The following is a 57,671-nucleotide window of genomic DNA, read 5'->3' as shown; positions in this document are numbered from 1 at the left end:
ATACCGGGTAGACATGGGGCGGCAGTTTGAGCAGCTCGCTGACGGCCTCGGGGTTGTTGCGAATCCCGCCGATGTAGCAGATGCCCAGCCCTTCCGACTCGGCCGCCACGGCCACGTTTTGGGCCATCAGCGCCGTGTCCACGGTGGCCACCAGCAGTTGCTCGGTCATGCCGCGCTCTACGTTGGCGCCAGTACGCGCCGAGGCTTCTGTAGGACGCTTCATGTCGGCGCAGAACACCAGAAATACCGCACTGCTGGCCACATAGCCCTGGCCACCGGACAGTTCGGCCAGTTGCTCTCGGTTGGCTGCATCTTTCACGTGAATCACGCTGTACGCCTGCACATGGCTGGAGGTCGCCGCCGCCTGCCCGGCCTTGATCAGCTCCAGGAGCAGCCCACGGGGAATCTCCTGGTCGGTGAATTTACGAATGGAACGGTGGGACTGCAAGAGCTTGATAACGTCGTTCATGGTGCCTCACTGATCACGAAATGGTAGGGGGCGTGCTTTGTCGGAATACTTGAATCGTAACGCATTCTTGCCTGCTTGCGGCAACCCGCGAGGCTCGCTTGCAGGCAAATGCAGCTTCACGAGGCCACATGGGTTAAACAACCCTCCTCTACTCGCCAAGCCCTGCCTGCTCTTCTAAGGTTAATTCAGCATTGTTGCCACGCAGGCAACACCCGCCCCATAACCAAAGGAAAAGACATGGACGCTACCTATCGCAAAGGACCGGCCGTCTGGGCCATGCTCGCCCTGGCAGGCGTACTCCTGCTACTGAGCCTGCCCATGATCGTAGGTGGGGGATACCTGGTCCTGCTCGGGGGCTCGTGGTATTTCCTGCTGGCGGGCCTTGCGATCCTGAGCGCCGCCGTGCTGATGTGGCGCCGTTCCCCATCGGGCGTTTGGCTCTACGCCGCGACGGTGCTGGCTACCCTGGCCTGGTCGTTATGGGAAATCGACCAGAAAGGCTGGCTGCCGATTTGGCAGGTGGACTTACTGGCGCGCATGGGGGTGCTGTGGGGCTTGCTGGCGGTGGCGCTGCTGCTGTTACCCGCGCTGTACCGACACCGCGGCCACCGGCCTGGCTGGGGGGCACGCCTGCCGGGCCTGATCGCCCTGGCGCTGCCGGGCCTGGCACTTCTGTGGCTGTTGCAGGATCGTCATGTGGATATCGACTCCCCGGCACAGGCACGCTTGGCGGAAGGCGCTTCCTCGCCTGACATGAACGACCAGACCTCCATGGACTGGCCGGCCTACGGTGGCGATGCGTCGGCTCGGCGGTTTTCCGAGGCCAGTCAGATCACGCCAGACAACGCGGCTCGGCTCAGCGAGGCCTGGACTTTCAATACCGGCGATACTCCCCATAGCGACGCGACACCTTATGCCTTTCAGAATACGCCACTGAAAGTGGGCAACAGCGTCTATGTATGCACCCAAAGCAACCAGGTATTTGCACTGGACCCCGGCAACGGCGAGCAGCAGTGGCATTTCGACCCACAGGTCGACCGCGATGCGCTGGAGCATGTGTTTTCTGCCGCCTGCCGCTCGCTGGCATACCATGAAACCGACGACCCCACGACCCAGTGCCCGCGCCGCCTGCTGATGGGCACCATGGATGGACGCCTGATGGCCCTGAATGCCGATGATGGCTCTCAGTGCACCGATTTCGGCCAACAGGGAACCGTGGACCTGTATGAGTTCATGGACCCGCAGGCACCGGGCTATCTCTCCAATACATCGGGCCCTACCGTGGTCAACGACAGTGTGATCGTAGGGCATCAGGTGACCGACAATCAGCGCCGGGACGGCCCTTCCGGCGCCGTGAGGTCCTACCATGCCCTCACGGGCGAGTGGCAGTGGACCTGGGACGCGGTCTGGACGACCCCCGACCAACAGCCCGAACCCGGTGAAGTGTACCCGCGAGGCACCCCCAACGTGTGGGCAGCCATCACGGCCGATGAAGCCCTGGGGCTGGTCTACCTGCCCACCGGCAACCCTACCAATGACCAATATGGCGGCGACCGCTCGCCGGAGGAGGATGCCTTCACTGCATCACTGGTCGCCGTGGAAGCCGACTCCGGCGACGTCGCCTGGAAATTCACCACCGTGATACATGATTTATGGGATTACGATCTGGGGGCGCAGCCAGCGCTGATCGACTTCCCCACCGAGGAAGGCCCCAGAGCGGCCGTGGTGCAAGCCACCAAATATGGGCAGGTGTTCGTCTTCGACCGTGAAACCGGTGAACCCCTGCGCAGCATCGAGGAGCGCGCCGTGCCTCAGGGTGCCATCGAAGGAGATTGGACCTCGCCGGTACAGCCTTTTTCACCAGACATGCCCAACTTTGGCTCACTGCCAGGGCAGGAAGTCGAACGCTTGACCGGGGCGCATACCTGGGGCACGACGCCACTGGACCACCTCTACTGCCGCATCGAGTTCCAGCGCATGCGCTACGAGGGCATGTTTACTCCTCCCACCCTGGAGGAAGGCGGCATGCTGCAGTTTCCTGGCATCCTGGGCGGCATCAACTGGGGCAGCGCCTCGTTCGATCCCACGCGCCAACTGATGATCGTGAACAACAACCGCATGCCCTCGCAGGTGGTGCTCTACCCCCGAGAAGAAGCCGACGACATGGATGACATTGCCCCCATTGGCGCTCAGGATGCCAGCTACATCGACCAGCAGGCCCAGCCCATGCTGGGCGCACCCGTGGCAGCGGAGCGCGGAGCCTGGCTCTCTCCGCTGGACATGCCGTGTACGGCGCCACCCTGGGGCTTTCTGAGCGCCACCGACCTGAACAGTGGCGAGATCGTCTGGTCACGCCCGCTGGGCACCAGCATGGACCAGGGGCCGCTGGGCATTCCCTCGCGCCTCAAGATGACGGTGGGTGCCCCCACCAGCGGTGGCCCGTTGGCCACCCAAGGGGGCATGACCTTCATTGGGGCTGCCATGGACGATTACCTGCGCGGCTTCGACAGCGCGACCGGCGAACTGATATGGGAACAGCGCCTGCCAGCAGGCGGGCAGGCCAACCCCATGACCTACGTGCACCAGGGCCGCCAGTATGTCGTCATCGCCGCAGGCGGCTCTTTCCAATCGGAAACCACGCTGGGCGATAGCGTCATTGCCTACGCCCTGCCCGAATGATGGGCAGGGTAAACGTGAAAAATGTACGTGCTGACTGGGGCTTATCCAGCGGATGGCTATACTGTAAAAAGCGTTATTCTAATACAGTGTTTCACTCTGAATAATCGCACCACTGAATAACGATGCCAGGATGCCGCCATGACAAACGCCTCACATACCCCGCCTGGGCAAGCATGGAATGCTAGCCAGTACGCGGAAAACGCATCTTTCGTGCCCAAGCTGGGCCACGAGGTGCTGAAGCTGCTCTCCCCTCAGCCGGGTGAGCGCATTCTGGATCTGGGCTGCGGTGATGGCGTATTGAGCGAGCGCATCATGCAGCTGGGCGCTGACGTGCTGGGCGTCGATGCGTCGGCGGAAATGGTCGCGGCGGCGCAGCAGCGCGGCGTGACGGCCAGGGTCGTCGATGGCCACCAACTGCCCTTCGACCACGAGTTCGATGCGGTTTTCAGCAATGCCGCCCTGCACTGGATGCTCGACCCTCAGGCCGTGCTGGCCGGCGTCAAGCGGGCCCTCAAGCCCGGGGGGCGCTTCGTGGCCGAGTTTGGTGGGCACGGCAACGTGGCGGCCATCTGCACCGCGCTGATTGCCTCGCTACAGTTCCGTGGTATCAGCTCCAAAGGGCGTCACCCGTGGTATTTCCCGACGGCAGAGGATTACGCCAACCTGCTGCAAACGGTGGGCTTTCGTATCGACAGCATCGAGCTCATCCCGCGCCCTACGCCGCTGCCCAAGGGCATGGCCAACTGGCTGGACACCTTTGCCAGCCCGTTCTTCCACGGCCTGGATGACGACCTGAAAGATGCCGTGTTTGACCATACCGTCAACCTGCTGTCGCACAGCCTGAGCGATGGGCACGGCAACTGGACTGCCGACTACGTGCGCCTGCGCGTGGTGGCCCACGCCTGAAAGAAAAACGCCCCCTGAGCAAATCGTGCGCTCAGGGGGCGTTCTATGGTCTTCCTCTTAGAATTCGTCCCACTCGTCCTGCTTTTGAATCGACTTGGCAGGCGTCTGCCCTGGCGTTTGTCGACCCAGGGCTGGTGCTGCCTCCTGCGGCGCAGGCGACAATTGCTCGCCAGCGGCCAGCCGGAAGGTGGAGATCAGTTCTGCCAGGCCACTGGCTTGGCCCTCCAGGGCAGTGGCCGCCGCACTGGTTTCCTGCACGAGCGCCGCGTTCTGCTGGGTCACCGAATCCATTTCGGTCAGCGCCGCATTGATCTGCTCGATCCCTCCGCTCTGTTCACGGGTTGCCGTGGAAATTTCACCCACCAGCGTGGTGACCTGACGAATGGCGTCCACCGTCTGATGGATGGTTTGCCCGCTGCGCTCGGCCTGGCTGGCACCGCTGGTGATCTGTGCCGTGGTTTGCTCGATGAGACCGCGAATCTCCTTGGCCGACTCGGCACTGCGGGTAGCGAGAGAACGCACCTCACTGGCCACCACGGCAAAGCCGCGCCCCTGCTCACCGGCTCGGGCCGCTTCCACGGAGGCATTGAGCGCCAGGATATTGGTCTGGAAGGCAATCGAGTCGATCACGCCAATGATGTCGTTCACCTTGTCGGCGCTGGCCGCAATATCCCGCATCAGTTGCACGGTTCGCTCGACCTCGTCGCCACTCAGCTCTGCCGACTGCGATGCCGCCACGGAGAGCTGGTCGGCCTGCTGGGCGATATCCGCATTGGTGCCCACCGTGGTCGCCATCTGCTCCATGCTGGAAGCCGTTTGCTGAAGCGCGGCGGCCTGCTGCTCGGTACGCGAGGAGAGGTCCTGGCTGCCGGAGGAAATCTCGCTGGCCCCGCTATAGACGTGTTCACTGCTGCTGCGCAACGAGAGGACCAGCGTTCTGAGCTTTTCCTGCATGGCGGCCAGTCCAATGAACAGCTGGCCAATCTCGTTACGGCCGCGGTCTTCGATACGCCCGGTCAGGTCGCCGTCGGCAATGCGCGCAAAGTGGTCCAGTGCCTGGCGCAGCGGCGTGACCACCCCTCGCACCATGGCAATACGAATGACCAGCGCCGCCAACAGTGAAAACAGCAGTAGTCCAATGGCGATGGCACCTACCCAGGTCGCGACTCGCTCAACCTGTTGCATCACCTGCTGACCACGGGATTCGGTATAGGCCACAAAATCGCTCATCGCCGTATCCAGACGCGCGCTATGCTCGCCCAGCTCCGCCTGGCGACGCTGGATCTGGAAAGGCGGCGCATTCAACAAGGGCTCCAAGCCTTCCACCACAAAGGCCTGATAAGCCTCGGCCACCGCATTTCGGTAGCGGGAAAGCTCACTTTCCGGGGCCACCACCACAGAGGAGAACTCCTCGAAGTACTGTTGCGCGATCTGCGTGGCCTCCACTGCCTGCCCCTGGCTTTCCTGACCTCTTTCAGGATTGCCCATGGTACTGAAGCTGGCAGCGCGGTCGAGAAAGGTCTGCGCCCGTAACGCATTGACCTGCATTCGGTTGGCCAGATTGACCAGCCTCACATTGGTATTGTTGATTTCGGCAAGTGCCTGACCGCTGTTGGTATTGGCATAAAAGCCCAGCCCGCTAATCAGGCCAATCATCACCACCAGCACCGCGAGGGCAGCCGTCAGGCTCCATTTGATTGAGAGATGCTTCATGGGTGAGTTCCCTTGTGCTTATTCGTTATGGCACTGCTCAAGCGAAGGGTAAAACAATCCACGCCAAAAAACGGCCTCTCTACGACTTATGTATATCAACAAATTTTCATTGATGGGCCCACAAAAAAGCCCACTCCCCGAGAAACCCTCGGAGAGTGGGCATCGCTACCCGTGAAATGCCTCAGGCAGGCGTGTTTTTCAGCGTGGCCATGTCGATCACGAAGCGGTAACGCACGTCACCTTTTTCCATGCGCTCGAAACCTTCGTTGATGTCGTTGATATCCAGCATTTCGATATCGCAGGTGATGTTCTGTTCGGCGCACAGCTTCAAGAGCTCTTCCGTTTCGGCAATCCCGCCGATCAGTGAACCAGCCACCACGCGGCGCTTGAAGACCAGATTGAACGCTTCGATGGTCGGCTCGATGGGCTCCAGCAGACCGACGATGATATGCGTACCGTTGTACTTGAGCGCGGCCAGGTAGGGGTTGAGGTCATGCTGCACCGGCACGGTGTCCAGCATGAAGTCGTAGGTCTCTGCCACGGCCTCCATTTGCGCCGGGTCGCTGGACACCACCACGTGGTCAGCGCCGTTTCGCTTGGCTTCCTCTACCTTGGCGTCGGAACGGGTAAATACCGTGACTTCTGCGCCCAGCGCCTTGGCCAGCTTCACGCCCATATGGCCCAGGCCACCCATGCCAATCACACCGATCTTGTGCCCTTTACCTACCCCGAAATGCTTCAGCGGTGAGTAGGTAGTGATACCTGCGCACAGGATAGGCGCTGCCGAGGCCAGATCGATACCATCGGGCATCTTGAGCACGAAATGCTCGCTCACCACGATGGCATCGGAATAGCCGCCCTGGGTCAGGGTGCCGTCCTGACGGTCGGGGCTACCGTAGGTCATGGTGAAGCCTTCCAGGCAGTATTGCTCTACGCCCTCCTGGCAGGCCGAACAGGTGCGGCAGGAATCGACCATACAGCCCACCCCTACCAGATCGCCTACCTGGAAGCGGCTGACGTCGCTGCCCACGGCGGTCACGCGGCCGACGATCTCGTGGCCGGGCACGACGGGGTATTGGCTCATGCCCCAGTCGTTACGCGCAAAGTGCAGGTCGCTGTGGCATACGCCACAGTAGAGAATTTCGATGGCAACGTCGTCGGCACGCGGCGTACGACGCTCAAAGGTAAACGGCGCGAGGGGTTTGTCGGCAGAAAACGCGGCGTAAGATTTTGCTTGGCTCATGGAAACTCCTGTTCAAGGCATCCCGCCCATGCGAGAGAAGTCACCATTATTGGCCGTACCGCCGCGGTTAGCGATGAACGAAGCTCCGTTTTTTTTGCCTATTTCTCTACTCAAGCGTAATAAAATAACAAAAATTCGCTCAAAAAAGGCACAATCGTCGCAGCTGCCCCAAGACTGCCTACCTTTCGGAGCTACCATGGCCACTACCACCGCTGCCGGTAATGCACTCGCTCAGTGCCTTTCTCCCTTGATTCGACGGGAAGGAATGAACGCCTCGACACTGCCACGCGTCAGCCTGCTGTGTCTGAAACGGCATCAGCCGCGCACCCCGCTCATGTACGAACCGGGGCTGACGGTGATTGCCCAAGGGCGAAAGATCGGTTACCTGGGTGACCGAGAGATTCATTACAATCCTGGCCACTATCTCGTTCAGACCCTGCCGCTGCCTTTCGAGTGCGAAACACACGGCTCCGAAGAGGCGCCGCTGTTGGGTATTTCGGTCTCTCTGGACCCCGCACTGCTCAACGAGCTGGTCACGGCCATGGGCGATCAGGGGCCGCTTGTGCAAACCGTGAAAACCCCCAGGCCCATGGCCTCGGTGGCCATGAACGAGGGCATGCAGGCCGCCGTACTGCGGCTCGCCCACACCCTGCACGACGAGATGGAGTGCCGCACCATGGGGGCAGCGCGCATACGCGATGTGGTATTCGAAGCGCTCAAGGGGGAACAGGGGCAAGCGCTGCGTGCGCTGGTCAGCGGCCATGGCCACTATGCGAGAATCGTGCAGGTGCTTTCCCACCTGCACGCTCATTTTGCCGATCCGTTCTCGGTGGAACAGCTGGCTCGTCAAGCCAACATGAGCGTCTCGACCTTTCATCAGCACTTCAAGCAGATCACTCGGGCTTCCCCAGCGCAATACTTGAAACGGTTGCGGCTGCTGAAGGCTCAGCAGCTATTGCTGCAGGACCGCCATAACGTCAACCAGACCGCCTTGGCCGTCGGCTACCGCAGCGTGCCTCAGTTCAGCCGCGACTATAAGCGTTACTTTGGCGAGCCACCGCTACAGCATCGCCGTCAGGAGCAGGCCATGCGCGCCTGACACGCGCCCTGTCGGCGACACAAGCGCACTTACTTGGCAAAAATTTGGCTCTTGTCCTTGAACGCCTTGAACTCCAGCGCATTGCCGCAGGGGTCGAGCAGGAACATGGTGGCCTGTTCGCCCACTTCTCCCTTGAAGCGAATATAGGGTTCGATCACGAAATCGGTATCGCGGGCTTTCAGGCGCTCGGCCAGCGTTTCCCACTCATCCCACTCCAGGATGACACCAAAATGCGGTACCGGCACATTGTGGCCATCCACCGGGTTGGTATGGGCGCTTTCCTGCCCAGGCGTCTTGGGATGCCCGTGAATCACCAGCTGGTGGCCAAAGAAGTTGAAATCCACCCAATGGTCACTGGAACGCCCCTCTTCCAGACCAAAAACATCATTGTAGAAAGCGCGTGCCAGCGGCACATCGTAAACGGGGATTGCCAGGTGGAAAGGGGAAAGGCTCATGAGAAGCTCCTGTTATCGGGTATGCCGCGATGTGCTGCGTTTATGGTTGGTTCAGCCATCCTAAAAGCCGCCATGCAAAAATAAAATCAATTGTTTTTTGATAAACTCACAAAAAATATTGATGAGTTACCGATCATGATTCGTGAGCTTAAAACGCTTGTCGCCGTGGCCCAGCACGGCACTTTTGCGGCTGCCGGGCAGCAGACCGGACTGACCCAGGCGGCCGTCAGCGCCCAGATGAAGCGCCTGGAAGCGGAGCTGGGGGTCACACTGTTCGAGCGCAGCGGTCGCAATGCCGTCCTCACCTCGCAAGGCCAGGCCACCCTGCAGCAAGCCCGCGCCCTGCTGGCGCTGTACCGAACGCTGGGGGCAGCAGGCACCGATAAGGCCCCCGGCACGCTCATCACGCTAGGCGCCATTGCCTCGTATCAACGTACGCTGCTGCCGGACGTGCTGGCACATTTTCACCGCGACTTTCCCCACTGCCGCAGCCGGGTGGTCCCTGGGCTGTCACTGGGGCTGATGAGCCAGGTGGATGCAGGAGAGCTCGATATGGCCGTGATCATTCGGCCGCCCTTCTCGCTGCACAGCGACCTGCGCTGGCAGCCACTGGCCCATGAACCCTTTCGCCTGTTGGTACCGCAGGACTGGTCAGGGAGCGATTGGCGAGCATTGCTGGAGCGTCATCCGTTCGTGCGTTACGACCGGACGTCCTTTGGGGGGCGGCAGGTCGAGCGCTTCTTGCGCGATCAGCACTGCCAGGTGCGCGATGTGTGTGAAGTCGATGAACTGGATGCCATCGTTCGGCTGGTGGCCAACGGCGTGGGCGTCGCGCTGGTACCAGAGCCTCGTGCCCTTGACCATTGGCCCAGCGGCATCAGGGCAGTCAGCCTCGGTGAGCACACCTTTCACCGGGATATCGGGGTGGTATATCGAGGCGATCAACCTGGCCATGAGGCATCCCGTGCCCTGATCGCCCTGCTGGTGGAATACGCCGCCTAGCAATGAACGAAACGCACAACGCCAGCCCGAAGGCTGGCGTTGTATAGGCCGAACTTCAGGCGTCGTGCTTACGCCTGTGTCACCTCTTCTTCCTGCTCGCTGTCCTGAGCTTCCGCTTCGTCAGCGGGTTCGGCGTCCTGCTCCGCCTCGTCAGCGGCGTCTTCGACGTCACTTGCCTCGACGGCATCGCCCGCCTGCAGGTTCATGGGCTCGTCAAGCTGCAGGGTTTGTGCCGTATAGGCGCGCACGTCACGCAGCAGCTCCGGGTTTTCCGCCAGTTTCTGGCCGTAGGACGGCACGATGGCGGTCAGGGTAGACTGCCACTCTTCGGTGGCCACCTGTTCGGGGAACACACGCCCCAGCAGGTTCAGCATGATTGACGGAGCAGTGGAAGCGCCCGGCGAAGCGCCCAGCAGCGCAGCCATGCTGCCATCGGCAGAGCTGATGATTTCGGTACCAAACTGCAGCACGCCGCCCTGCTCTTCATCGTTGCGGATGATCTGCACACGCTGGCCCGCTGTCCACAGCGACCAGTCTTCGGGGTTGGCTTCCGGGTAGAAGTCCTGCAGCGCTTCGAAGCGGTCTTCTTCCGACATCATCACCTGGCTGACCAGATAGCGCACGAGGTCAAAGTTATCGACTCCGACCTGCATCATCGGCCAGGTATTGTTCAGCGTCATGGAGCCGAACAGGTCGGTCCAGGAGCCTTCTTTCAGGAACTTGCTGGAGAAGGTGGCAAACGGGCCGAAGAACAGCGCGGGTTCACCGTCCAGATAGCGGATATCCAGGTGGGGTACCGACATCGGCGGTGAGCCTTCACCGGCCTTGCCATACACTTTCACCAGGTGCTGAGACACGACGTCCGGGTTGGTGGTGTAGAGGAACTGGCCACCCACCGGGAAGCCGCCGTAGCCCTCTACTTCAGGAATACCGGTTTCCTGCAGCAGCGGCAGCGCAGCACCGCCCGCACCGATGAAGACGAAGCGTGCATCGATGGTGAATTCATCACCGCTGGTCAAGTCGGCGATACGAACCTGCCAGGTATCGTCGTCATTGCGCTCGAAACCACGCACTTCGCTGTTCAGACCCAGCGTGAAGTTGTCGCCCTGGGCCAGAGATTCGATCATCTGGCGCGTTTGCGCACCGTAGTTCACCTCGGTGCCCATCTGCATGCGCGTTGCTGCCACCGGGGTGCCGTCGTTCTCACGACCGGCCATGACCAGCGGCATCCACTCGGCCAGCTCCTGCCAATCCTCGGAGTACTCCATTCCGGCGTAGAGCGGGTTCTGTACCATGGTAGCGTGACGCTCGCGCAGGAACGCCACGTCGTCTTCGCCCCATACCAGGCTCAAATGCGGAGAGGTGCTGATGAACGAGCCGGGCTCGCCGAGCATGCCACGGTCCACCTGGTGCGCCCAGAACTGGCGAGACACCTCGAACTGCTCGGTCACGTTGACCGCACGGTCGATGGCCACACTGCCGTCCGACTGCTCAGGGGTGTAGTTCATTTCGCAGAAAGCCGAGTGTCCGGTACCTGCGTTGTTCCAGCCGTTGGAGCTTTCAGCGGCGACTTCATCCAATCGCTCGTAGAGGTGTATGCTCCACTCCGGCTCCAGCTCCTGGAGATAGGTGCCCAGCGTAGCGCTCATGATGCCGCCACCAATCAGCAGGACATCGACCGGTTCATCGGCCGAAACGGGCATTGCTGCTAGCGCCAGCAGCGGCGAGCAGAGTAAAAGACTTAAACGTTTTTGCATGTCATGTCCCTGACGATACAGAAATGACGTGCCGGAGCAGTGAGCGCCCAGCGTCGAGGGGGGTGTGATTGTCGACGAAAGTCTAACAAAAAACCGTGGGCGCGGAAACATAAAAGAACGCTTAAATGAGAATGAAAGGAATTACCGAATGAAACCCGAAGACCTCGAAAAGCTGGTCTCACGCAAAATGCTCTTTGGCAAATACGAAGGATGGATCATCGCCGACCTGCCTGGGCCCTATCTCAACTGGTTTGCGCGAGAAGGCTTCCCTTCCGGGGAGATTGGCCAGCTGCTGCACTTGATGCACGAAATCGACCATAACGGCCTGAGTGGCCTGCTCGACCCGCTGCGCAAGGCGTGAGTCAACGGAGATTCATGGCCCCCTCGCGCTCGGCCAGGTAGTGCTCCGCGTGGGTCGCGGGGTCCTGCGGAAAGCGCCCCAGCGCCACGGCCTTTTCGAAAAACCCGCTGGCCGGACGATCTTCGCCACGCCGACTGATGACCAGCGCCGCGACCAGGGGCCGCCCTGCCGCCACGTCCTCTTCCATGAGCCATTCAAGCGCATTGGCCACTTGCGCAATGGTGCCCGGCGGGGTGAGCCCCAGGGCAGCCGCCACTTGCTGGTAGGTCATGGGCAGGGCCTGCCGAGGCGCTTGCTCGATCAGCGCGCGCACTCGGCCGGCGAGCAAAGCCGTTGCCTGCGTGGCGGTCACATCCGATGAAGAGTGTCTGGGTGAGTGCATGGAGCGTCCCTCATGGCGGCATCTTGGGTCAGGCGGGAAAAGTGGCCACGCTACCACATCGCTGGCTATGCTGGGCAGACACGTCATGTTTCCAAGGGGAAAGGGATGGCCAGAGCATTCACAAGAACATTCAGCCGTACACGCAACAAAAGCCGCTGGCCCAGCGCGCTGGTCTGGCTGAGCCTGGTGGCGCTGTTGGCGGCCGTGACCATGATGGCCATCGCTGGCCCGGCGTATCGCTGGCAATGGGTAGGGCTGGGTGAGGCATTTACGTTGCTGCGCAATGGTGTGTTCACGGCCATGGCCGCGCTGGCCTTGAGCGTGCTGGCGCTGCTCATCAGTGCGTTCACTCGACGGGCAGGCACCGCGGGTGCGGCACTGCTCGTCCTGCTGGCCACGGCGGCGCTGCTGTACTTGCCTTGGCAGCAGTGGCAACGTGCCCAGCAGGCGCCTGTCATTCATGACATCACCACCGATACGCAAAATCCGCCGGCTTTCGTGGCCCTTCGTGAAGCCCGCGAGGCCGCCCCCAATGCCGTCGACTACCCCGGTGATGCCACGGCAAGGCAGCAGCAAGCCGCCTACCCTCGAATTCAGCCGCTGCAGGTAGCGGCCGATGCCGTCACTGTACTGGCGGCGGTGCAGGCGGAAGTCGAGGCAGCAGGCTGGCAGATTGCCGACATCGCTCCAGACCGCCTGGAAGCCACGGCCACTACCCGCTGGTTTGGCTTCGAGGACGATGTGGTGATTCGCTTGACCGAGCAGCCAGCGGGTACCCGAGTGGACATGCGTTCAGCCTCTCGCCTGGGTGCCAGCGACGTGGGCACCAACGCACTGCGCATCGAGACCTTCATGGCTGCCCTGAATGAGCGCCTGAGTGACGCGTTATAACAACGCATCGATGGGGCGTTTGCCATCCAGCAGGGTAATGTCGCGGTCGATGATCGAAGGCGTCTGCACCACCCTCAGCAGCGCATGGGCCACGTTGGCACGCGAAATGCGATTGTCGCCCGCTTCTTCCACGCTGCTGGCAAACTTGTGGCTGGGGGGATCATCGGTGAGCCGCCCCGGCTTGAGAATCACGTAGGAGATATCGCTATGGCGCAGGTGGGCGTCGGCAGCGAACTTGGCCGCCATGTACGGTCGCATGTTCTGCGGGGCTTCCAGAGGTTTTTCAGCGCGCAGCGCACTGACCATGATATAGCGTGACAAGCCGCGCTGGCTGGCGATATCCGCTGCGCGGATGGCACCGAACAGGTCGATCAACAGGGTTTTGTCAGGCCCGGTGTGCGGCCCCGACCCTGCCGTGAACACCACCTGATCACACCCTTCGAAGGCATGCTCCAGCTCACCCTCCAGGTCGGCGATCACGGTAGGAATGCCGCGTTCTTCGAACCATGCCGCCTGCTCTCGGTGACGAATCATCGCCTTGACGGGCGTGCCCGCCTGTTTGGCCAAGGCACAAAACTGCTGGCCAATCTGTCCATTGGCCCCTATCACTAGCGTCGTCATCTTGCCTCCTTGTCTTGATTCACTCTTTATCAGTGTAGGCAAGTGCAGCAAAGTTCAACCGATTGAGAGGCAAACAGCGAACGCCGGGGCGTTCGCTGTCGGGGAAAGGGGGATGGAGAAGCGCTTATTTCAAGCGAGCGGGCTGTGATTGAGCATGTCCTCGAGACTGGGACGGTGATTGAGACAATGACTGAGACAATGACTGAGACAATGACTGAGACAATGACTGAGAGGGCAGCGCCGCAGGCTGACGCCCGGCATCGTGGCTCACCTGAAAGCGGCTGACCAGGGAGTGCATGTCCCCCGCGCGCTCATCCAGCGTGTGGCTTGCCGTGGTGGCTTCCTGTACCAGCCGTGCGTTCTGATGGGTCACCTGATCCAGTTGCGAAATCGCCTGATTGATCTGATCGATGCCGGCCGACTGCTCTTTGGTGGCATCGGCGATCTCGGTCACATAACGGGTGACCTCGGTGAGGCTGTCGATGATCTCTTGCAGGTGCTGGCTGGAGGCCGTCACCAACTGCTCACCTTCACTGACTTTTTGGACGCTGTCATCGACCAGATGGCGAATCTGGGCAGCCTCTTCGGCACTACGCCCCGCCAGCTTGCGCACTTCCTGGGCGACCACCGCAAACCCACGCCCTTGTTCTCCCGCGCGGGCTGCCTCGACCGACGCATTCAGTGCCAGCAGGTTGGTCTGGAAGGCGATATCGTCGATGGCCTTGATGATCGAGGTGATTTTCTCGCTGGCCTGGCGAATGTCGCTCATGGCAGCAGTGGTACGCTGGGCAACATCCCCCGCCGAGCGGGCACGCCCATCGACGTTGGTGCTGGCATCTTTGGCCTGGTCGGCGTAGTCCGCCGTCTGTTTGACCGTGGCGGTAATCTGTTCGAGGCTGGACGCGGTTTCTGCCAACGAAGCCGCCTGCTGGTCGGTACGCTGTGACAGGTTCTCGTTGCCTGCGGCGATCTGGCGGCTGCTGGAAGCAATGGCTTCGGCGCTTTCGCGGATCTGTGCCACCATGGCTTCGAAGGTGTCCATCATCTCATTGAAGGCCTGGGCGGTTTGCCCTGCTTCATCATTGTGGGCCAGGGCCAGACGCATGGAGAGGTCGGCATTTTCACCCGCAGCACCGCTGATGCTTTCCATTTGACGGCGCATGGCGACCAGCGGACCCAGTACCCGCACCATCGTGCGCCAACCAAAAATGGCCAGCACGCCGATGACGCCCAGCGTGACCAGTACCAGCAGCGTGCGCCCGGCGTTGGCCAGCGTTTCCGCTTCACTGCTGGCACTGGCGGCGCGCTCGACCGTGTAGGCTTCGATATCGCTCAGTACGCCCTGCATCTCATCGGACGCCTGTGCCACGCTGGCCAGCGCCACCTGTACCTGCTCGCCTTGGGCCAGCTGCTGCTGGCGCAGGTCATAAACGGAGCCGGTATCTTCCACCATCAGGGCATGCAGGTCGGCAATCACCGAGTCCAGTTCGGCGATCAGCGCGCGCTGTTCGACGGTCGTGCTGGGTGCTTCTCCCATGGCAGCCAGCGACTGGCGTGCCAGGGTTACCTGTTGGGCAATCTCATTGGTACGCAGGTTGACCAGCGCATCCACGCTCTCCACCTGCATCATCTGGCGCCCAAGGTCGGATAGCGTCGCCACGGCCATGCGGGCATTGCCGCTCAGCCGTCCAATGTCCACCCGAGGAGCGAACATGGTGTCCAGCAGTTGGGTCGGTAGCGAGGTCGTGCCCTCCTCACGCCAGGCTTCCATCAGCTCACGCTGACGGCGCTCTTCACGCACCTGCGCCAGCGCCGTGCGACCGGCGATGTCTTCGGCACTGTGCATGACCGTGGTGATGGCAGCCTGCATCTGTTGCAGCTGGGAGACCATTTGTGCCGAGAGATTCAAGGCTTCACGGCGTACTTCTTCCAGTGTTTCATCACCCGCCAGCAAGCTCTGGTAGTGAGTGTCCAGTGCACTGAGCTGGTTCGATAGCGCCGATTGGCTGCTGCGCTCCAACCCGTCTCGCGCACGTGCAAAGCGTTCGTTCAACGCGCTGCGCGAGGTCACGCCGTCAAGGGCCGCCTCGCTGTCGGCCGCCAGCAGGTCGGCATGACGCTGACCAAACGCGCCCATGGTCAGTACCATGCTGCGGCTGGCATCCTGCAAAGGAAGTACATCGCTGGTGATGAGGTGCTGAACGTTGATCAGCCGCTGATTCGTCATCCAGCCGGTGCCCGCCAGTACCATCGCGCCCAGAACGGCGGCAGCGAATAGGCTAATGAGCATGGCTCGTATGCTTATCGTCTTTTTCATCAGGGGTATTCGCTGTGTCAGTGGTTATGCTATTTGAATTATGGTGCAACGCTTGCCCAATCGACCGGCTCGAACTGTCCGTTGCGAATGATCGTGGCCCACACGGCATCGCTGGCCTGATGGTCTCCTTCCCCCAGGGTCAGCGGCTCACCTACGCCAATATCGATGGTGCCCAATCCCAGCAAGCCTTCCACGATGGCTTGCCGATTCGGATTTTCTCCGGCGGCTTTCACCCCTTCCACGAACAGCTTGGCAGCCAGATACCCCTCCAGGGAGATGAAATCCGGCTCGCTGCCGGGCACATGCGCCGCCAACGCCTGGCGGTACTCTTCTACCGCTGGCAGGTCAGCATCCAGTGGCGGCACGACCTGAGTCACGATCACCCCTTCGGCCAGTGGCCCCAGCGCCTCCAGCAGGGCTTGGCTACCCACGAAAGAGACGTTCAGAAACACGGTCTCCGGCAGGTCCTGACGCGCTTCGCGGATAAAATCGGCAGCGGGGCCAAAGGTGCCGACAATGATCACCGCACGAGGCACGACAGGTGCCTGAAGAATGGTTGCCAGCCCTTGGTGAACATTGCGGGTACCGCGTGTAAAACGGCCGTGGGCCAGCTGTGAGGTGTCGGTAAAGCCCTCTTCGTGCAAGGCGCGCAGCGCGCCATTGTAACCTGCATCACCAAAGCTGTCGTTCTGCGTGAAAAAGGCAATCTCTTCGGGCTGGATTCCTGCTTCCAATAGCCCCGCCACCATGGCGGCGGTTTCCTGCACATAGCTTGCCCGGTAGTTGATCACATAGCGGTCGGGGGGTGAACGACGCAAAATGCCAGCGCCAGTAAAGGCGCCGTACAGTAGCGTGTTGTGCTGGTTATGAATGGGAATGGTCACGGCGGCAGTGGGCGTGCCGACGTTACCGATAGCCGCCAGCAAAGCGCTGTCACTGACCAGCTGCCGCGTATGCGCGGCGGCGGGCAGCGGCGAGTATTGATCGTCGAAGGCTTGCAGTACCAGCGACTGCCCGTTGACGCCACCTTCGGCATTTACTTTGGCAAAATAAGCCTCGATACCCTGCTGCATACCCGTGCCCAAGGGAGCCGCTGCACCGCTCAACGGTGCCACGATACCCACCTTGAGCTCCGCCAGAGAAAGCGGGGAAGTGAGTAAGCCCGCTACCAGAAGCCACGTTCTCATTTTGTGCATTGCTTTATCCTCAGGGTGCTTTGGACAAATATCGGCACAAACCGCTACGACTTTAGTCGCCCAAGAGGGCGTTTTTCGGCCTCTAGCCAGGTCGGTCCAGGGCAAAGCGGTCGCTGACTCTGACATAGTCGCTACCTGCCAGGCGCCCCACCGGCTTGAGCGTGTCCAGATGCACGTGGCGGCCATCCCAGACGGTCTCATCGGCGTGGATCGACACCACTTTGACCAGAATCAGGCTGCCTGCCAGCGGCTGATCTCCGAAGCGGATCACCTGTACTCGCTGGCAGCCAAAGGCGATGGGCGCCGCCGCAATACGCGGCACGCTCACACCAGGCATGACAGCCTTTTCCAGCCCTGCCAGGGCAAACTCGTCTTCCTGGGGCGGCAGGCTGGCACTGGTGGCATTGAGCGCCTCGATCAAGCCTTCGGTGCCCACATGCACCACGCACTCGCCGACGTCTTCCAGATTGCGCAGCGTATCCTTGGGCTGGGCGCTGCCATCCAGCAGCGGTGCAAAAGCCAGAATGGGAGGGTCGATACTGGCCACGTTGAAAAACGAAAACGGCGCCAGATTGGCATTGCCCTGGCCATCCTGGGTGGCCACCCAGGCAATGGGTCTGGGGCAAATACTGCCCGACAGCAGGCGATAGAGCGTTCCGGCGCTTAGCGGCGAAGTTTCCAGCAGGGTATCCATGAAGACTCCTTATCAGGCCATAGGAACCAGGTAATCATTGTTGTAGAGACCGAGTGTTACTAGGCCGTCGAGCCGTCCTGCTGTCAAGTGTGCTAGCCTTGTCAACTCATGGGTTACCAGAGAATTGAATGCTCACTATTTCCAATAGCGTCACGCTGGCCGATTGGGAAATCGATATCAGCCAGATTCGTGCCCAGGGGGCGGGCGGCCAGAACGTCAATAAAGTCGCCTCTGCCGTGCATCTGCGCTTCGACATTGCGCGCTCGACGCTGCCCCCTACCTACAAGGAGCGGCTGATGGCGCTGTCCGACCAGCGGATCAGCAAAGAGGGCGTGGTCATCATCAAGGCGCAGAGCTTTCGCACGCTGGAGCTGAACAAGGAAGACGCCTTGAACCGCTTGCAGGCGTTGATTCAAAGCGTGGCCCGTACGCCGAAGACACGCCGCCCTACCAAGCCCACCAAAGGCTCCCAGCGGCGGCGGGTGGATCACAAGACCCGCAAAGGCAAGATCAAGTCACTGCGTGGTAAAGTGCCGCTGGGTTGACGCCCTCCGTGAACCCTTCCCCCACTTCGAACCGGATACCACGCCCCCCATGCTCAACCAGCCTCGCCCTGTGTCACCCTGCCGCCATATTTGCCAGATCAACCCCGAGACGGCGCTGTGCAGCGGCTGCGGGCGCACTCTGGATGAGATTGCCTGCTGGGGCAGCATGACCGATGCAGAGAAAGCGCCCGTCTGGACGCGTATCGAACAGGCCGGTTACCTGGACATCGGCGATGACGCTACTCCTTGACCGGCGCAGGCTGGGCGTGCCGATCACTCAAGATATGGTGCAGCTCGCCACAGGCGACCATCGGGTCGTCGCAGTTGATCACGATGGTGTAATCGGCCAGCACATAGCTGCGCCCGGTAATGGTATTTTCCACCACCTGATAGGCACCTTCCTGGTGGGTGCCTGTAAAGGTGCCGATAAACCCGGTTTCTCTCAACGAGACGGTTTCCAGCTTGTCGCCCGGCGCCAGCCGCCCTTCATGATGCATCAGCGCCAACCGCGCCGAGGTGCCGGTGCCGGTGGTGCTGCGGCAAATCACTCCGGGGTGTACGTAGGTGGCAGAGCGCGAACGCACATAGCCCTGCGCCACCTGCTCCTCAGGACCCATGAAGTGTAGAAAGGGCAGCGGCCCCACATCGCCCAGAGTGTAGTGGGAAAACCCTCGGTGGGCCTGGATGGCCTCGATGATCTTGTGGGCACAGGCCGCCAACGCGGCCTCTTCGTCCCGTACCAGCTTGAAGCCCAGCGCCTCGGCATCGACCAGCGCGTAGAAGCCACCGCTGTAGGCAACCGAGTAGGTGACGTCGCCAATGCCCGGTACCAGAATCGTATCGCGATAGCTGTCGATATAGCTGGGCAAGCCTTCACAGGTCACCGACTCGACGACGCCGTTGCGCACCCGCGCTTCGATCTGCACCAGGCCTGCCGGGGCTTCCAGCTTGAAGCGCTGAATCCCCTCCTGTTTGGGCACGATACCCATTTCCAGAACGGCCGTGGCCGTGCACAAGGTGTTGGAGCCTGAGTAGATCGGGTAGCCCATCACCTCCATGATGATGTACCCCGCCACCGCTTCAGGGTGAGTAGCAGGCACCAGCAGGTCGACCGACATTTCCGGAATGCCATAGGGCTCGCCCAGCAGTAGCTGCCGGAGGCCATCGGCGTCGTCACGCAGATACTCCATTTGCTGGCGCACCGTGCTGCCCGGAAGCGTATCGATCCCGGCGGTGACGATACGGCTCACGTCGCCCCCCGCGTGGGTGTCCAGCAGCTTGATGGTATGCACGGTATTCACTGGCGAGGCTCCCGTTCCGATTGAAGAGCGGCAGATTGGAGAGCAGCCGACTGAAGCGCGAACGGCGCCCCATGGGCCTCCCACTGGGCATCGGGCACGATCACGATCTTGCCCAGATAGTCGCTGCCGCGATTGACGAAGTAGCGCTCCGCCGCGTGCAGCTGCGACAGCTTTAAGGTCCCGTGCAGCACCGGCTTCAGCTCGCCGCTGCGAATCCAGGCGATCAGCTGTTCGGCCTCTTCACGGGTGCCATGGGAGACCCCGACGATTTGCACCTGATACAGGTAGATGCGCGTCCACATGATTTCGCTGAGATTGCCACCGCTGGCACCGGCGATGGCCAGCCGCGGATACGTGGCGCGCTGCGACATATCACTGATCATGGTGTCGATGAACAGGTCGGTCATGTCGCCCCCCACCAGGTCCATGACCGCATCGATGGGCCGCCCTTCGGTGGCGTGCAGCACGCGCTCGACGAAGGTGGGCAAATCGCCTCGGTCGATCACCGCCTGCGCGCCCAGCCCGCGCAGGGCATCGGCCTTGCTGGGCTGGCTGACGGCATAAGGGATGGCGCCGATGATGCGGCACAGCTGAATCAGCGCCGTCCCTACACCTCCGCTGGCCCCACTGACCAGCACCCGCTCGCCAGCCCGCACGTTGGCCGCCGTCATCATGTGGTAGGCGGTCTGATAGGAGCACATTCCCATGGCCGCCAGAGGGGCATCTGGTAACTCAGGGTTGGCGATGTGATGAAACTGGTCGGCAGGCACCACGATATATTCCGCGAAGCCCCCATCGGCACCATGTCCGTAGTAATCCGGCATCAGATTGATGTCGCGACGGTCATCGGGGTAGAGATTGAAATCCAATAGCCCACGTTCACCCACTCGCTGCGCATCGACGCCCTCGCCCACCGCCACGATGTGCCCCACCACATCGGCCCCCTGGATACGCGGAAAGCTCAAGGTGGGGGCACCGCCCATGGCGAACGAGGTGACCTCCTCCTTGCCCTTGGTGGGATAGAGCCCTTCGCGTGCCTTGCGGTCGGTGTTGTTCTTCGCTGTCGCCGTGACGCGCACCAGCACCTGACCGGCCCCAGGCTGAGGCGTGGGTACGTCCTGCCGGTAGTGCAACATGTCCACATCGCCATGACCGGTCAGCAGCATGGCCGACATGCTGGAGGGGATAGCAGTGGCGGCACTGGAAGTGGTGGAAATGGAAGTGGTGGAAATGGAAGTCTCGGAATCATTGGCAGCGTTGGTGACAGGTGAGGTTCTGCGGTCCGTATTGGCCATGGGCTGGCTCCTGATCGGTGCATATACCACGACAATAACAAACGCCCGGTCAGGTTCAAGACATCCAGCCGCAACAGCGGCCAACGATACCGGGATCGCTTCCCTACCGCTTGCGCCGTTTTCTCCCTGGGGCGTCAACTTTTCGCCAATGGTGGCCAGCCTCGAAAAGGGTCAAGCTCATCGTTCATGGGCGCCTCCCAGACTCTGCCAAGGAACGGTATGCTTCACTTCAGCTCTGCCTATCACCGCCGCCTGACCTGGACCTATTTTGGTCTATTCATCTCCATTGGCATGACCGGCGGGCTGCTGGGGCCTGCCCTGCCCCATCTGGCAAGTGCCAGCGGCTCTTCCATGAGTCAGATTGCCGTACTGTTCACGGCTCGGGCCATGGGCAACATGAGCGGTGCCCTGGTCACCGGACTGCTGATGGACCGCTTCAATGGGCATCGTGTGCTGCTGATCATGGGCATACTCACCGTGGCCGGATTGGCGCTGGCGCCCTTGAGCCCGCTTCTCGTGTTGCTGGCACTGCTGTTCATGCTGCTGGGGTTTTCTGAAGTGTCGCTGAACGCCGGGGGCAATACGCTGCTGCTGTGGCTGCACCGAGACGCCGCAGGCCCCAATGTGAGCGCACTGCACTTCTGCTTCAGCGTTGGCAATATGCTGACCCCGCTGGTGATGGTGGCAGCGCTGTCGCTGACTGGCCAGTTTCACTGGACCTTCTGGGTAGTGGGACTTTGCGTCGCGGGCATGCTGTGGCCACTATCACGCTTTGCCAGCCCCACCATGCCTAGGGCGACCTGCGGGGTGAGCGAAACGCCCGCCCCACGCAAGCATCGCGACCCTCTTCTGCTGGGGATTTTTCTGCTGCTGTTTGCACTCTACGTGGGCATCGAGGTGACGTTTGCCGGCTGGGTGACGGCGTATGGCGCGCTATCGGGGCTGCCCGACGAGCAGGCCACCCTGCTGGCAACGCTGTTCTGGCTGGCCCTCTCGGCAGGACGCTTGCTGGCCATTCCTCTGCTGCGCTGGTGTGCGCCTTGGCAAATACTGGGGGCGTGCCTGACGATGGGGCTCGCCGCGGCCAGCGGCTGGCATGCAGGTATGCTTTCGCTTGCCGCAGGGGCGCTGCTGTTTGGCCTCTCTGCCTCGGCTTTTTTCCCCACGCTGTTTGCGCTATGCAACCACACCATGGTGATGCGGGGCCGCACCACCGGGGCCATCTTTACGGCAGCGGGCTGCGGAGCGCTGATCATTCCCTCGCTGACGGGCCCACTGCTGGACACCGCCGGACCCGGCGCTTTCCCCGTGCTGCTGGCCTCGCTATGGCTGTCGATCGGTCTTGCGCTGTGCCTGCTGACGCTGCGACTGCGGACTCTTGCTCGCTCTGCTGCCGACTTTTGACACCGTATGGCCGAGCGCAGCTCGTTTTCGGACAGTGCCTAGAACCAGGCTTTACGTTTGAACAACCAGATCAGCAGTACGCCAATGGTCACCATGACGCCCCAAACGAAGAAGTAGCCATACTGGTAGCCAAGTTCGGGCATGTATTCGAAGTTCATGCCGTAAATACCGGCAATAAAGGTCAGCGGCACGAAAATGGCGGTAATGACGGTCAATACCCGCATGGTGATGTTCAACTGATGCGACGAAATCGAGATGTAGCCATCCACCAGATCACCACAGATGTCGTAATACATCTGGGTCAAGGAGTGCAGGCGCTCGAAGCGCTCCTCCACATCGGTGATGGCATGCAGCGTCTCGCTCTCACCCCGGGGGAGGTGCGCGTAGTCGTAAGCCGTCAGCTCCTGAGTGATGCCCTTGTGGTAACTGAACACTCGCCGCATCTTGACCAGCCGAGAGCGGTACGCGGTAATCCGACGCATCAGCACGTCATTGCCGTTTTCCAGCAGCTCGTCTTCCAGGTCACTCAGTTCGGTCTCGAACTCCAGCAGGCTGTCGATATAAAAGCCCGCCGAGGTATACATGACGCGCAAGGCAACCTGCTCGGGAGAACGCGACAGCAGCCGCGCGCCCTGGTCGTTGAGTAACCGTTCGATACTCAGCGCCAAGCCAGGATGCAGCGTGACCAGAAAGCGCTCGCCAACGAAAAAGCACAGCTGCTGAGGCACGAAGTTGAGCTGAGCATCGAAGGAGGAAATGCCTCGATAGATGATCAGCGTATGATTCTCGAACTCTTCGATCTTGGGTGGATGACGCACCTTGTGGGCATCCTGAATCGCCATGGGATGGCAGGAAAATCCCTCGAGCACCTCGCGCTCGCTGGCTTCACTTTCGCCCTGCATATCGACCCAGATATGCGCGCCCTCCTGGCGTTTCCAGACATCGATCAGCGAGAGATCGCCTTCGCGCACTTCTCCCTCTGGTGTGGTCATCAGACATCGAATCATGTGCTTTCCTTGAATTGGCTGGCGTCGGGTGAAGGCAGTGCAGGGCTTGCCAAGCGCGTTTGCGCCTTGCCGGCTCGCTTGGCTTCGTACATCGCCACATCGGCTCGCTTCAACAACTCTTGCGGGGTTTCTTCTGCCCCGGGGACATACTCTGCAATACCGATACTGGTGCTGACCTTGAGCACGGTATCACCTATGGATAGGGGGACTTCAATGAGCTGGATCAACTTCTGCGCCAGCGGCGCGATGGCATCGTTCTCTATATTCTCCAGCACCAGAACGAACTCGTCCCCTGCCCAACGGGCCACGAAGTCCGTTTCACGCACGGCGGTTTTGAGGCGATTGGCGATGTCTCGCAATAGCTCATCGCCCATGGCATGGCCGTACAGGTCATTGATTCGCTTGAACCCATCCAGGTCGAGAAACAGCACCGCCAGCGGTACGAGACTGCGTCGAGCCCGCGCCATGGCCTCAGGCAAGCGTTCGTCGAGGGCTCGGCGGTTGGGCAACTCGGTCAAGGCATCCTGCCTGGCCTCCTGGTCACGCAGGCGAGCCAGCTGCTGCCGCTCGGTGATGTCGTGTATGAACAGGCTGCGCCGCCAACGCCCATTGAGCTCGTAGCGCTTGTGGCGTATTTCTACTGGCAAACGTCCTCCGTCTCGACGCCGTGCTTCCCACTCGATGGGTGAAGCATCGTCTTCCCGAGGCACGCCAGCAGGAAACATCAGGTCGGTAATGGAACGAGTCAACGCCTCCTTGCGCGACCAGCCGAACATGGTATGCGCTGCGTGGTTCCAGTCCAGAATACGGCCACGGTCGTCGATGCTCAGGTAGGCGTCGTAGGCCGACTCGATGACCAGATTGAGCTCGCGGGTACGCCGCTCTATCTGCTGTTCCAGGCTGTTGTGCAGCGCGGTGAGGTCACGTTTGAAACTGGCATTACGCTTCTCTTCCTGTATCAAGCGCTCGCGCAAATGAATTTCACCGGACACCACATCGGCCAGGTCTTGCAACGCAGTGAACTCCTGGGGGCTCAGTTCGCGAGGGCGCGAATCCATGGCACACAGGGAGCCCAATACCAGACCTTGGGTGGTTTTCAGAGGGATTCCGGCATAAAAGCGTATGCCGTCGGGTTTGATGACATAAGGGTTGCTGGCGAAGCGCGGATCCTGAAGCGCATCGTTGACGACCAGCGGCGCTTCCGCCAGCACGGTATAGGCACAGAACGCCACGTCGCGCGGCGTTTCCGAAAGCTCCAGCCCAACCTGGGACTTGAACCACTGGCGGTCGCTATCCACCAGCGTGACGGTAGATTGAGGGACCCCCAGCAGGACCGTCACCAACCGAGTGACTCGGTCGAATACAGGTTCATTGGGGGTGTCCAGCAACGCCAGCTCTTGCAAGGCGGCAATACGCAGCGCTTCATTCGATGGCAACAGGTGGCTCATGGTCGTTACACCTAATGTCGTTAACACCCCCTGAACATCATAACGTGAAACTTGTGAGCCTGCCTAACGCCTTGATTTTTTTGTCACCGCTTACCCACAGGGGTACTCCAGGCCACGATGACGCTGACCAGACTAGAGAGCAGCAGCGCTCCCAGGAAGGGCCCGAGGGTGGGAATACTGCCAGGAAACGTGGCAGCCATGATGCCCGCCATCAAGGAGCCTTGACCCAGCCAGCCCGGCAATACCGCCCCCACCAGGCCCGCTACGCCACCGCTGATGGCCGCCAGTGGCGTCATGCGCTGCCACAGGCCCAGCAGCACTGGCACCACGATGGCCGCACACAGCAAATCGGCAATCAGGAACAGTCTCAGCACCGACAGCCCCTGCAAGGCGATGAGAATCACCGGTACCATCAGCAGTACCGTGATCCAGCGTGCCTTGTTCAAGGCATGTGGCTGCTCTCCCGTTGCCCACAGCGACGCAATGCCGTTTTGCAGCGTATCCACGCTGGAGGTCACCAGCGTCACGGCCAGCACCAGTGCCGGTAGCGTGATCCAGACAGGAGCCTCTGCCAACAGGGCAAAAAAGGGCATCGGCGGCTCGCCGAGGTTCACACCGCTCAGCGCTGCCATCATGCCGACTCCACCGATGACCATGACCACGGCCACCGTCATGCCGCCTCCCAGCCATGCCCCACGGCCAAGACTGGCGCTATCCTGAGCCGCCCACAGCCGCTGCCAATAGCCCTGATGGAACAGGTTGGCTGCGGTCACGGCAATGACCAGTGTCAATGCCACGCTCAGCGAAGTTCCCATGGGCAAGGCCGGCAACGCCGCGTCACTGGGCATGGCAGGCAAGCGCCATAACGTTACGCCCGCCACGGCACATAGCAGGATCAACAGTAGCCAAGCCTGCCAGCGGTCGGTGGCCAAACTGGCTCGCAGGCCACCCAGAACAGTATAGACGAGGGTCGTCAGCGCTACGCCAATGATGACCCAGGCAGGTGGAACATCTGACAGTAGCGCGGTAATGGCACCGATGGCCGTCAGTTCAGCCGCCAGGAAACACCCCATGTACGCCACGGAGGCCAGCGTGACACAGTGGCGAACCCCTTTCCCGTAACACACCTCGGCGAACTCGGCGATACTGCGCCCGCCTGGCAGCGCCCGACGTATTCTGGGCCCGTAGAGCCCCAGCACCAGAAAGGGCAGCGCCGACCCCAAGGCATAGCCCAACAGAGCCACCGGCCCCACGAACGCGCCGATTTCAGGAGGCGCGAAGAGAATCCAGGCCCCCATCCCCGACGCCAGAAAAGAGAGCCCCAGGGTGGTTGCCGTCTGCGAGTTGCGCGCCGTGACATAGTCATCCAGCGAGCCTCCCCCAAAACGTGCCCGAAGGCCTAAAAAAGCAAAGCAGCACAGCGCTGCGCCCAGCACAGCAGACGTCAGGTACGGCATGTCGCGCTTCCTCCGCCGGTATTAACCGGATCAGGTTCCAGGGTCTGCGTGACGCGCATTCTCAGCCCGTAGTGGGCTCCCCTGGCGACAGTGAATGAATGAAGGCGGTATCTTCACTGAAAGGGGAGCCCTGGTAAAGCGTTACGCTGCATCCTGAACCATGGCCTAGGCTGGTTTCGGCACGCGCCCCATGAGATAGAACTCTGGATTAGGAGGAGTTCCCGCCAGGGTGACCAAACGATTCGACATGCCAAAAAAGGCGGCGATGGCACCGATGTCCCAGCAGTCTTCCAGGGTAAAGTCCACTTCCGCCAACCGGGTTTGCCACTGCGGCGTCAACTCACCCAGCTCGATGGCGCTGTGCAGCGCAAAATCGAGCATGCGCAGGTGCCGCTCGCTCAGCCCCGCTGTGCGGTGGTTGATGGCCACGTTGTCGGCCAGCAGAGGGTCCTTGCTGTAGATGCGTACCAGCGCGCCATGTGCCACGACGCAGTATAGGCAGCGATTGCGAGCGCTGGTGGCGACCACGATCATTTCCTTTTCTGCCTTGGTCAAGGTGTCGGATTCCCGCTCCATCAATGCATCGTGGTAGGCAAAGAAAGCGCGAAATTCCGCTGGGCGATGCGCCAGCATGAGAAACACATTGGGCACGAACCCGGCTTTTTCCTGCACCGCCAACATGGCCTTGCGAATGTCGTCAGGCAGGTCGTCCAGGCTCTCGGGGATATTAAATCGGCTTAATGACGCAGACATGTTTACCTCTTTCTTGTTATGTTGATGACCGTCATCTTCAATACGTCTTTATGGTTAACAAAATGCTAACTCTTTAGGCTTTCATTACACCTTGAGGCTCGCCATACTCTTGCTGAGCATATTTCACAAGAGCCGTCAGCGTTGAGCCAAGCGGCGTCTGGAACAGGGAAACCACCATGTCTTATTCTGAAGCAAGAGAGCACACGCCAGGGCGTTTGCATGCATTGTTCGCGGACCCCTACCGTGCGTTCGAAAACGATACGGATGAGCGTCAGTTGCATATCCGCATCATGCTTCATACTTTGCTGGCTCGCCCTATCGCTCATGGTCAAATCACGTTACGGGTGATTCACGGTTGGGAGAACGGCGGCTTCGAGCCAGAAGACCTGCAACATGCTGATTTCCACCTGAACAGTTTGGCAGATTTCCATGCCGCTGCTGCGCGTTTTGCGGCGGCCAATCGACAGAATGCACCGCTACCTGCCGATGGCAGCGCCATCCTGGCAGCGCCGCTGGCCGACGCCATTGCAGGTGCCGAAGTCGAAGGCCTGACCCTGAACGAAGACATCCGCGAAACGCCTGCTCGCTGGCCAGCGTTCGAAGGGGGGCTGGCGCTTTACACGCTGTTCAAGATGTATCATCGCCTGGTCTATGGCGAAGACGATACTTACCGCTGCTCTCAGTGCGAGACGCCCCACGGCCTGCGCGAAATCCATGAGTTCCATCTCGAAGAGGGCGAATTTGCCCTGCTGGCCCCGCTGAACGATGAGCCAGATGCCCCTTACCTTCTGGTGCTGCATGAAAGCCAACTTGAGCCTATCGAGCAGCTCCTGCGCGACAGCCTGCCGCTGTTCGAGCCCGTTTGAATAACAGAAGTCTTCTTCCATCGGGAAGAAGACTTCTGACGTGTCACCCACTCTTCAAGCGGATTTCTACAGAGCGATCGTGCTATTGATCCCGCTGGAGACGTTCTCGGGCTCGAACCAGCGTGCGGTCACCGTCTTGGTTTGTGTCCAGAACGCGATGGCCTGCTTGCCGTTGGGGCCCAAATCCCCCAGTTTGGAAGCCCGAGAGCCGGTGAAGCTGAAATAAGCTACCGGCACCGGGATCGGCACGTTGATACCGATCTGACCAACGTCGATATCGGTTTCGAATCGGCGTGCCACCCAGCCCGAGTTGGTAAAAATCGACGTGCCATTGCCGTTCGGGTTGGCGTTGATGAAGTCGATGGCGTCGTCCAGCGTCTCGACCCCCACCACGCATAGCACCGGACCGAATATTTCTTCCCGGTAGATGGTCATCTCCGGCGTGACGTTGGCAAACAGGGTCGGCCCCACGAAATTGCCCTCCGGGTACCCTTCTACCGTGTAGCCCCGGCCATCCACCAGCAGCGTTGCCCCCTCTTTTTCACCGGCGGTGATCAAGCGCTCGACACGCTCCTTGGCCTGAGGAGACACCAGCGGCCCCAGGTCGGCATCCCGCTGGGTACCAGGGCCCACCTTCATGCTGCGGGCGCCCGCCTCGATATCGCTCAGCCACTCCTGTGCCTTGCCTACCAGTACCACCACCGAATTGGCCATGCAGCGCTGCCCCGCCGCCCCGAAAGCCGACCCCAACAGGCTGTCGATGGCCTGACTACGGTTGGCATCCGGCATCACCACGCAGTGGTTCTTGGCCCCCATCATGGACTGCATGCGCTTACCGGCAGCCGCCGCACGGCCATACAGCAGCGACCCCACATGGGTAGAGCCAATGAACGACAGCGCCTTGATGTCCTGGTGGTCGGCAATCTGGTTGGCGACCTCGGGCCCGCCATGCACCACATTGAGCACGCCCGCCGGAATACCCGCCTCATGGGCCAGTTCCACCAGCCGCATGGTCGAGCTGGGGTCCTGCTCGGAAGGCTTCAGAACGAACGTATTGCCCGTGGCAATGGCCAGCGGGAACATGAAGCAGGGCAGCATGATGGGGAAGTTGAACGCAGTGATCCCGGCGCCCACACCGAGCGGTTGATGCATGGTGTACACATCGACCTCATTGGCCGCATTTTCGGCCAGCTCACCCAGCTGCAGAGACGTGATCGAACAGGCGTGCTCGACCACTTCCAGGCCGCGGCCAACCTCACCTTCCGCGTCAGGTAGCGTCTTGCCATGCTCTTCGGTGATCAGCGCGGCGAGCTCTGCGGTGTGCTCACGAATCAGGGCCTGAAGCTTCAGCATGATGCGCATGCGTTTGCCCAGTGGCACCTTGCGCCACTCCTTGAACGCGGTTTTGGCACTGGCAATGGCACGCTCTACCTCTTCAGGGGTACAGAACGGCACGCGGGCCACGACCTGCTGGGTCGCCGGATTGACGACGTCCCGCCACTCCTGGCTTTGCGACTCGACCGGCTGACCATCGATATACATGGGAATCTGGCGAACGGACATACAGACGTTCCTCGTGGTTGTGTTTGTTATGGGTTTGAATAAGGAGCCACTAGGGTATATCAGCAAGTTGACGTAAACGTCAATTAGCCACTCGATAAAGCTAAATTCACGGCCATGGGGAAATAGCCTTTCCCTACGGGAAGCAGCCTCGCTATGCTGACAAAGCACCTTCCTGACCTGACTATTTCTGACCTGACTATCGACGATGCATAACGTGGCTTTCCACAAGGAGGCATCCATGCAAACGTTCAGCTGCCAATGCGGCAACCCGCTGTTCTTCGAAAATACCCACTGCGTGGCCTGTGAGTCGGAAGTCGGCTGGTGCCCGGCCTGCAGCAATATCGTTGCCCTGGCCCCCCTGGAAGGCGGCGGATACCGCTGTACCCACGAAGGCTGCGGCACCCACTTGATGAAGTGCCACAATTACGCGGTAGAGAACGTATGCAACCGCATGGTGATCATGGCCGAAGGTGAAGCCGACACGCTGTGCGACTGCTGTCGCTATAACGATGTGATTCCTGACCTGAATGTAGCGGGTCACCGCGAGCGCTGGGCTGCACTGGAAGCTGCCAAGCGTCGTCTGTTCCACACCCTGGAGATTCTCAAGCTCCCACACGGAACCCAGGGCGATGATATTCGCGTCCCCTTGAGCTTCTCGTTCATGGCCGACGCCCTCCCCGACAAAGGGCTCTGGCGCTCCACCGCGAATCAGGAGAAGGTCTATACCGGCCATGCCAACGGCCATATCACCATCAACGTCAAGGAAGCCGACGACGTCGAGCGTGAGCGACTGCGGGTGGACATGAACGAGTCCCACCGCACCCTGATCGGCCATTTTCGCCATGAGGTAGGGCATTACTACTGGGACTTGTTGGTCAAGGATCAGGACGAGGCCGCCAGCTGCCGAGTGTTTGGCGACCATAACGACCCCACCTATGGTGATGCGCTGGAAACCTACTACCAGCAAGGCGCGCCGGCCGACTGGCCGACCCGGTTCATCTCTGCCTATGCCTCCATGCACCCGTGGGAGGACTTTGCCGAAACCTTCGCGTTTTATCTGGACATGGTGGCCGTGCTGGATACCGCTCTGCACATGGGAATTTCACGAGCCGAATATGACGGCACGCTGGACAGCATGTTACGGGCGTTTCATCAGGTAGGCATGGCCGTCAATGAACTCAACCGCGACATGGGGCTACTGGACCTGGCACCGGGGGTGCTGCCACCCCCGGTACGCGACAAGCTGGCGTACCTTCACGAACTGATCCACAACGCCAGCGCCGACGCTCGCTCCGCGTGATCAATCGTTGTCATGATCACCCAGGTGGCCCTGGCTTTGACGCTGGGTCACCTTGGGCACGTTGTCGCTGTTCACGAAATACGTGGCCTTGAGCGTGTCATGGATCGCGGCAAAGCCGATCTGCAGCTCGTCAACGAACGCATGCAGCTTGCTGGGCGAGTGAGCCAGCGCCTGGATATCGGCGTCGACCACATCGGCCCGTACCAGCGACACCGTGGCGGCCACCCGATCCTGCCGAGGCAGCAGCTGCAGCTCCTGGCCCAGCGTTTCCAGGCTACAGGCGATCGAGCGCGGCAGGTTCGGGTCCTGTAGCAGGAAGCGCAGCACATCGGGGCCCCGCACTCTCAGCCGCACTTCCTGACGATACATCTGATAAGCCGTCAGGGACTTGAGCACGCTCATCCACTGCAGGTTCTCGAACGGCAGCAGCTCTTCAGGGTTCTGGGGCAACAGGCTTGCCGAGCGCACGTCCACGATACGCGTGGTCATGTCGGCCCGTTCAAGATGCCTTCCCAACTGGATGAAGGTGCGTGCCGAGCCATGACTCAACGTGCCTTCGATCAGGCCCGTCAGCGTCTGGCAGCCACGAATCACGTTCTTCAAGAAGGAGTCGCGTCGGCGCGGGCTGACGCCGTTTTCCGCGTGGTCGGCCACGCTCAGATAGAGCTGATTGACCTCCTCCCAGATTTCTCTGGGCACCACGTCCCGAGTAGTGCGCAGGTTTTCCCGAGCGCTGGCCAGCGCCGAGAGAATCGAGCTGCCATTTTGCGCATCGGCGCATAAAAAATGCACCACGCTACGCTCGTCAAAGCTGGAATGGCGCTCGTTGAACGCTTCAAGGGTGCCGGTCATTTCGATCAGCGGCGCCCAGCCCAGCGGCAGGTGGCGCGGCAGGTCGAGCATCAGGTGACTATTGACGCTCAACAGCCGCGCGGTGTCTTCGGCCCGCTCGATGTAGCGCGCCATCCAGTACAGGTTTTCAGCTACGCGTGACAGCATGGCGCTAGACTCCTTCCTGCTCGGCGGCATCAGCCGCGTTCTCATCGACCTCGACGATCCAGGTATCCTTGCTGCCGCCCCCTTGAGAAGAGTTGACCACCAGCGAGCCTTCCACCAACGCCACGCGGGTCAAGCCTCCCGTAGTGACATGGGTTTCAGGGCCGGAGAGAATGAACGGGCGCAGGTCCACATGGCGCGGTTGCGGCAAGCCGTTGGCCAGGGTGGGCGTGGTGGAGAGCGCCAGCGTAGGCTGGGCCATGTAGTTGCGCGGGTTCTCCTTGATCAGGCGGGCGAACTCGTCACGGGTTTCCTTGGTGGAGCGAGGCCCGATCAGCATGCCATACCCGCCGGACTCATTGGCAGGCTTCACCACCAGCTCATCGAGGTGATCCAGTACGTACTTGCGGTCCTCATCGAACATGCACAGGTAGCTGGGCACGTTGGGCAGCAGCGGCTCCTGGTCCAGATAGTAGCGGATCAGCTCTGGCACGAAGGCGTATACCACCTTGTCGTCTGCCACGCCTGCCCCTGGCGCATTGGCCAGCGCCACCTTGCCCGCCCGCCAGGCGCGCATCAGCCCAGGCACGCCCAGCATCGAATGCGGATTGAAGGCTTCAGGGTCCAGAAACTCGTCATCCACACGACGATAAATGACATCCACCCGTCGCAGCCCCTCCACCGTGCGCATGTAGACCACGTCATCGTCGTCCACCAGCATGTCGCTGCCTTGCACCAGCTCGACCCCCATCTGCTGGGCAAGATAGGCGTGTTCGAAATAGGCCGAGTTGTAGATGCCGGGGGTCAATACCACGACCTGAGGGTCATCACCCGGGCGGGGAGACATGGCTGCCAGCATGTCGTACAGCTGCGCCACGTAGTCGTCTACCGGCAGAATCTTGCCCGAGGCAAACAGCTCGGGAAGCACGCGCTTGGTCACGTTGCGGTTTTCCAGCATGTAGGATACGCCGGAAGGAATTCGCAGGTTATCCTCCAGCACATAAAGCGTGCCATCGCCACCGCGCACCAAGTCCGAACCGCAGATATGCGCCCAGATGCCATGGGGCGGATTGATCCCTACACACTGGGGGCGAAAGTTGGCCGACTGGGCCAGTACTTCCGCAGGCAGCACTTTGTCCTTGACCACTTTCTGGTCATGATAAAGATCGTCGATAAAGAGATTAAGTGCTTGAACGCGCTGCTTTAAACCGGCTTCTGTCTTGCGCCATTCATGGGCCGGTATGATCCTGGGCACGATATCGAATGGCCAGGCACGGTCGATCATCGCCCCTTCGGAATAAACGGTAAACGTAATACCCATGGTACGAATGGCAATTTCTGCGGCGGTTTTTCTTTCCGCCAACTCCTCGGCACTAAACCGAGCCAACATATTGCAAAGTTCATCGGCAGAGGCCCTGGGTTTGCCCGGCGCCTCTAGCAACTCATCATAAAACTCACGGCACGCATAGTTGTTCCAATTGACTTGGCTCATGGGCGCTCTCCTGGCGCTAGGGTGGAAGCGGCAACTTCCTTGAACAATAGTGTAGGCCTGCCGCGTGCAATCGACGTACTTATTGGGCTATATAACCACGCAAGACGCGTACCACCTTCCCCGATTTTTCAACGCTGTGACGCTGAGTTTTGATAAAACATGCCCGCTTTTCTGAGCACTGATGTTTTTTTCATACGCCACCTGAACCAATTTAGTGCCCCAGCCAAAAAGACACATAAAAAAAGCACCAATTTAGTGCGATAACAATTTTCCACACTTCTTAAACGCCTTGAGGCATATTGCAGCTGCAAAAAAGTGCAACTCCAACGATACTCTTGGGTAAATGTCTTGCTGCGTCGCAGTTCCTGATGAGCTGCGAGAACTTACGCTTTATTTGAGGGTGGCTCATGACCATTCGCGTTGCCTTGCATCACCGCACGACCTATCGATTTGACCGCCCTGTCAAACTGTCGCCCCACGTGGTTCGTCTGCGCCCGGCACCGCACTGTCGTACTCACATCGATGCCTATTCGCTGAACATTTCCGGCGACGACCACTTTTTGAACTGGCAGCAAGACCCCTTCGGCAACTTCAACGCTCGCGTGGTGTTCCCAGAACCGCGCAAGGAGCTCACCATCGCCGTCGAGCTGGTGGCGCCGATGACGGTCATCAACCCGTTCGATTTTTTTCTGGACGATGCCGCCCAGACCATTCCCTTTAGCTATTCCGACGAGCTTCGCAAAGAGCTGGGCCCCTACCTGGAGGTTACCGAAGCGGGGCCACGTCTGAAGGAGTGGCTAAAGGAAGTTTCTCGGGAGCCCACTACCAGCGTCGATTTCCTGGTGGCCCTCAACCAGCGGCTGCAGCAGGACATCAGCTACCTGGTGCGCATGGAGCCTGGCGTACAGAGCTGTGAAGAAACGCTCACTCTGGGCAGTGGATCCTGTCGTGACAGCGCCTGGCTGTTGGTACAGATCCTGCGCCATCTGGGGCTGGCCGCCCGCTTCGTGTCCGGCTACCTGATTCAATTGACCCCGGATGTCAAAGCGCTGGATGGCCCCAGCGGTACCGAGGTGGACTTTACCGACCTGCATGCCTGGACCGAAGTCTTTCTGCCGGGCGCAGGCTGGGTGGGCCTGGACCCCACCTCCGGCCTGTTCGCTGGTGAAGGGCACATTCCGCTGGCCGCCACCCCCACCACTGGTAGCGCCGCGGCCATTACCGGTTTCTCCGACAAGTGCGAAGTGGAGTTCGACGTCGAGATGCGCGTCGAGCGCATCCATGAAGACCCGCGCGTCACCCGCCCCTACAGCGACCAGCAGTGGCAGGCGATTCTGACGCTGGGCGACCAGGTGGATGAAGTCCTCCAGCAGCAGGATGTTCGCCTGACCATGGGGGGCGAGCCGACCTTCGTCTCCATCGACGACATGGAGAGCCCCCAGTGGAACACCGAAGCGCTGGGCGAGCACAAGCGTGAGCGCGCCGAGGCGCTGCTGACCCGACTGCAGGAAGCCTACGCGGCAGGCAGCGTCATTCAGCAGCAACAGGGCAAGTGGTACCCCGGCGAGCCGCTGCCCCGCTGGGCGCTGGCCTGTTACTGGCGCAAGGATGGCGTGCCCCTGTGGCGCGACCCCAAGTGGCTGGCCAGTACCGAAGGCGCGCCCCTCGCCAAGGTGGACGACGCCATGGTAGAGCGCTTCATTCATGCCTTGGGCGAGCGTCTGGGCGTGGCGCAGCGCCACTGGATTCCCGCCTACGAAGATGCCTACTACTACCTCTGGAAAGAGCAGACCCTGCCGGTCAGCGTCGACCCGCGTAACGCCGACCTGAAAGACGATGCCGAACGCCGTCGCCTGGCACGCCTGCTGGAGCAGGACCTGGGCGCCGTGGTGGGCTATGCGCTCCCGCTGCGCCACTCGATTGCCCAGTCTCATCGCTGGGAGAGCGGCCGTTGGCCGCTCAAACGCGACCACCTGTTCCTGGTGCCGGGCGACTCCCCCATGGGCCTGCGTCTGCCGCTGTCGGCGCTGCCCTGGGCCGACCCGGAAGAGCAGCCACAGCCCCAGTCGCTGTTTGCACCGCGACCTGCGCTGGGCGACATTCACGGGGAAGTGGCGCGCCGCAATGCCGAACAGCATCGCTTCACCAGCGCCGAGCGCCATGGCCAGAGCCTGCATCCCAGCCATAGCCACCCGGAAGGCGAAGCCGTTCAGCAGCAGCCAAGCGCCGCCGACGACCGCGAACACAAGGTGATCCATACCAGCCTGTGCGTCGAGCCTCGTGAGGGCCGCCTGCATATCTTCCTGCCGCCGCTGACTCACCTGGAGCACTACCTCGACCTGTTGAGCAGCATCGAGGAAACCGCCCAGGCGCTGGCTTGCCCGGTCATGATCGAAGGCTACGCGCCGCCCCGAGACCCGCGTTTGTCCAGCTTCCAGATCACCCCGGACCCCGGTGTCATCGAGGTCAACATCATGCCGGCCGACAGCTGGCCAGCGCTGGTCGCCCAGACCGAACGGCTCTACGACGAAGCCCGCCAGGCGCGGCTGGGCACCGAAAAATTCATGGTCGATGGCCGCCATACCGGCACCGGCGGCGGCAACCATGTCACGCTGGGCGGCATGACACCGGAGGATTCACCTTTTCTGCGTCGGCCGGACCTGCTGGCCAGCCTGGTGACCTACTGGCAGCACCACCCGAGCCTGTCGTATCTGTTTTCCGGGCTGTTCATTGGCCCGACCAGCCAGGCCCCGCGAGTGGATGAAGCCCGCCACGAGGCGCTCTACGAGCTGGAAATCGCCCTGCAACAGATGCCCGAAGGCGAGGTCGTTCAGCCCTGGCTGGTGGACCGACTGCTGCGTCACCTGCTCACCGACCTGACCGGCAACACCCACCGCGCCGAGTTCTGTATCGACAAGCTCTACTCACCGGACAGCGACAGCGGCCGTTTAGGGCTGCTGGAGCTGCGCGGCTTTGAAATGCCCCCCCATGCCCGCATGGGCCTGATGCAGACGCTGCTCATCCGCGCCCTGGTGGCGCGCTGCTGGAAGACGCCCTACCGTGCGCGCCCGGTACGCTGGGGCAGTGCCTTGCAGGACCGCTGGATGCTGCCGCACTACCTGTGGGAAGACCTGAACGATGTGCTGCACGACCTGCGCCACCATGGGTTCGATTTCGAGCTGGAGTGGTTTGCGCCGTTCCGGGAGTTCCGTTTCCCGGTGCATGGCCGCTTACACACCCCGATGCTCTCCATCGAACTGCGCCAGGCCATCGAACCCTGGCACGTGCTGGGCGAAGAGGCCACGGCAGGGGGCACCGCCCGCTATGTGGACTCCTCGGTGGAACGCCTGGAAGTGAAGGTCAACGGCATGAGCGGCGACCGCTACGTGGTGACCTGCAATGGCCGCCAGGTGCCGCTCACCCCCACCGGGCGCAACGGCGAAGCCATCGCAGGCGTGCGCTACCGCGCCTGGCAACCGCCATCGGCCCTGCACCCCCAGATTCCCGTGCACGCCCCGCTGGTATTCGATGTGATCGACACCTGGAACCAGCGTTCGGTGGCGGGCTGCACCTACCATGTCGTGCATCCCACAGGGCGCAGTTTCGAGACGTTCCCGGTCAATGCCTTCGAAGCCGAAGCCAGACGCCTGGGCCGCTTCAGCGACAGCGGCCACGGTCATGGCTACCAGGCGCCCATGCCAGAAACACCCAGCCAGGAACTGCCGTGTACCCTTGACCTACGCTGGAGCCCGCGCCGATGAGGAGTGTAATGCTTTCCTATCGGTGCTAGCTGCAGGATAATCCGTCCCTTACTCGCTCAGGACTCTCAGGATCATGACCGCCCCTGTCTCTCCCTCACTGCTTGAGCTCGGCGCTGCCGGGCTCATCGAGGACTACTTGAATCAGCTAGGCAAGGGACAGCCCGGCACGTTTGATGCGATGCTCGACCGTCATGGCCAACTGCGCCCGGGCTGGCAGAGCCTGCTCAGCGCTCTGGAAAGTTTGGGCGCCGAGGGACGCTATCAGCAGCATGAAGAGCTTCAGCGGCTGCTGGCCGAGAACGGTGTCATCTTCAATATGCACGATGACACCCAAGGGCGCGCCTGGCGGCTGGACCCGCTTCCCTGGGTCATCGACCAGGCGCAGTGGCAAGCGCTGGAAATCGGCCTGACCCAACGCACGCGGCTGTTCAATGCGCTGTATGACGACCTGTACGGGCCTCGCACGCTATTCGATGCGGGCCTGCTGCCCACCCAGGCGCTGCTGGCCTCGCCCCACTTCCTGCTGCCCTGCCATGGCTCTCAGCCCAGCGACCGTCCTGCGATCAGCTTTCACGGCATCGATGTCATCCAGGATTCAGAGGGGCAGTGGCGCGTCATTGGCGACCGCTTGCAGGCCCCTTCCGGCACCGGCTTCACGCTGGAAAACCGCATCCTCATGGCCCGCGCGCTGCCTGAAATGTACCGCAACGCGCCGCTGAAGCGCCTGGCGGGTTTCCTGGACAAATACCACCGCACGCTGACCGCACTGGCCTACCAGCACCGCGACAACCCGACCGTGGTGCTGTTGACCCCAGGGCCGGGCAGCCCGCGCTATTTCGAGCATGCCTACCTGGCCAACTACCTGAACATCGACCTGGCAGAAGGCCAGGACATGGTCGTGCGCGACAGCCAGCTCTGGTTACGTACCCTGGGCGGCCTGCAGCCGGTGGACGTGGTGCTGCGCCACTGCGACGATGCCTACTGCGACCCGTTGGAACTGCGCGGTGATTCGCACCTGGGCGTACCAGGGCTTTTGCAAGCCGCCCGCGCCAGCGGCGTGGCGATGTCGAATGCGCTGGGCGTAGGCGCTCTGGAGCTGCCGGAACTGGCCGACTACCTGCCAGCACTGTGCCAGCACCTGCTGGGGGAGGCGCTGTTGTTGCCCAGCGCCGATGCCCGGACACAGCCCGCCACGGCCCCCATGTTCGACCCGCACATGCAGCGGCTCTCGCCCACCACCCTGAACCTGCGCTGTTTCGTTTCCAGAGCCCCGGGCAGCGTGGCGACCCCAAGCCAACAGCCCAGCGACTATCACGTCATGCCGGGTGGGCTTGCCTGGGTGGGCACCCCCGGCTCGCCGTCGCTCAGCAGTCCCATCGTCAAGGACGTCTGGGTGACCGCCAATACGCCCCAGCCCCACGTCAGCCAACTGCGTCAGGCACGCGGTCCCGTGGTGGCTACCCGTGATGGCACCGACCTGCCCAGCCGAGTGGCGGAAAGCCTGTTCTGGCTGGGTCGCTACGGCGAACGGCTGGATGCCCGTGCCCGCTTGCTGCGTGAAGCCTTGATGCGCCTGATGGAGTACGACCAGGACGAAATTGCCGACCAGTTACTGGACGAACTGCTGCTGGCGCTGGAAATCACCACCTTGAACGCCGACGGCGAAGGCGCCAAACCCCCGCTGGTGGGTTTTGCCCAAAAACGCACGGCGCTGCTGGCCCAGTTCGACGAGCGAGACCCCCAGGCCCTCAAGCCCCTGTTTGCTCATTTGCTGCGCAACGCTCGGAGCGTACGCGACCACCTGGGCGACGACTCCTGGCGGGTGGTGCATCAGCTACGCCAGCGGGTGGATACGTTCAGCCCCAGCCTGGGCGCCAGCGCGGCACGGCGCGCCTGTGAAGGGTTATCGGCACAAATTGCCGCTTTCTTTGGGCTGTGCAACGAAACCATGCCCCATCACTACGGCTGGCGGTTCATGGACATCGGGCGCTTTCTGGACCGCGTGCTGGGGCTGCTATCGCTGCTCAAGCTGACCCTGAACGCGCCCCATTCACCGGGGCTGGCACTCTGGGAAGTCGTGTTGGCCACCACGGACAACTTCACCGCCTATCGTCGCCGCTACCGCAGCGAGCTGCACCCCGAGGCCATTCTCGACCTGCTGCTGTTCGACGAGACCAACCCTCGCTCGGTGGGCTACATGCTCAAGCGCCTGGAACGGCAGATGGACCGCCTACCCGGCAGCTCGTCACCCTACCGCAACGCCGAGCGGCGGCTGCTGATCCAGGCCAATGCCGCCCTGCACCTGGCCGACATCGACCGTCTGAGCCATCTGGCCGACACGCCCGATGCCCAGGCCGCGTTGGAACAGCTGCTGGATGAGCTGATTGCGCCGCTCAGTGCCCTTTCGGACGCCATCAGCCACAGTCATTTCAGCCATGTAGAACGACCGCGCCAACTTGTCAGCATGGAGCCCGACGAATGAATTACACCCTGCGGCACACCACGCGCTACCACTACAGCGCGCCCGTGACCCTGTGCCACAGCGAGGCGCGCGTGCTGCCTCGCAAGACGCAGCACCAGCAGTGCGGGGCCTCCGAGCTGACCATCAGCCCGATGCCTCACGTACAGGCAGAGCGGCGGGACGTGTTTGGCAATCGGGTGCTTTACTTCGCCATGGAAGAGGTGCACCAGACGCTGGACGTGACGGTCGTCACGCCTTTGAACACTCAACCTCTGGGGCCGCTGCCTGCCAGTTCGCCCAGTTGGGAAAGCGTGGCAGCGCAACTGCGCCAGGACAGCCGCTTCGACATGCAGCTGTATCGGCTGGATTCGCCATTCATTCGCCGCAACGATGAGCTGGCCGACTTTGCCCGCAGCTGTTTCACGCCCGGCCGCCCGCTGGTGGAAGCCGCCATGGCCCTCAACCAGACCATCTACGATACCTTCGAATACGACCCCAGCTTCACCACCCTGGCCACGCCACTGAGTGACGTACTGGCCAACCGACGGGGCGTCTGCCAGGACTTTGCCCACCTGGCCATTGGCGCGCTGCGCTCGGTGGGCCTGCCTGCCCGCTATGTCAGCGGCTATCTGGAAACTCAGCCTCCCCCCGGCCAGCCCCGCTTGATTGGCGCCGATGCCTCCCACGCCTGGCTGGCCGTGTGGATACCCGATTGGGGCTGGCTAGCCCTGGACCCCACCAACGGCACCCTGGCCGGTGAACAGCATCCGGTGCTGGCCTGGGGTCGCGACTACGCCGATGTGGCCCCGCTCAAAGGCGTCATGAACGGCGGTGGGGAGCACCAACTCGAAGTGGAAGTGGATGTCATGCCGCTCACCGACCATAGCGCGGCCTGACCGGCCTGCGCTGGGCCCTGGCATCCGTTCACCAGGGCACATCGTCAAGGCCTGCTGACAAGGGGATAGAACCGCTCAGCGTTGAATCAGTCCGTTGGTCAGCCACGGCAGCCAGGCCAGCAGCACCAGTGTGAACAGCGTGGCCAGCAGGAAAGGCAGCAAGGCGCGGAAAATTTTCAGCGGCGGCGCGCCGGTCATGGAGGAGGCGATGAACAGCCCCGCTCCCACTGGCGGGGTCAGTAGCCCCATCACCAGCGTCAGGCACACCACCACGCCAAACTGGTAAGGGCTGATCGCAAACTGACTCTGCGCAATGGGCATCAGAATGGGCACCACCAGGATCAGTGCAGCAATGCCATCGAGGATCATGCCCACCAGCAGCAGCGCCGCAATCACCAAAAGCAGGAACACGAAAGGATCACTGGTCAGCGCGGCAATCCACGCGGCGGCCATCTGCGGCAAGCGCTCATACACCACCACCCAGCCAAATACCCCGGCGGCGGCAATCAGCATGATCACCAGCCCTGCATTCATGGCCGTACGTGCCAACACCTGCGGGAGCTGCCCCAGACGCAGGTCGCCATACACCCAGCGCCCCATCAGCAGGGCCGCCAGCGATGCCAGGGCAGCCGACTCCGTGGGCGTCGCAATGCCCAGCAGAATGCCGCCAATGATGATCACCGGAATCAGCAGCGCGGGCAGCCCCCAGAGCGCGTCGTGAAGCGCTTGCTGGCGACTGGGCCACTCTCCCTTGGGGTACTGCTGGACCAGCCCCACCAGCGCAATGACCACGAAAAAGCTGGCCCCTAACAGCAGCCCGGGCAGCAGTCCGGCAATGAACATTTCGGCAATCGGCACCTGCGCCATGACGCCAAACAGCACGAACAGCATAGAGGGCGGAATGATCGGCGATAACAAACCACCGGCGGCGGTAATCGCGGCGCTGTAGGGCTTGTCGTACCCCTCCTGCTCCATGGCGGGCACCATGGCCCGCGACATGATGGCGATTTGCGACGCCGCAGAGCCAATGATCGCCGCCATCATCATGTTGGCCACCAGGTTGATATACGCCAGCCCGCCGCGAAACCCGCCCACCAGCAGCCGCGCCAGGGCGATCAGCCGTTTGGTCAGGCCGCCTTCGTTCATCAGCTCGCCCGCCAGCATGAACAGCGGAATGGCCAGCAGCCCATAGCTCTCGATGGCGCTGAACAGCTGCTGAGGGTACGAATCGAACAGCACCGCATTGCCGGATGCCTGGATATACCACATGGCCGTGAGCGCCAGCACCAGCGCAATCGGCACCGCCCCCAGCAGCAGAATCAGAAATACCACAACGGTCATGTGCGTTCCCTCAGCCCCTGAACGGATTGCAGCAGGTTGGACACGCCGTGCAGGCTGAGCGACAGCGCAAACCAGGGCACGATCAGCCACGCCCAGAATTTCTTGATGCCCAGCGTGGAGGTGTTTTCGGCGTAGATGAAATTGAAGGTCTGGCCCTGGAAGGCGCGCACATCGAACCCGGCCTGGGCCAGCGCCCAGGGTTGATACCAGCGCCAGCAGAGCCACGCCAACAGCAGCGCAAACAGCAGCACCATGGCGTCCACCGCCAAGGTAATGGCACGCTGCCCCGTGGCGGGCAACAGATCGCTGAGCAGCGTCACGGCAATGCCCTGGCGGCGCTTCAAGACCGCCCCGGCAATCAAGAACGTCATCCAGATCATGGCGTAGATAGCCAGTTCACTGACCCAGTAAAGCGGATTGCCCAGCGCCCGAAAGGCAATGTTGGCGAGGATGAGACACGTGACCGCCGCTGCCAGGGCAGCGGCGGTCATCTCTTCGTAACGGGCAAGCCTGAGGGAGAGGCGTTGCAGCATGATCATCGAAAGCCTCTGGTTCAGCGCTACTCGTCGCGCAAGCGGTCAGCTTCCGCCCGCAGGGTTTCCAGCATCGGAGCCTTGGGCGCCCAGATGCCCTCCCACTGGGCGATGGCATCGGCAAAGAACTCGGCATCCGCTTCCACGATGTTGATATCCAGGGCGCGAATTTCCTCTTCCTGGGCGGCGTCCATGGCTTCGAAGCCGCTCAGCACATTGTCGAGATGCTCGGCCATGGCGGTTTCGAACAGCTCGCGATCCTGTTCCGACAGCTCACGCCACACACGCCCCGATACCACGCCGACCATGGGGAACATCATATGGTTGGAGATCAGCAGGTTTTGCGCCTGCTCATGAAATTTCAGGATCAGGATGGAATCGAAATCCATGTCGATGGCATCGACCTGCCCGTTGGCCAGGGCATCGTAGACTTCCAGCAGCGGCATGGGCGCAGGCGCGGCGCCGGTGGCCGTGTAGAAATCACGGATTGGCTCGAAGGGCGTGATGCGCAGGCGCTGGCCGCGAAAACCAGCGGCGCTCTCGATGGGACTGCGGCTGAGTACTTGACGCATACCGACCATGCCATACCCCAGCCCTACCAGGCCCACGCCTTCCGGCATCAGCTCGAGCAGCTCGGCGGCCGCTTCGGAGCGCAGCAGGCGCGCGGCATGGTTGACGTCATCCACCAGGTAGGGCGCATACAGCGCACCAAAATCCGGTATCCGGTTGGAGATTTCGGCGATGGTCAAAAATGCCATGTCCAGGGCACCGGTCTGCAGCTGCTGCACCATTTGCGCTTCATTGCCTAGCTGCTGGGCAGGAAAAACGCTTACGCTGTGCTCGCCGTTCGAGCGTTCGTGCACGGTTTGCGCAAAGGCTTCGGCTTCCGTCGACCAGAGGTGCTGGGCGGGCGTGATCAGCCCCAAGCGAAAGTCCCGCGCCTGGGCGCTCAGGGAAGTGACGGCCAAAGCAGCCGCCGCACAGGCCAGTGTCAGCGTTTTGAATCGTTTCATGCAAAGCCTCTCGGGATCCCAGCGGCAAGACCAGCGTCTTGCGTTATTTTCGTTAGCGCCTTGAGAATACCCCAGCTACTTCGTTGATAACACCCGTGCTTTTGGTATCCCGCTTGACGCTCCGGCGCAAAAGACAGGATGATAGGCGTTCTTATCAGGACGATGCCATGCCGACCCACTCCGTACACCGCACGCCACCGTTTTCCACCAGCCGTCCGACTCGGCTGATGGGACTGTGCTGCCTGTTCGTGCTGTGCCTGGGCGCATCAGGCCTGGCGCCTCCCCACGTCACCGGCGGTGTCGCCTCGACCGAGCACCAGTGGGTCGGCCACGGTGAGCAGCGCAACTATGCGTATCTGCCCGAGCTGCCGCGTATTCGCCACCAGTTGCATGCGCTCGCGTCCGATGACGCGACGCTGCTCGCCGCACTGGGCCAAGGCGATGACCCACTTGCCATTCAGGCACTTCCTCTGGCGGCCGTCTGCCTGCCACTTTCCAACACGGCAAGCGCAGGCCTGTCGCCCGCTTGCCAAGCACAACGTTACAGCTTACCCCCTGGCCGAGCCCCACCTGTCCTGCAAGCTGCATAGGCAGCCACTCCCTTTTGCAATATTTAGCTCTGCAGGCGCTGCACTCATCGCCTGCCGATCATCTTGGGACCCTTGTAAGGACAACGCATGTTTCCTGTGGACAAGCTCATTCTGCTGGCGGCCATCCTGCTGCTGGTGGGTATTTTATCAAGCAAGCTCTCTGCCCGTATCGGCCTGCCGGTACTGGTGCTGTTTCTGGTCATTGGCATGCTGGCGGGAGAAAGCGGCATTGGCGGCATTGCCTTCGACAACCCGCTGGGTGCCCATACGCTAGGCACGCTGGCACTGGCCATCATCCTGTTCGATGGCGGTTTGCAAACCCCCACGTCGTCGATCAAGGCCGTCTGGAAGCCTGCGTCGCTGCTGGCCACCGTGGGCGTACTGGTCACGGCCATGCTGACCGGCGCGGCAGCGGCCTACATTCTTGACCTGCCGTTACTGGAAGGGATGCTGCTGGGTGCCATCGTGGGCTCCACGGATGCCGCAGCGGTCTTTTCCCTGCTGCGTAATGCGGGCATTCACATCAACAAGCGCTTGAAGTCGACGCTGGAAATCGAAAGCGCCTCCAACGACCCGATGGCGATCTTTCTGACCGTGGGCCTGCTCGAGGTGCTGGTCAATGGCATGCAGCCTGGCATCGGGCTGCTGCAGCTGTTCGTGGTGCAAATGGGCGTCGGCGCGCTGGTGGGCCTGGGCGTCGGCTGGCTATCGGTGAAACTGATCAACCGTATCCACCTGGCAGCATCAGGGCTCTACCCGGTGCTGGTCGCGGCCTGTGGTTTCCTGTCGTTTGGCGTCTCTGCCAACCTGGGTGGCAGCGGTTTTCTGGCCATCTTCCTGACCGGGGTCTTCATCGGCAACCGACGCATTGCCTTCCAGCGCAGTACGTTTCTGTTCCACGACGGGCTCGCCTGGCTCAGCCAGATCGTCATGTTCGTGGTACTGGGTTTGCTGATCAACCCGCTCTCCCTGCTGGAGGTGTGGTTCGAAGGGCTGGTGATTGCCGCCGTGCTGATTCTGGTGGCTCGCCCATTGGCCGTGGCGCCGATTCTGAGACTGTTTGGCTTCAACGCCCGTGAGATCACCCTGGTGTCCTGGGTGGGCTTGCGCGGCTCGGTGCCGATCATTCTGGCGATTTTCCCGCTGATGTTCGGGCTGGAAGGGGCCGAGCTGATCTTCAACGTGGTGTTCTTCGTGGTGCTGATTTCGGCTTCGATTCAGGGCACCACCCTGCCGATTGTCGCGCGCAAACTGCGGCTGACCGAGAAGCCACCGGCTGTACCCGCCGCCAGCCTGGAGATCACCGCCCTGGAAGAGGTGGATGCCGATATCGTCGAGTACACCTTGAGCGAGCAGCCACGCGCCGCAGGGCGGCGGCTTTCCCAGATGGCCCTGCCCGACACCACCGTGGTGGCGATGATCACCCGTGGCAAGGAGGTCATTCCGCCGCGCGGCTCCACCGAGCTTCACCCCGGCGACCACTTGTTCGTGGTGCTGCGCCCGGAAACGCGCCCTTTCGTGGACTGCGTCTTTTCCGACGCACCGGACAAGGTCAGCAGCGACTTATCCGACCAGCCTTTACGACTGAAGGGCAGCACGACGCTGGGCGACCTGCGCCACTCCTACGGTTTCATCTTGAACGAGCCTGAAGAGACGACACTGGACACGCTGTTGCGCAGCCAACTCGACATGCCGCTGGCAGTCGGCGACACGCTGCATCTGGACGGCATGACGCTGAGCGTCGAAGGGATTCTGGGGGAGCGCGTTACCACCGTGGCGCTACAGCTGGCCACGCAGCCACCGGAAACTTGAGAGCAGCGCCCCCATGGCGTCACACCGCCGCCATGGGGGCTTTGACATCGCGCTTCAGGCGGCTTCGTAAGCGGCCTTGAGACGATAGAACTCAGCCACGATGGCCGCCATCTCGCTGTCGTCGTAGTTGCACAGGCCGCTGACCACCAGCTTCTTGGAGCCCACGCCCACGGGCTGGCCAGAGGACTGAATGGAGAACTCCAGCAGCGCATCGGCACGCTTGCCCTGGACTTCGAGAGACGACTGGGTCAAGGCGAGATCCGGTGACAGCGCATCCAGCCGGTCCAGACAGAAGCCCATGCTGTCGTAGATCACCAGCGGGCGCTTGGGGTTGAACATCACCCCGTGCTGCTCCATCAAGGGCTTCAGATAGTGCGGGAAATTCTTGCCCGAGAAGGCCACGTAGCAACGCGCGAAGGCTTCCACGGCCGCTTCGTCACGGGTGACTTCCCCTCGGCGTACCACCTGCAAATAGCACTTTCCGCTCTCGTCGCAGACATGGATATCGCCGTTGTCGGCTTCGCTAAACTTGAGCGGTGTATCAGCGCCTACCATATTGGTGAAGCGAAATTCCATTTGTCGCGACAGCCCGAACTTCACCAGTACCAGTGTGAACAACAAGTCGCCGGGCACGCAGAAACGCCGTGCGTCCGGGTTGTGAATCGGGTTGTAATCGCCGGCCACGCCCTTGGCGAAGCGGCTGGCCTGCTCGGCGGAGATCACCACGTACTCTCCGCGCTGCGCGTAAAAATCCTTGAACATGGCTTTGCTGCCTGCCTAGCGTTGAAATCGAAAACCCATAACTGCCCCACGTCGCGCATAATGCCATAAAACACGCGCCAACAGGAGTCATCTGCCAGGATGCTTGTATGACCAACGAGACGCCCCCCACGCCGCGCCGCCGTTCCCCCTTGATCTACGCCTTGGTGGCCGTGATCCTGGTTGCTCTAGTGTGGCTGGCGGGCAGCTACTGGCTGCTCAATAGCCAGTGGCTGCCGCGCCAGATCTCCACCATCGACGGCGTAGAGGTGCGCTGGTCGAGTGCCCAGAGCCTGCACCCCGGCCGCTGGGAAGTCGAAAACCTCTACTTGGCCCGGGACGATGCCGCCCTGCCCCTCTCGGTAGAAGCCGAACGGGCCACCTTGTCGCTCTCGCTACTGGCCCTGCTGCGTGGCGAACTCTACCTTCACGCCCTGAATGCCGACGGCATTCGCCGCCTGACGGTTGGCGATCTGGCGCTGGAGGCCGAAGGCCAGCTGCAGGTCATGGATACCCAGCTTAGTCAGGATCGGCTGGCCTTGCCGCATGTCTCGCTGGACATTACCCAGGGCAGCCTGGTGCGGCTCAGTGATCAGACCACCTTGATCCAGCAGATCGACCTGCGCAGTACGGCGTCGCTGGCCGAGACCGCTACCCAGGCGTTACGGGGGGAGGCCCTCGAAGAAGCGCTCTTGAGCGCCCTGGATGCGCGGCTGTCGCTGACCGCCCAGGCCGATGCCTGGGACGTGTTCATGCCCTATCTGGAAGCGTTGCCGTGGCTCAGCCTGGCGGGCCGCGGTGAGCTGCAGGGTGACCTTGCGCTGGTGGCAGGCGAACTACAGCCCGACAGCGAGCTGGTACTGACCGCGCCCGTCCTGGAGCTTGCGCTGGATGAGCAGCGCCTGGCGCGCCGCGATGAAGCACGCCGCTGGCTGCTCGCAGATGCCTCGCCCCCACGCCACACCGCCACCGGCGAAGGCCAGATACGTCTTGCGGTGGAAGAGCAGCAACTGCGCTTTTCCACCCGTCTGGCACAGGTGACGCTGGCAGAAGCCACACCTTCCGACACCCGCCCCTATGCCACCGATACCCAACTGACCCTGGCCACCGAGCTTCCCAACCAGCGCCTGGACCAGCTGGCGCTCCCTACCCATGCCACGCTGGCCCTCTCTGGCCAGGTCACTAGGCTGGACATGCTGGACCGCTACCTGGCCACCGCGCTGGAAGGCCAGGGCATCAGGCTCACTGGCGAGGGGAGTATCGATGCCCAGCTTGCCCTGCGCGACGCACGCCCCTACCAGGCCGAGCTGGCCATCGAGGCCCCAGCGCTGGGTGCAGCGCTGTTGGACTTCACCACCCAGGGCCGAGGCACCTTGAACGCGCAATTGAACGAAGATGAGCAGCTGCACGCCACGCTGGCACTGCGTGATGCCGAGCTGTATCACCAGACGCGCCAACTGATGGCCAACGCGCAGCTGACCCTGGACGCCACCAGCCCCCTCGACCCCGAACAGGCCAGGCAGCAGGCCACGGCACGGCTGAGCTGGGCAGAAGCCACGCTCCCCGATCTGGGCGTACTGCAACCCTACCTGGCAGGCCTGCTGCCCTCTCCCGCCCCGTTGACACTACAGCGCGGCAGCGCCACCAGCCGGGGACAACTGGAGTTCGACACACAGGCCATGCAGGGTGAGCTGCACCTGGCGGGCAATCAGCTGACCACCGGCTGGCAGCGGGGCGATCAGCGCGGCACCCTAGTCAGCAACGCGCAGTTGCAGCTGACGATACGCCAGGCCGCGCTGGACGGCACGGCGCTGGATATCAGCGGCTCACGGCTGCGCTGGCAGGTGGCCGACGAGCACGCCCTGGAGGAGCCGCTGGAGAGCATCATCGTGCTTCGCGACGGGCAGTTTCAGCGCCGGGCAGGCGTGCCCAGCGGGCAGTTCAGCGTCGACGGCAGCGTTCAACGGCTCAGTTTTCTCAACGCTTTTTTACCAGATGCTCATGGCATCAGCCTCTCGGGCGAAGGCCAGCTCTTCTTGCAGGGGGCATTTCAGGACGACCAGCTCCAGGCCCCCACACGCCTGAGGGTCAACGCCAATGAGCTGGCCGTGACCTTTCTGGACTATCTCGCCACAGGGCGTGGAGAGCTGACCGCGCAGCTGGACAGCCCCGAACAGGCCCGGCTTTCACTCGGCATTCCCCAGTTTGCCCTGAGCCATCAGGACGACGATCGCCCCCATCTTCAAGGCCGCCACCTGGCGCTGACCACGCAGACAGACCGCTTCAGTGAGGTGCTGGAAGCCGCCGCCCCAGAGCACTTCGTGACCCGCATCGTGCTGCCCATCACCGAAGTGCCGGACATGACCCGCTACAACCGTTTTCTTCCTGACGATGCCGGGGTGGAGCTGCTCTCCGGCCACGCCAGCCTGAGCAGCGAATGGCTGCTGGAAGGGCTCCAGGCACAAGGGGAGATTACCCTGCGCGCCTTCGAGACCGAGCTGGCCCTGCTGGACCAGCGGCTACGCGGGGATATCGCAATGCAGCTAAGGCTCACCGACGGCGATCTCGATGCTCGCCGCTTCACCGCCAGCGACTCCTATGTGCGGCTGGAAAACATGTTCCGCCAAAGCGAGGAAGGGACTCAGGATGCGGGCTGGTGGGTGCAGCTCGACCTGCAGCAGGCACGGTTGGTGTGGGGCGACCCGCTGCAGCTGACCAGCCAGCTGCGCTTGGGGATGCGCGACTCCGGCTTGTTGGCGCGGCTTTTTTTAGCCCGCGCCCGAGAGCGCGACTGGCTGGGTCGGCTGCTCGACGTGCAACCCATCGAGGGCAGCGCTGAACTGAACATCGACGACGAACAGATCCGACTGGCCAACCTGGCGCTGACAGGTGGCCCCCTGTTACTACTGTCGGACATCACCCTGGACAATCAGCAGGCCAATGGCGCGCTGTATGCCCGCCTGGGGGCGCTGGGTATCGGCGTCGAGCTGGTGGAGAGCGAGCCAACCCTGCGCGTCATTCAGCCTCGGCGCTGGTTCGATCAATGGCGCGCCACCCAACGCCCATAAGTACCGGCAGGCGCTTAGCGACGACGACGCTCGCGGCGAATCATGCGCACCCGCTCCTTGGCCTTCTGGGGCGTCGAGAGCGAGGTGGTGTGTGGCTCTGTCGTGTCGTCGGCTTCGTCGTGTTTGGGCGGCACGGTCACCCAGGCAAACACCGGCAGCGCGAGGTGCCAGTGAATCGCCGCCAAGCGCAGCCCCAGGGTGACACTCAAGGCAGCCGCAATGGCAAGCGTCAGCGGTGCCTGCAAGGATTGGAGCACCACATAGACGATCCCGCCCGCCATGGCGGCGGTGGCATAGATCTCTTCGCGCAGCACCATGGGCACCCGCTGGGCCAACACGTCACGAATCATGCCTCCCGCCACGCCGGTCATCATGCCCATGAGTACCGCCACCACCCCCGACGTGCCCAGCAGCAGCGCCTTGTGGGTACCGATCACGGTAAACAGCGCCAGGCCGAAGGCATCCGCGATGGGTAAAAACCCCCGAGACAGACGATGGATATAGTGAAATCCCACCAACGACACGCCCACCGTGGCGAGGATGACCCACAGATACGTGGGGTCGGTGACCCAGAACACCGGCCGGACACCCAGCACCAGATCCCTCAAGGTGCCGCCGCCGACCCCGGTCACCGCTGCCAGCACCAGCATGCCAAACGGGTCCATCCGCGAACGGCAGGCCAAAATGACTCCCGACAGGGCAAACACGATCATCCCCGCCAAATCCAACCCGTAAATTACCCCCGACACGCGGCGCTCCTTTGATGCGACCCTGAAGAGGCGGACAGAATATCACTGTTGCGGCCGGTGCGTAGCGGATTATGCGGGCAAGGTGACGTTAATGTTCCTGACGCTCGAGCCACTCGCGCAGAAACGCAATTTCACTCTCTTGAGCCGCGATAATCTCCTCGGCGAGCTGGCGAATCTCTGGGTCATCGCCATATTCGAGCACGATCTCGGCCATCGCAATGGCGCCTTCATGGTGCGGAATCATGCCCTTGGCAAAGTCCACGTCGGGATCTCCGCTGAAGGCCATGTTCATATCTTCATGCATACGGTCATTGGCCGCCTGAAAAGCGGCAACGGCCGGATTCTCTGAAGGTGATGCGGCCTGCCCATGGGACTCGTGGGCGTGGCTATCTGATTGCGCATGGCTGAGCGGCGTGATCAGCGCCCCCGCGAGCATCATGACGCCTACCCAGTACGGCCTGGGCATGGCGGGTAAAAGGCTCTGGGTGACACCTTGGCAAGCGTTGGACATCAGTGTGCTCCTCAATGGCTGATTGGCTTTGCCTGCCTCTGTCAGGCAGGACGCTATCGTCACGATAGATTAAAAGTCTAAAACCTTGGGGCAGCACAGAGGTCAAGAGGCCTAAGGTCTAGGGTCTCCCCATTTTCCGGCGTGTCATCGGCATAGTCCTCCTGAGGAGGTGAACAAGTCTGGTATTCGTGCCTCGGCGTCTGGCGCTCTTCTCCAGAGGGGATAGAAAACACTTCGGCCTTGAGCAAACAGCCGTTGCCAGCCCCGCTGCAGGCTATAGAACGGGAATATCAGCCGGCGGTGTCGCTTCTGACGTTGCGCGTGCCGCACCAACTCCGGCGCTCGGTCCTGATAGGCCGCAAGCAGTGTCATTTCCAACAATTGTTGCGACTAAACAATAATTGCTGCGACAATCTCTATGTTGAGTTTACATAGAGTGCGCCTTTGTGACCGTTTCTCTTAAACAATCCAGAACCTTTAGCTTCCATGATGGCACCCTAAAAAACGAGGCAGAGCGCTTGGTCGTTTGGTGGTACGGGCCTATATTTAAGAACAATCGCTTACGAAGCGTCCCTAAAATCCATATCTTCTTAAGAACCATCGACCATGAAAATAACTTAGGAGGCGTGATGAGACGTGAGACTGTCTTAACGCATCTTGGGCTATTGAGAATAGGGTCAGTATGGGAAAAGGGCGTGAGTAGCTCGCGTATTGCCTACGAGGAAAGAAAATTCTCCGTTTCTTTTTCTCCAGGCGGCTGGCGAATTGTCACCTTAGATGATTTACGACAATCAGGACGAAGCCTCTATACCGCTTTTCATGACTCGAACTACTTACCCCAGAAAAATCAGCACAAAACATACCTGATTGAATTTGACCTTCCAGATGGCAAACACTTGCTCATCCCTTGCACAGAATTTTTTATTCGCGTTTACGGCCGATCTTCTGAAATCAAGCGAGTGCTCGCCACTTACCCTTGGGAAGAAGTCAAAAAACGTCTTTATCGACAGCTTGATGCGCCTGCATCCCCAGGTACGTGGCCTGTCAAATTTACCTATCATGTTCATAAACACGATGCCATTTTGCTCGCGCATATGTTGTACGATCCGTATGCCAAGCGCGCTGCAAAATATATATATTCACAATTTGAAACCAGCTCCACGCCAGATGAGATGCTTTTAAAAGCCACCCCATGGTTTCAAGGCAGCGGGGAAATCTCTGTTTCTGGCGTTCCAATTGATGGTGGCAACACATTCCTAGGCTTGCAGATATTAGGCTGTACGCAGCCCGATGGTGCCACGATCCACCGCGAAAGAGAGAAGTCAACGACAGTACCAGCCACCGATGGCGATGATGCTCCCACTCAATTTCCCTATCATCAGCTTCAAGACATCCCCGATGTCATTGACCTGACGGATGATGAAGAGCCCGACCATGGCTCTTCTTGGCTAGACCTTCCTGAGGACGAATTCGTTATTTTAGGTAAGCCTCGCGCCGTCTTGGATAAACGATATACTCGAAAAAATGTGCCCGATACACGAGGCGTCCCCGTTCCGGGTGACGAAACTATTTTCTCCACTGGGGAGCCGCATGGATCAGGAAAAGGGGTCGGACAGGCCTCTATTCATGCTCCTATTACACTGGAATCACAGGGCTTTCTACGTGATATGTGGAATGCGCTTCTCTATTTGCAATCGGCCTATCCCGAAACGATTCGTGGCGTTAGCTGGTTTACCTTTGAAGACGGCTTTAGCACTTCCCCCGACCCTCGGTTGATCAGCCTCGAACCTTTCGAAATAGACGAGGAGGTGGAAACGTCAGTCGCTAATTGGGTTTACATTGATACTCAGACCAAGGTACCTCGCGGGGTGCTCGTCGTTCGGGTGCATGTGTTAGATCAAACGCTCTATCTCATGGAGATCCAACGACGCCCTCCAAAACCCAGAGCTGGCGGTAGCGAGGAGGCATCCAAGCCTCCTTCCTATAAAGGTTTAGTCTTCACGCTGAGCCACCAAGGCAGCTTCGAGCAGTGGTTACGCCAAGTGCTGTCTAACGTGCGGCACGTAGAAGGTGTTGTCCAAAAACTAGTTGGTCACTGCCCAGGATTCGCCGATACGTTCAAGCACCCTAAATCCAAAAAGGAACAGATACCCTGCGAAGCCTCTGTGTTAAATGCTTTTAGCAAGGTCAGTATTGGTCGCAGTGACTTAGCATAGGTACTATTTGCCACCTTTATGAGTAGCGGTGTCTGTTTTGTCGCTAAGAGCAACCTGTACACCCCGTGTGCAGGTTGCTCTTCTGACGAAGAGCCGATACGGCCATCCCTTCAGTGGCGGGCGAGGATCTTCGCTGCGATGGGCGAAGTGATCATTTGAATCACGGCAAAAAAAGCGGCTGGAATCGCGATCTCTGATGGCAAGCCGGAAACAGCGACAAACGCTGCAGCGATGCTGAATTCCTTTTTACTGACCGTGAAAAGATAGGTAATCACCTCTTTGCGATCAGAGGTGAGTAACCGTGAGGACATACCTACCAGGTACCCAATCAAATTGAGGCACAGGGCCGCGCCCGCAATCACAAACGCATACCAGCCATAGCCAATGATCGTGGTGGCATTCGGCCCGACCACGGCGAGTAGGATCAGCAGATACAGAATCGACCCTATCCCTGCATACGCTGAATCATGCCGTGCAAAGAAAGCCGAGAACTTTGTACGCAAGCTGACCCCAATCACGGTAGGAAGAAGCACGATTAGTGTTAATTCAAGAATAATTGATCCAAGCGGCACGTCTAACTGAAGGCCGGTGAGCCATAAAAACAGGAAGGGAACAATAAACGGACATAACGCGGTGTTGACTGCGTTGAAAACAGCGGCAAGCGCCACATTGCCTTTTGCCATCAGTACCAAAAGAGGAGAGGACACATCTGTCGGCAGCGTGCCGAGCAAGGTTTGGCCAGCAGCCAGCGGGCCGCTTCCAAAAAATAGACGGCCCGTTAGCCACCCGGCAATCGACATAGGCCCATAGACCAGCCCCAATGCCAACAACTGCCGTGACGGCTTTCGGAACACGATGCGCACTGCATGCGCATCGAATGTGAGGCTGATAATCAACATCAGTAATGCCAGTAATGGCCCAATCGCGAACTTAAGCATTATTCCGGTGGCCGGAAAGAGTAAGCCTCCCCCCGCGACGACGATTACAAACCAGACAAGGTGCGCCTCGACAAAATAAATGAATCTACCCATGGTGGATTAGACGTTACCGGTTGAAGTGGATTGAGCCCCGCACCTAAAACATGATCACCTTCGGCCCAGCGCGCCATGGCTCGCTTGGTAGCTAGGGACGTGCTTCCCAATCCAGCGATGCAAATAGATAATGCTCAAGGGTTGAAGCTTTAGTTGCTAGAGGTTTTATAGTACCAAGAACAGATAATTCGAGAGAAGGTAACAGATGGGACATCATCATGATCATCCCCACATTGATCCTGCCTCTGGCGACCGGCGCGTCAGCATCTCCATTTGGGCCAATGGGCTCTTAACCATCGCTCAAATCGTCGGTGGCATTATGGCGGGGAGCCTATCGCTGATCGCTGATGCGTTACATAACTTTTCTGACATGGCAGCATTAGTCATTGCCTTTGCTGCTCGTAAAATCGCCAGACGGCCTGCCGATGTGCATATGACCTTTGGCTATGGCCGCATCGAGATAGTGGCAGCACTCATCAATTACACCACCCTCATTATTGTCGGTGTCTACCTGATTTACGAAGGCGCTATGCGGATGGTCGATCCCCCTGAGATAGAGGGATGGACGATCGTGATTATTGGTGGCGTCGCGCTCGTCGTCGATGCCCTTACCGCCATGCTCACGTGGTCAATGCAAAAAGAGAGTGTCAATATCCGCGCCCTTTTTCTGCATAACTTATCGGATGCGTTTGCCTCCATCGCCGTGATTATCGGTGGTTCGCTTATTTTACTGTACGACATGCGCTGGGTAGACCCCGCGATCACGATAGGGATTGCGCTATATATTCTTTACCTAGCCTTCTCTGAAATTGGCGGCCCTATCCGTACGCTAATGCTGGGATCTCCCCCGGACATTGACGGGCAGGCAGTCGTTGAGACCGTACGAGATATCGAGGGAGTCCAGGATATTCACCATGTGCATCTATGGCAGATGCAGGAAAACATGGCAGCCCTTGACTGCCACGTGGTTCTGACAGAAACCGGCTGGCAGCAGCTTGAATCCGTCAAAGCAGAGATCAAGGAGCAGCTTAAAATGCGCTTCAGTATTGCTCATTCCAGCCTAGAGTTTGAGCATAGTGACCACGCGCATCAAAATGCCAATCTATATGGGCACGAGTGATAGACCGAGGCCGACTCCCGGCTCAGGTAGTTAGCGAGCGGCTTACTCCCATAGCGATTGGCTTATTTTTCAACCCTACTTTTCCACCCCATCGTTGAGAAAGAGAGAGAAACATGTTCAAAAAAGCGTCTTTTATATTGGCCGGTACGTTAATGCTGACCGCTGCGATCGTCGCCGTATCGAAACCTGCCCTCTTAGATATGCAAGCTCAGGCAGCAAAGGAGAGCAGTGTCCAGGCAGAGGACTCCTTGGTGCGCTCACACTCCCCCATCTTGGGACGAGAAGACGCGCCGGTGACGATTGTGGAATTCTTCGATCCGGCTTGCGAAGCCTGCCGTGCTTTCTATCCCCTGACAAAAAGTATTCTGGAAACCTACCCAGAAAAAGTGCGGCTCATCGTGCGCTACACTCCTTTCCACGGCGACGTATCTGATAAGGCCATTCGGGTATTAGAAGTTGCTCGTCGTCAGGGCGTCTTTGAACCGGTACTGGAGAGGCTGCTGGCTCGCCAGGATCAATGGGCTTCACATGGCAGTTTTGATGAATCCGCTATCCTCGATATCGCGAGCCAAGGAGGCCTTGATTTAGCGGCTGCCGAAGAGCAACTGACTTCTGCTGAGGTGCAGGCGGTGATTGACCAAGACATGGCGGATGTCAGAGCCAATCAGATTCGCCAAACACCTACCTTTTTTGTCAATGGCGAGCCTTTAGACCCCTTTGGTATGCAAGAGCTGATTGATGCCGTTGAGAGTGAAGTAGCGGAGATCTCTGGGGAAGAGGATGGCCAGTGATGCAGCGCTGGTGGTTACTAGGCTTTGTGGGCTTTTACCCCTTGCTAGCCGAAGCCAATTGGCAAACGCATCTGTCATTGCCTCCGTCTGAACTTAGCCCTGTCAAGTTACAGGCGGCTAGCGAGCAAGAAGGCACATTACCGCTCGATAGCGTTGATACCCTAACCTTTGGGCGTGATGTCGTCATTGATACCACCCTCTACGAGGCCTTGGCAGCAGAAGGTGTCCCAACGCGTTTCGCCACTAAACTGGAAACACTGCTCAGCGAGTTTATCGCAGCGCCGCTGGAGTTTTCTGGCAGTGAACGTATTCAATTAGTGTGGGAGGAAGATCGACGCCAGGACGGCGCCCGTGTTGGGCCACCACGCCTCAGTTATGCCGCTCTGCCTGATCAGGCAGAGCCCTTGGAGGTCATATGGCCGGTCACCCAAAAGGGGGACGTAGCTCTTTTCAAAAGCGACACCCTGCTAGGCACGTTGCGGTTGCCCGTGCTTAGTGCCCGCTTAACGTCTCGCTTTGGGAATCGGCGACATCCTGTGTATGGAGGGATGCGTCCTCATAATGGAATTGACTTGGCTGCGCCGACAGGAACGCCGGTCATTGCCACCGCACCTGGGCGCGTATTCTTTATGGGTCGCCAAGGGGGATATGGGCAGGTGATCGAGGTGGAGCACGACACAGGGGCCATTAGTCGCTACACACACCTTAGCCGATTCTCCCCACAGCTAGTGGTTGGGGATTTAGTCAATGCGGGAGAGTCGCTCGGAGAGGTAGGTTCCTCCGGGGTCGCCACGGGCCCCAACCTGCATTACGAAGTGAGAGTCAATAACCAGCCTGTTGATCCCCTTGGTCAAGGTCAACGCATCATGTTGGGTGAGCAGCCGACTCAAGGTGAATATCAAGCGTCACTTTACGAGGCAAGAGATCGCTTGGAACAAGCTATCGGCACGGCGTCCATTTATGACTTGATCTCGTTTAACGAGCCGTAACCACCCGTGCTTAGCAACGTTGCATGGATTGTTAGTAACGTGAACGTGTGCTTGCCTCGTTATGGAACCCTAGCGCTGTGATCACTCATCTACCACAAGACAGGTAATCGGTATGGAAGAGGTTTCTCTCGTCACAATGGGGGTATTGGGAAGCCTTGCCGCGGGCTTGATGACGGCTGTCGGGGCGCTTCCTATCTTGTTTACCAAAAGACCGAATCGTGGTGTTCGCGATTTAGCGTTGGGGTTCGCCGCTGGCGTCATGCTAGCGGCCTCTTTCTTCTCACTGATCATACCCTCCTTAGAAGCCTCGGAGCTGCGTTACGGAGGTAGCGTGGTACCTGCTGCCATTGCCTGTGCGGCCATCTTGCTAGGGATTGGAATGGTCGCACTACTGAACGAACTCTTACCTCATGAGCACTTCGAACAGGGGCGAGAAGGGCCAGAGGCTGCCTCACTACGTCGTATCTGGTTGTTTATTATTGCCATTACGATACACAACCTGCCAGAAGGGCTAGCCGTTGGCGTGGCCTTCGGCGCAGGGGGAAGCGAAGGAGGCATTCCACTAGCGATTGGCATTGGACTTCAGAATGCCCCAGAAGGACTGGCCGTAGCAGTATCACTGCTAGGCGTGGGCTATTCACGTTGGCGGTCATGGACGATTGCCGCCCTTACGGGGCTTGTTGAGCCGTTGGGTGGCTTATTAGGCGCTGGAGTCATCAGCATGTCACAAGCGCTACTGCCCTGGGGGTTGGCCTTTGCAGCGGGGGCGATGTTGTATGTGATCAGTCATGAGATTATTCCCGAAACTCATCGAAGCG

At 60.6% G+C, this 57,671-nt stretch carries 48 protein-coding genes and 1 riboswitch (2 of these 49 running past the window's edge); of the genes, 22 read left to right on the top strand and 26 right to left on the bottom strand.

Annotation, left to right across the window (positions count from 1 at the left end):
• On the bottom strand, positions 1-469 hold the 5' portion of the coding sequence (gene nfsA, locus FEU76_RS02360) for an oxygen-insensitive NADPH nitroreductase (RefSeq protein ID WP_016916478.1). The gene continues 263 nt to the left of window position 1, outside the view; only the first 469 of its 732 coding nucleotides appear in the window; its start codon is at positions 467-469; its stop codon lies off the left edge, out of view.
• 237 nt (positions 470-706) lie between these two features.
• Between nfsA and FEU76_RS02355 the strand changes: the two genes are divergently transcribed.
• Together FEU76_RS02355 and FEU76_RS02350 are read left to right on the top strand one after the other, a co-directional pair.
• Positions 707-3,148: a membrane-bound PQQ-dependent dehydrogenase, glucose/quinate/shikimate family gene (locus FEU76_RS02355; RefSeq protein ID WP_144980036.1), complete on the top strand. Its 2,442-nt coding sequence runs from the start codon at positions 707-709 to the stop codon at positions 3,146-3,148.
• A 138-nt stretch (positions 3,149-3,286) separates the two neighbouring features.
• Positions 3,287-4,054 (top strand): class I SAM-dependent methyltransferase, encoded by a 768-nt coding sequence (locus FEU76_RS02350; protein ID WP_144980033.1) that lies wholly within the window; start codon positions 3,287-3,289, stop codon positions 4,052-4,054.
• Between the two features lie 57 nt (positions 4,055-4,111).
• On the opposite strand, the gene FEU76_RS02345 is transcribed toward FEU76_RS02350, so the two are convergent.
• Complete coding sequence (locus FEU76_RS02345) at positions 4,112-5,767, bottom strand: methyl-accepting chemotaxis protein (RefSeq protein WP_144980030.1); 1,656 nt, start codon at positions 5,765-5,767, stop codon at positions 4,112-4,114.
• A 181-nt stretch (positions 5,768-5,948) separates the two neighbouring features.
• Positions 5,949-7,010 carry an NAD(P)-dependent alcohol dehydrogenase gene (locus FEU76_RS02340; RefSeq protein ID WP_144980027.1) on the bottom strand — a complete coding sequence of 354 codons (1,062 nt, stop codon included), beginning with the start codon at positions 7,008-7,010 and terminating at the stop codon, positions 5,949-5,951.
• 196 nt (positions 7,011-7,206) lie between these two features.
• Between FEU76_RS02340 and FEU76_RS02335 the strand changes: the two genes are divergently transcribed.
• Entirely contained in the window at positions 7,207-8,109 is a 903-nt protein-coding gene (locus FEU76_RS02335; protein ID WP_039175854.1) for an AraC family transcriptional regulator, read from the top strand.
• A 29-nt stretch (positions 8,110-8,138) separates the two neighbouring features.
• Here the strand turns inward: FEU76_RS02335 and FEU76_RS02330 are convergent, their stop codons facing one another.
• Complete coding sequence (locus FEU76_RS02330; RefSeq protein WP_039175852.1) at positions 8,139-8,564, bottom strand: VOC family protein; 426 nt, start codon at positions 8,562-8,564, stop codon at positions 8,139-8,141.
• A 135-nt stretch (positions 8,565-8,699) separates the two neighbouring features.
• Between FEU76_RS02330 and FEU76_RS02325 the strand changes: the two genes are divergently transcribed.
• Positions 8,700-9,566: a LysR substrate-binding domain-containing protein gene (locus tag FEU76_RS02325; RefSeq protein ID WP_144980024.1), complete on the top strand. Its 867-nt coding sequence runs from the start codon at positions 8,700-8,702 to the stop codon at positions 9,564-9,566.
• Between the two features lie 68 nt (positions 9,567-9,634).
• Here FEU76_RS02325 and mqo read toward each other — a convergent pair whose 3' ends face one another.
• Positions 9,635-11,323, bottom strand: a complete 1,689-nt coding sequence (gene mqo / locus FEU76_RS02320) for a malate dehydrogenase (quinone) (protein ID WP_144980021.1) — start codon at positions 11,321-11,323, stop codon at positions 9,635-9,637.
• 148 nt (positions 11,324-11,471) lie between these two features.
• Here mqo and FEU76_RS02315 point away from each other — a divergent pair, with 148 nt between their 5' ends.
• Complete coding sequence (locus FEU76_RS02315) at positions 11,472-11,684, top strand: DUF3820 family protein (RefSeq protein ID WP_144980017.1); 213 nt, start codon at positions 11,472-11,474, stop codon at positions 11,682-11,684.
• Between the two features lies 1 nt (position 11,685).
• Here the strand turns inward: FEU76_RS02315 and FEU76_RS02310 are convergent, their stop codons facing one another.
• Positions 11,686-12,066, bottom strand: a complete 381-nt coding sequence (locus FEU76_RS02310) for a hypothetical protein (RefSeq protein WP_144980014.1) — start codon at positions 12,064-12,066, stop codon at positions 11,686-11,688.
• A gap of 105 nt (positions 12,067-12,171) precedes the next feature.
• Here FEU76_RS02310 and FEU76_RS02305 point away from each other — a divergent pair, with 105 nt between their 5' ends.
• Positions 12,172-12,957 carry a DUF1499 domain-containing protein gene (locus FEU76_RS02305; protein ID WP_039175837.1) on the top strand — a complete coding sequence of 262 codons (786 nt, stop codon included), beginning with the start codon at positions 12,172-12,174 and terminating at the stop codon, positions 12,955-12,957.
• Here the strand turns inward: FEU76_RS02305 and FEU76_RS02300 are convergent.
• From FEU76_RS02300 to FEU76_RS02285, 4 genes are all read right to left on the bottom strand, one after another.
• Positions 12,952-13,578: an SDR family oxidoreductase gene (locus tag FEU76_RS02300; protein ID WP_039175834.1), complete on the bottom strand. Its 627-nt coding sequence runs from the start codon at positions 13,576-13,578 to the stop codon at positions 12,952-12,954. The genes FEU76_RS02305 and FEU76_RS02300 overlap by 6 nt on opposite strands.
• A gap of 124 nt (positions 13,579-13,702) precedes the next feature.
• Positions 13,703-15,868: a methyl-accepting chemotaxis protein gene (locus tag FEU76_RS02295; RefSeq protein ID WP_260851334.1), complete on the bottom strand. Its 2,166-nt coding sequence runs from the start codon at positions 15,866-15,868 to the stop codon at positions 13,703-13,705.
• 65 nt (positions 15,869-15,933) lie between these two features.
• Positions 15,934-17,082, bottom strand: a complete 1,149-nt coding sequence (locus FEU76_RS02290) for an ABC transporter substrate-binding protein (protein WP_260851333.1) — start codon at positions 17,080-17,082, stop codon at positions 15,934-15,936.
• Positions 17,083-17,173: 91 nt separating this feature from the next.
• A complete protein-coding gene (locus FEU76_RS02285) occupies positions 17,174-17,785 on the bottom strand; it encodes a flavin reductase family protein (protein ID WP_144980008.1) in 612 nt (203 codons plus the stop codon).
• A 128-nt stretch (positions 17,786-17,913) separates the two neighbouring features.
• Between FEU76_RS02285 and arfB the strand changes: the two genes are divergently transcribed.
• Both arfB and FEU76_RS02275 read left to right on the top strand, forming a co-directional pair.
• Positions 17,914-18,330, top strand: a complete 417-nt coding sequence (gene arfB / locus FEU76_RS02280) for an alternative ribosome rescue aminoacyl-tRNA hydrolase ArfB (RefSeq protein ID WP_039175823.1) — start codon at positions 17,914-17,916, stop codon at positions 18,328-18,330.
• Between the two features lie 49 nt (positions 18,331-18,379).
• Positions 18,380-18,580, top strand: coding sequence for a DUF1289 domain-containing protein (locus FEU76_RS02275; protein WP_039175821.1), 201 nt, complete (start codon positions 18,380-18,382; stop codon positions 18,578-18,580).
• Here FEU76_RS02275 and FEU76_RS02270 read toward each other — a convergent pair.
• Positions 18,570-19,631, bottom strand: a complete 1,062-nt coding sequence (locus FEU76_RS02270) for a proline racemase family protein (RefSeq protein WP_144980005.1) — start codon at positions 19,629-19,631, stop codon at positions 18,570-18,572. The two genes, FEU76_RS02275 and FEU76_RS02270, sit on opposite strands and share 11 nt — an antisense overlap.
• Positions 19,628-20,806, bottom strand: a complete 1,179-nt coding sequence (locus FEU76_RS02265) for an alcohol dehydrogenase catalytic domain-containing protein (protein ID WP_144980003.1) — start codon at positions 20,804-20,806, stop codon at positions 19,628-19,630. The genes FEU76_RS02270 and FEU76_RS02265 overlap by 4 nt, the downstream gene beginning before the upstream one ends.
• Positions 20,807-21,145: 339 nt before the next feature.
• Between FEU76_RS02265 and FEU76_RS02260 the strand changes: the two genes are divergently transcribed.
• Positions 21,146-22,330, top strand: coding sequence for an MFS transporter (locus tag FEU76_RS02260; protein ID WP_144980000.1), 1,185 nt, complete (start codon positions 21,146-21,148; stop codon positions 22,328-22,330).
• 38 nt (positions 22,331-22,368) lie between these two features.
• On the opposite strand, the gene FEU76_RS02255 is transcribed toward FEU76_RS02260, so the two are convergent.
• The 4 genes from FEU76_RS02255 to FEU76_RS02240 form a co-directional block, all read right to left on the bottom strand.
• Positions 22,369-23,337: a magnesium transporter CorA family protein gene (locus FEU76_RS02255; protein WP_096921288.1), complete on the bottom strand. Its 969-nt coding sequence runs from the start codon at positions 23,335-23,337 to the stop codon at positions 22,369-22,371.
• Positions 23,334-24,785, bottom strand: coding sequence for a diguanylate cyclase domain-containing protein (locus FEU76_RS02250; protein WP_144979997.1), 1,452 nt, complete (start codon positions 24,783-24,785; stop codon positions 23,334-23,336). Before FEU76_RS02250 ends, FEU76_RS02255 begins: the two co-directional genes overlap by 4 nt.
• Positions 24,786-24,868: 83 nt before the next feature.
• Complete coding sequence (locus FEU76_RS02245) at positions 24,869-26,242, bottom strand: sodium:solute symporter (RefSeq protein WP_039175811.1); 1,374 nt, start codon at positions 26,240-26,242, stop codon at positions 24,869-24,871.
• Positions 26,232-26,335: riboswitch (TPP riboswitch) on the bottom strand. (Overlaps the previous gene by 11 nt.)
• A 72-nt stretch (positions 26,336-26,407) precedes the next feature.
• The gene (locus FEU76_RS02240) at positions 26,408-26,995 is read right to left on the bottom strand and encodes a peroxidase-related enzyme (RefSeq protein WP_039175809.1); all 588 of its coding nucleotides are present in this window, start codon (positions 26,993-26,995) and stop codon (positions 26,408-26,410) included.
• Positions 26,996-27,171: 176 nt separating this feature from the next.
• Here FEU76_RS02240 and FEU76_RS02235 point away from each other — a divergent pair, with 176 nt between their 5' ends.
• Positions 27,172-27,861, top strand: a complete 690-nt coding sequence (locus tag FEU76_RS02235) for a hypothetical protein (protein WP_144979994.1) — start codon at positions 27,172-27,174, stop codon at positions 27,859-27,861.
• A gap of 66 nt (positions 27,862-27,927) precedes the next feature.
• Here the strand turns inward: FEU76_RS02235 and FEU76_RS02230 are convergent, their stop codons facing one another.
• On the bottom strand, positions 27,928-29,424 hold the full coding sequence (locus FEU76_RS02230; RefSeq protein WP_096921290.1) for a CoA-acylating methylmalonate-semialdehyde dehydrogenase: 1,497 nt from the start codon (positions 29,422-29,424) through the stop codon (positions 27,928-27,930).
• 238 nt (positions 29,425-29,662) lie between these two features.
• Between FEU76_RS02230 and FEU76_RS02225 the strand changes: the two genes are divergently transcribed.
• Positions 29,663-30,724 (top strand): zinc-binding metallopeptidase family protein, encoded by a 1,062-nt coding sequence (locus tag FEU76_RS02225; protein ID WP_039175803.1) that lies wholly within the window; start codon positions 29,663-29,665, stop codon positions 30,722-30,724.
• Here FEU76_RS02225 and FEU76_RS02220 read toward each other — a convergent pair whose 3' ends face one another.
• Together FEU76_RS02220 and FEU76_RS02215 are read right to left on the bottom strand one after the other, a co-directional pair.
• A complete protein-coding gene (locus tag FEU76_RS02220) occupies positions 30,725-31,723 on the bottom strand; it encodes an alpha-E domain-containing protein (protein ID WP_144979991.1) in 999 nt (332 codons plus the stop codon).
• A gap of 4 nt (positions 31,724-31,727) precedes the next feature.
• Entirely contained in the window at positions 31,728-33,212 is a 1,485-nt protein-coding gene (locus FEU76_RS02215; protein WP_039175799.1) for a circularly permuted type 2 ATP-grasp protein, read from the bottom strand.
• A gap of 407 nt (positions 33,213-33,619) precedes the next feature.
• Between FEU76_RS02215 and FEU76_RS02210 the strand changes: the two genes are divergently transcribed.
• From FEU76_RS02210 to FEU76_RS02200, 3 genes are all read left to right on the top strand, one after another.
• Positions 33,620-36,973, top strand: coding sequence for a transglutaminase family protein (locus tag FEU76_RS02210; RefSeq protein WP_144979988.1), 3,354 nt, complete (start codon positions 33,620-33,622; stop codon positions 36,971-36,973).
• A 73-nt stretch (positions 36,974-37,046) separates the two neighbouring features.
• Positions 37,047-39,455, top strand: coding sequence for a circularly permuted type 2 ATP-grasp protein (locus FEU76_RS02205; RefSeq protein ID WP_144979985.1), 2,409 nt, complete (start codon positions 37,047-37,049; stop codon positions 39,453-39,455).
• Positions 39,452-40,330 carry a transglutaminase family protein gene (locus tag FEU76_RS02200; RefSeq protein WP_039175792.1) on the top strand — a complete coding sequence of 293 codons (879 nt, stop codon included), beginning with the start codon at positions 39,452-39,454 and terminating at the stop codon, positions 40,328-40,330. Before FEU76_RS02205 ends, FEU76_RS02200 begins: the two co-directional genes overlap by 4 nt.
• A gap of 75 nt (positions 40,331-40,405) precedes the next feature.
• On the opposite strand, the gene FEU76_RS02195 is transcribed toward FEU76_RS02200, so the two are convergent.
• The 3 genes from FEU76_RS02195 to FEU76_RS02185 are packed head-to-tail and all read right to left on the bottom strand — an operon-like array spanning position 40,406 to position 43,217.
• Positions 40,406-41,671 carry a TRAP transporter large permease gene (locus tag FEU76_RS02195; RefSeq protein WP_144979982.1) on the bottom strand — a complete coding sequence of 422 codons (1,266 nt, stop codon included), beginning with the start codon at positions 41,669-41,671 and terminating at the stop codon, positions 40,406-40,408.
• The gene (locus FEU76_RS02190; RefSeq protein WP_260851332.1) at positions 41,668-42,210 is read right to left on the bottom strand and encodes a TRAP transporter small permease; all 543 of its coding nucleotides are present in this window, start codon (positions 42,208-42,210) and stop codon (positions 41,668-41,670) included. Before FEU76_RS02190 ends, FEU76_RS02195 begins: the two co-directional genes overlap by 4 nt.
• 20 nt (positions 42,211-42,230) lie before the next feature.
• Positions 42,231-43,217 carry a TRAP transporter substrate-binding protein gene (locus FEU76_RS02185; RefSeq protein ID WP_144979979.1) on the bottom strand — a complete coding sequence of 329 codons (987 nt, stop codon included), beginning with the start codon at positions 43,215-43,217 and terminating at the stop codon, positions 42,231-42,233.
• A gap of 167 nt (positions 43,218-43,384) precedes the next feature.
• Between FEU76_RS02185 and FEU76_RS02180 the strand changes: the two genes are divergently transcribed.
• Entirely contained in the window at positions 43,385-43,807 is a 423-nt protein-coding gene (locus FEU76_RS02180; protein ID WP_144979976.1) for a hypothetical protein, read from the top strand.
• 87 nt (positions 43,808-43,894) lie between these two features.
• The gene (locus tag FEU76_RS02175) at positions 43,895-45,619 is read left to right on the top strand and encodes a potassium/proton antiporter (protein ID WP_096921296.1); all 1,725 of its coding nucleotides are present in this window, start codon (positions 43,895-43,897) and stop codon (positions 45,617-45,619) included.
• Positions 45,620-45,673: 54 nt separating this feature from the next.
• On the opposite strand, the gene FEU76_RS02170 is transcribed toward FEU76_RS02175, so the two are convergent.
• Positions 45,674-46,381 carry a DUF3581 family protein gene (locus FEU76_RS02170; protein ID WP_039175785.1) on the bottom strand — a complete coding sequence of 236 codons (708 nt, stop codon included), beginning with the start codon at positions 46,379-46,381 and terminating at the stop codon, positions 45,674-45,676.
• A 107-nt stretch (positions 46,382-46,488) separates the two neighbouring features.
• Here FEU76_RS02170 and FEU76_RS02165 point away from each other — a divergent pair, with 107 nt between their 5' ends.
• Positions 46,489-49,446 (top strand): hypothetical protein, encoded by a 2,958-nt coding sequence (locus FEU76_RS02165; RefSeq protein ID WP_144979971.1) that lies wholly within the window; start codon positions 46,489-46,491, stop codon positions 49,444-49,446.
• Between the two features lie 14 nt (positions 49,447-49,460).
• On the opposite strand, the gene FEU76_RS02160 is transcribed toward FEU76_RS02165, so the two are convergent.
• Complete coding sequence (locus FEU76_RS02160) at positions 49,461-50,195, bottom strand: trimeric intracellular cation channel family protein (RefSeq protein ID WP_144979948.1); 735 nt, start codon at positions 50,193-50,195, stop codon at positions 49,461-49,463.
• Positions 50,196-50,283: 88 nt separating this feature from the next.
• The gene (gene copM, locus FEU76_RS02155) at positions 50,284-50,706 is read right to left on the bottom strand and encodes a CopM family metallochaperone (RefSeq protein ID WP_084123732.1); all 423 of its coding nucleotides are present in this window, start codon (positions 50,704-50,706) and stop codon (positions 50,284-50,286) included.
• A gap of 446 nt (positions 50,707-51,152) precedes the next feature.
• On the opposite strand from copM, the gene FEU76_RS02150 reads away from it, so the two are divergent.
• On the top strand, positions 51,153-52,922 hold the full coding sequence (locus FEU76_RS02150) for a hypothetical protein (RefSeq protein WP_139788417.1): 1,770 nt from the start codon (positions 51,153-51,155) through the stop codon (positions 52,920-52,922).
• A 110-nt stretch (positions 52,923-53,032) separates the two neighbouring features.
• On the opposite strand, the gene FEU76_RS02145 is transcribed toward FEU76_RS02150, so the two are convergent.
• Complete coding sequence (locus tag FEU76_RS02145) at positions 53,033-53,953, bottom strand: bile acid:sodium symporter family protein (protein ID WP_039175778.1); 921 nt, start codon at positions 53,951-53,953, stop codon at positions 53,033-53,035.
• Positions 53,954-54,158: 205 nt separating this feature from the next.
• On the opposite strand from FEU76_RS02145, the gene FEU76_RS02140 reads away from it, so the two are divergent.
• The 4 genes from FEU76_RS02140 to FEU76_RS02125 all read left to right on the top strand — a co-directional run.
• The gene (locus FEU76_RS02140; protein ID WP_027965780.1) at positions 54,159-55,073 is read left to right on the top strand and encodes a cation diffusion facilitator family transporter; all 915 of its coding nucleotides are present in this window, start codon (positions 54,159-54,161) and stop codon (positions 55,071-55,073) included.
• Between the two features lie 113 nt (positions 55,074-55,186).
• Positions 55,187-55,864, top strand: coding sequence for a DsbA family protein (locus FEU76_RS02135; RefSeq protein WP_016916431.1), 678 nt, complete (start codon positions 55,187-55,189; stop codon positions 55,862-55,864).
• The gene (locus FEU76_RS02130) at positions 55,864-56,853 is read left to right on the top strand and encodes a M23 family metallopeptidase (protein WP_016916430.1); all 990 of its coding nucleotides are present in this window, start codon (positions 55,864-55,866) and stop codon (positions 56,851-56,853) included. Before FEU76_RS02135 ends, FEU76_RS02130 begins: the two co-directional genes overlap by 1 nt.
• 112 nt (positions 56,854-56,965) lie before the next feature.
• Positions 56,966-57,671 carry the 5' portion of a ZIP family metal transporter gene (locus FEU76_RS02125; protein ID WP_016916429.1) on the top strand. 77 nt of this gene lie beyond the right edge of the window, so only the first 706 of its 783 coding nucleotides appear in the window; the start codon lies at positions 56,966-56,968; its stop codon lies beyond the right edge, outside the window.

Origin of the sequence: Halomonas sp. C22, from assembly GCF_007655045.1 — a bacterium.
In the GTDB taxonomy this organism is placed as follows: domain Bacteria; phylum Pseudomonadota; class Gammaproteobacteria; order Pseudomonadales; family Halomonadaceae; genus Vreelandella; species Vreelandella hamiltonii.
Note: the sequence above shows the minus strand (reverse complement) of the source record. Positions and strands in the feature narration are given on the sequence as shown.

Excerpts from the sequence above, each read along its gene's own strand:
- FEU76_RS02355 (WP_144980036.1), top strand. The coding sequence starts at position 707 with ATGGACGCTACCTATCGCAAAGGACCGGCCGTCTGGGCCATGCTCGCC.
- FEU76_RS02350 (WP_144980033.1), top strand. The coding sequence starts at position 3,287 with ATGACAAACGCCTCACATACCCCGCCTGGGCAAGCATGGAATGCTAGC.
- FEU76_RS02345 (WP_144980030.1), bottom strand. The coding sequence starts at position 5,767 with ATGAAGCATCTCTCAATCAAATGGAGCCTGACGGCTGCCCTCGCGGTG.
- FEU76_RS02340 (WP_144980027.1), bottom strand. The coding sequence starts at position 7,010 with ATGAGCCAAGCAAAATCTTACGCCGCGTTTTCTGCCGACAAACCCCTC.
- FEU76_RS02335 (WP_039175854.1), top strand. The coding sequence starts at position 7,207 with ATGGCCACTACCACCGCTGCCGGTAATGCACTCGCTCAGTGCCTTTCT.
- FEU76_RS02330 (WP_039175852.1), bottom strand. The coding sequence starts at position 8,564 with ATGAGCCTTTCCCCTTTCCACCTGGCAATCCCCGTTTACGATGTGCCG.
- FEU76_RS02325 (WP_144980024.1), top strand. The coding sequence starts at position 8,700 with ATGATTCGTGAGCTTAAAACGCTTGTCGCCGTGGCCCAGCACGGCACT.
- mqo (WP_144980021.1), bottom strand. The coding sequence starts at position 11,323 with ATGCAAAAACGTTTAAGTCTTTTACTCTGCTCGCCGCTGCTGGCGCTA.
- FEU76_RS02315 (WP_144980017.1), top strand. The coding sequence starts at position 11,472 with ATGAAACCCGAAGACCTCGAAAAGCTGGTCTCACGCAAAATGCTCTTT.
- FEU76_RS02310 (WP_144980014.1), bottom strand. The coding sequence starts at position 12,066 with ATGCACTCACCCAGACACTCTTCATCGGATGTGACCGCCACGCAGGCA.
- FEU76_RS02305 (WP_039175837.1), top strand. The coding sequence starts at position 12,172 with ATGGCCAGAGCATTCACAAGAACATTCAGCCGTACACGCAACAAAAGC.
- FEU76_RS02300 (WP_039175834.1), bottom strand. The coding sequence starts at position 13,578 with ATGACGACGCTAGTGATAGGGGCCAATGGACAGATTGGCCAGCAGTTT.
- FEU76_RS02295 (WP_260851334.1), bottom strand. The coding sequence starts at position 15,868 with ATGCTCATTAGCCTATTCGCTGCCGCCGTTCTGGGCGCGATGGTACTG.
- FEU76_RS02290 (WP_260851333.1), bottom strand. The coding sequence starts at position 17,082 with ATGAGAACGTGGCTTCTGGTAGCGGGCTTACTCACTTCCCCGCTTTCT.
- FEU76_RS02285 (WP_144980008.1), bottom strand. The coding sequence starts at position 17,785 with ATGGATACCCTGCTGGAAACTTCGCCGCTAAGCGCCGGAACGCTCTAT.
- arfB (WP_039175823.1), top strand. The coding sequence starts at position 17,914 with ATGCTCACTATTTCCAATAGCGTCACGCTGGCCGATTGGGAAATCGAT.
- FEU76_RS02275 (WP_039175821.1), top strand. The coding sequence starts at position 18,380 with ATGCTCAACCAGCCTCGCCCTGTGTCACCCTGCCGCCATATTTGCCAG.
- FEU76_RS02265 (WP_144980003.1), bottom strand. The coding sequence starts at position 20,806 with ATGTCGGCCATGCTGCTGACCGGTCATGGCGATGTGGACATGTTGCAC.
- FEU76_RS02260 (WP_144980000.1), top strand. The coding sequence starts at position 21,146 with ATGCTTCACTTCAGCTCTGCCTATCACCGCCGCCTGACCTGGACCTAT.
- FEU76_RS02255 (WP_096921288.1), bottom strand. The coding sequence starts at position 23,337 with ATGATTCGATGTCTGATGACCACACCAGAGGGAGAAGTGCGCGAAGGC.
- FEU76_RS02250 (WP_144979997.1), bottom strand. The coding sequence starts at position 24,785 with ATGAGCCACCTGTTGCCATCGAATGAAGCGCTGCGTATTGCCGCCTTG.
- FEU76_RS02245 (WP_039175811.1), bottom strand. The coding sequence starts at position 26,242 with ATGCCGTACCTGACGTCTGCTGTGCTGGGCGCAGCGCTGTGCTGCTTT.
- FEU76_RS02240 (WP_039175809.1), bottom strand. The coding sequence starts at position 26,995 with ATGTCTGCGTCATTAAGCCGATTTAATATCCCCGAGAGCCTGGACGAC.
- FEU76_RS02235 (WP_144979994.1), top strand. The coding sequence starts at position 27,172 with ATGTCTTATTCTGAAGCAAGAGAGCACACGCCAGGGCGTTTGCATGCA.
- FEU76_RS02230 (WP_096921290.1), bottom strand. The coding sequence starts at position 29,424 with ATGTCCGTTCGCCAGATTCCCATGTATATCGATGGTCAGCCGGTCGAG.
- FEU76_RS02225 (WP_039175803.1), top strand. The coding sequence starts at position 29,663 with ATGCAAACGTTCAGCTGCCAATGCGGCAACCCGCTGTTCTTCGAAAAT.
- FEU76_RS02220 (WP_144979991.1), bottom strand. The coding sequence starts at position 31,723 with ATGCTGTCACGCGTAGCTGAAAACCTGTACTGGATGGCGCGCTACATC.
- FEU76_RS02215 (WP_039175799.1), bottom strand. The coding sequence starts at position 33,212 with ATGAGCCAAGTCAATTGGAACAACTATGCGTGCCGTGAGTTTTATGAT.
- FEU76_RS02210 (WP_144979988.1), top strand. The coding sequence starts at position 33,620 with ATGACCATTCGCGTTGCCTTGCATCACCGCACGACCTATCGATTTGAC.
- FEU76_RS02205 (WP_144979985.1), top strand. The coding sequence starts at position 37,047 with ATGACCGCCCCTGTCTCTCCCTCACTGCTTGAGCTCGGCGCTGCCGGG.
- FEU76_RS02200 (WP_039175792.1), top strand. The coding sequence starts at position 39,452 with ATGAATTACACCCTGCGGCACACCACGCGCTACCACTACAGCGCGCCC.
- FEU76_RS02195 (WP_144979982.1), bottom strand. The coding sequence starts at position 41,671 with ATGACCGTTGTGGTATTTCTGATTCTGCTGCTGGGGGCGGTGCCGATT.
- FEU76_RS02190 (WP_260851332.1), bottom strand. The coding sequence starts at position 42,210 with ATGATCATGCTGCAACGCCTCTCCCTCAGGCTTGCCCGTTACGAAGAG.
- FEU76_RS02185 (WP_144979979.1), bottom strand. The coding sequence starts at position 43,217 with ATGAAACGATTCAAAACGCTGACACTGGCCTGTGCGGCGGCTGCTTTG.
- FEU76_RS02180 (WP_144979976.1), top strand. The coding sequence starts at position 43,385 with ATGCCGACCCACTCCGTACACCGCACGCCACCGTTTTCCACCAGCCGT.
- FEU76_RS02175 (WP_096921296.1), top strand. The coding sequence starts at position 43,895 with ATGTTTCCTGTGGACAAGCTCATTCTGCTGGCGGCCATCCTGCTGCTG.
- FEU76_RS02170 (WP_039175785.1), bottom strand. The coding sequence starts at position 46,381 with ATGTTCAAGGATTTTTACGCGCAGCGCGGAGAGTACGTGGTGATCTCC.
- FEU76_RS02165 (WP_144979971.1), top strand. The coding sequence starts at position 46,489 with ATGACCAACGAGACGCCCCCCACGCCGCGCCGCCGTTCCCCCTTGATC.
- copM (WP_084123732.1), bottom strand. The coding sequence starts at position 50,706 with ATGTCCAACGCTTGCCAAGGTGTCACCCAGAGCCTTTTACCCGCCATG.
- FEU76_RS02145 (WP_039175778.1), bottom strand. The coding sequence starts at position 53,953 with ATGGGTAGATTCATTTATTTTGTCGAGGCGCACCTTGTCTGGTTTGTA.
- FEU76_RS02140 (WP_027965780.1), top strand. The coding sequence starts at position 54,159 with ATGGGACATCATCATGATCATCCCCACATTGATCCTGCCTCTGGCGAC.
- FEU76_RS02135 (WP_016916431.1), top strand. The coding sequence starts at position 55,187 with ATGTTCAAAAAAGCGTCTTTTATATTGGCCGGTACGTTAATGCTGACC.
- FEU76_RS02130 (WP_016916430.1), top strand. The coding sequence starts at position 55,864 with ATGCAGCGCTGGTGGTTACTAGGCTTTGTGGGCTTTTACCCCTTGCTA.